Source organism: Emticicia sp. 17c (genome assembly GCF_037153985.1).
In the GTDB taxonomy this organism is placed as follows: Bacteria; Bacteroidota; Bacteroidia; order Cytophagales; family Spirosomataceae; genus Emticicia.
Genome location: NZ_JBBAYI010000009.1, coordinates 57,672 through 115,342, shown reverse-complemented (window position 1 = coordinate 115,342; position 57,671 = coordinate 57,672). Strand labels below are relative to the sequence as shown.

The 57,671-nt window shown below is 40.6% G+C and carries 47 protein-coding genes (2 of these 47 cut by a window edge); 16 read left to right on the top strand and 31 right to left on the bottom strand.

Going from position 1 to position 57,671, the window contains the following annotated elements:
- Positions 1-1,003: the 3' portion of a malate:quinone oxidoreductase gene (locus WAA15_RS17320; RefSeq protein WP_337044075.1), read on the top strand. 503 nt of this gene lie to the left of the window's left edge; the window shows 1,003 of its 1,506 coding nt (coding positions 504-1,506); the start codon falls outside the window, past its left edge; the stop codon is at positions 1,001-1,003.
- A gap of 4 nt (positions 1,004-1,007) precedes the next feature.
- On the opposite strand, the gene WAA15_RS17315 is transcribed toward WAA15_RS17320, so the two are convergent.
- The gene (locus WAA15_RS17315; protein WP_337044074.1) at positions 1,008-2,258 is read right to left on the bottom strand and encodes an alkaline phosphatase family protein; all 1,251 of its coding nucleotides are present in this window, start codon (positions 2,256-2,258) and stop codon (positions 1,008-1,010) included.
- Positions 2,259-2,441: 183 nt separating this feature from the next.
- The gene (locus WAA15_RS17310; protein ID WP_337044073.1) at positions 2,442-3,725 is read right to left on the bottom strand and encodes a Gfo/Idh/MocA family protein; all 1,284 of its coding nucleotides are present in this window, start codon (positions 3,723-3,725) and stop codon (positions 2,442-2,444) included.
- Between the two features lie 296 nt (positions 3,726-4,021).
- Between WAA15_RS17310 and WAA15_RS17305 the strand changes: the two genes are divergently transcribed.
- On the top strand, positions 4,022-9,055 hold the full coding sequence (locus WAA15_RS17305) for a 3-coathanger stack domain-containing protein (protein ID WP_337044072.1): 5,034 nt from the start codon (positions 4,022-4,024) through the stop codon (positions 9,053-9,055).
- A 110-nt stretch (positions 9,056-9,165) separates the two neighbouring features.
- Positions 9,166-10,947, top strand: a complete 1,782-nt coding sequence (locus WAA15_RS17300) for an ABC transporter ATP-binding protein (protein ID WP_337044071.1) — start codon at positions 9,166-9,168, stop codon at positions 10,945-10,947.
- A gap of 56 nt (positions 10,948-11,003) precedes the next feature.
- Here WAA15_RS17300 and folE read toward each other — a convergent pair whose 3' ends face one another.
- From folE to WAA15_RS17200, 20 genes are all read right to left on the bottom strand, one after another.
- Positions 11,004-11,699, bottom strand: a complete 696-nt coding sequence (gene folE / locus WAA15_RS17295; RefSeq protein WP_337044070.1) for a GTP cyclohydrolase I FolE — start codon at positions 11,697-11,699, stop codon at positions 11,004-11,006.
- Complete coding sequence (locus WAA15_RS17290; RefSeq protein ID WP_337044069.1) at positions 11,659-12,078, bottom strand: 6-pyruvoyl trahydropterin synthase family protein; 420 nt, start codon at positions 12,076-12,078, stop codon at positions 11,659-11,661. Before WAA15_RS17290 ends, folE begins: the two co-directional genes overlap by 41 nt.
- 353 nt (positions 12,079-12,431) lie before the next feature.
- The gene (locus tag WAA15_RS17285) at positions 12,432-13,793 is read right to left on the bottom strand and encodes a vanadium-dependent haloperoxidase (RefSeq protein ID WP_337044068.1); all 1,362 of its coding nucleotides are present in this window, start codon (positions 13,791-13,793) and stop codon (positions 12,432-12,434) included.
- A gap of 95 nt (positions 13,794-13,888) precedes the next feature.
- A complete protein-coding gene (locus WAA15_RS17280) occupies positions 13,889-14,380 on the bottom strand; it encodes a gamma carbonic anhydrase family protein (protein ID WP_337044067.1) in 492 nt (163 codons plus the stop codon).
- A 103-nt stretch (positions 14,381-14,483) separates the two neighbouring features.
- Positions 14,484-15,680, bottom strand: coding sequence for a DUF3179 domain-containing (seleno)protein (locus WAA15_RS17275; RefSeq protein ID WP_337044066.1), 1,197 nt, complete (start codon positions 15,678-15,680; stop codon positions 14,484-14,486).
- Positions 15,681-15,710: 30 nt separating this feature from the next.
- Positions 15,711-17,888 carry a TonB-dependent receptor family protein gene (locus tag WAA15_RS17270; RefSeq protein WP_337044065.1) on the bottom strand — a complete coding sequence of 726 codons (2,178 nt, stop codon included), beginning with the start codon at positions 17,886-17,888 and terminating at the stop codon, positions 15,711-15,713.
- Positions 17,889-18,045: 157 nt separating this feature from the next.
- Positions 18,046-18,585 (bottom strand): hypothetical protein, encoded by a 540-nt coding sequence (locus WAA15_RS17265; RefSeq protein ID WP_337044064.1) that lies wholly within the window; start codon positions 18,583-18,585, stop codon positions 18,046-18,048.
- Between the two features lie 250 nt (positions 18,586-18,835).
- Positions 18,836-19,405, bottom strand: coding sequence for a carboxymuconolactone decarboxylase family protein (locus tag WAA15_RS17260; RefSeq protein WP_337044063.1), 570 nt, complete (start codon positions 19,403-19,405; stop codon positions 18,836-18,838).
- A gap of 34 nt (positions 19,406-19,439) precedes the next feature.
- Positions 19,440-19,982: a carboxymuconolactone decarboxylase family protein gene (locus WAA15_RS17255; RefSeq protein WP_337044062.1), complete on the bottom strand. Its 543-nt coding sequence runs from the start codon at positions 19,980-19,982 to the stop codon at positions 19,440-19,442.
- A 22-nt stretch (positions 19,983-20,004) separates the two neighbouring features.
- Entirely contained in the window at positions 20,005-21,258 is a 1,254-nt protein-coding gene (locus WAA15_RS17250; RefSeq protein ID WP_337044061.1) for an MFS transporter, read from the bottom strand.
- Between the two features lie 27 nt (positions 21,259-21,285).
- Entirely contained in the window at positions 21,286-22,140 is an 855-nt protein-coding gene (locus tag WAA15_RS17245; RefSeq protein WP_337044060.1) for a hypothetical protein, read from the bottom strand.
- 37 nt (positions 22,141-22,177) lie between these two features.
- On the bottom strand, positions 22,178-24,439 hold the full coding sequence (locus WAA15_RS17240; protein WP_337044059.1) for a CRTAC1 family protein: 2,262 nt from the start codon (positions 24,437-24,439) through the stop codon (positions 22,178-22,180).
- Positions 24,440-24,515: 76 nt separating this feature from the next.
- Positions 24,516-27,281, bottom strand: a complete 2,766-nt coding sequence (locus WAA15_RS17235) for a TonB-dependent receptor (protein ID WP_337044058.1) — start codon at positions 27,279-27,281, stop codon at positions 24,516-24,518.
- 41 nt (positions 27,282-27,322) lie between these two features.
- The gene (locus WAA15_RS17230) at positions 27,323-27,892 is read right to left on the bottom strand and encodes a carboxymuconolactone decarboxylase family protein (RefSeq protein ID WP_337044057.1); all 570 of its coding nucleotides are present in this window, start codon (positions 27,890-27,892) and stop codon (positions 27,323-27,325) included.
- 100 nt (positions 27,893-27,992) lie between these two features.
- Positions 27,993-28,535, bottom strand: coding sequence for a carboxymuconolactone decarboxylase family protein (locus WAA15_RS17225; protein ID WP_337044056.1), 543 nt, complete (start codon positions 28,533-28,535; stop codon positions 27,993-27,995).
- Between the two features lie 3 nt (positions 28,536-28,538).
- A complete protein-coding gene (locus WAA15_RS17220; protein ID WP_337044055.1) occupies positions 28,539-29,609 on the bottom strand; it encodes a hypothetical protein in 1,071 nt (356 codons plus the stop codon).
- A 53-nt stretch (positions 29,610-29,662) separates the two neighbouring features.
- A complete protein-coding gene (locus WAA15_RS17215; protein WP_337044054.1) occupies positions 29,663-31,201 on the bottom strand; it encodes a phosphatase PAP2 family protein in 1,539 nt (512 codons plus the stop codon).
- A 73-nt stretch (positions 31,202-31,274) separates the two neighbouring features.
- The gene (locus WAA15_RS17210) at positions 31,275-32,195 is read right to left on the bottom strand and encodes a hypothetical protein (RefSeq protein ID WP_337044053.1); all 921 of its coding nucleotides are present in this window, start codon (positions 32,193-32,195) and stop codon (positions 31,275-31,277) included.
- A gap of 238 nt (positions 32,196-32,433) precedes the next feature.
- Positions 32,434-33,000, bottom strand: a complete 567-nt coding sequence (locus tag WAA15_RS17205) for a hypothetical protein (RefSeq protein WP_337044052.1) — start codon at positions 32,998-33,000, stop codon at positions 32,434-32,436.
- Positions 33,001-33,035: 35 nt separating this feature from the next.
- On the bottom strand, positions 33,036-33,647 hold the full coding sequence (locus WAA15_RS17200) for a trimeric intracellular cation channel family protein (RefSeq protein WP_337044051.1): 612 nt from the start codon (positions 33,645-33,647) through the stop codon (positions 33,036-33,038).
- Between the two features lie 72 nt (positions 33,648-33,719).
- Here WAA15_RS17200 and dnaG point away from each other — a divergent pair, with 72 nt between their 5' ends.
- The 3 genes from dnaG (at position 33,720) to WAA15_RS17185 (ending at position 37,121) form a co-directional block, all read left to right on the top strand.
- Positions 33,720-35,687, top strand: coding sequence for a DNA primase (gene dnaG, locus WAA15_RS17195; protein ID WP_337044050.1), 1,968 nt, complete (start codon positions 33,720-33,722; stop codon positions 35,685-35,687).
- Between the two features lie 29 nt (positions 35,688-35,716).
- Positions 35,717-36,124 (top strand): alternative ribosome rescue aminoacyl-tRNA hydrolase ArfB, encoded by a 408-nt coding sequence (gene arfB / locus WAA15_RS17190; RefSeq protein WP_337044049.1) that lies wholly within the window; start codon positions 35,717-35,719, stop codon positions 36,122-36,124.
- A 97-nt stretch (positions 36,125-36,221) separates the two neighbouring features.
- The gene (locus WAA15_RS17185; RefSeq protein WP_337044048.1) at positions 36,222-37,121 is read left to right on the top strand and encodes a PE-PGRS family protein; all 900 of its coding nucleotides are present in this window, start codon (positions 36,222-36,224) and stop codon (positions 37,119-37,121) included.
- A 71-nt stretch (positions 37,122-37,192) separates the two neighbouring features.
- On the opposite strand, the gene hslU is transcribed toward WAA15_RS17185, so the two are convergent.
- Positions 37,193-38,587 (bottom strand): ATP-dependent protease ATPase subunit HslU, encoded by a 1,395-nt coding sequence (hslU, locus tag WAA15_RS17180; RefSeq protein WP_337044047.1) that lies wholly within the window; start codon positions 38,585-38,587, stop codon positions 37,193-37,195.
- A gap of 206 nt (positions 38,588-38,793) precedes the next feature.
- On the opposite strand from hslU, the gene WAA15_RS17175 reads away from it, so the two are divergent.
- Positions 38,794-39,318, top strand: coding sequence for a M23 family metallopeptidase (locus tag WAA15_RS17175; RefSeq protein ID WP_337044046.1), 525 nt, complete (start codon positions 38,794-38,796; stop codon positions 39,316-39,318).
- Positions 39,319-39,659: 341 nt separating this feature from the next.
- The gene (locus WAA15_RS17170) at positions 39,660-41,123 is read left to right on the top strand and encodes a Gfo/Idh/MocA family protein (protein ID WP_337044045.1); all 1,464 of its coding nucleotides are present in this window, start codon (positions 39,660-39,662) and stop codon (positions 41,121-41,123) included.
- Between the two features lie 65 nt (positions 41,124-41,188).
- Here WAA15_RS17170 and WAA15_RS17165 read toward each other — a convergent pair whose 3' ends face one another.
- A complete protein-coding gene (locus WAA15_RS17165) occupies positions 41,189-41,866 on the bottom strand; it encodes an NUDIX hydrolase (RefSeq protein ID WP_337044044.1) in 678 nt (225 codons plus the stop codon).
- A 38-nt stretch (positions 41,867-41,904) separates the two neighbouring features.
- On the opposite strand from WAA15_RS17165, the gene WAA15_RS17160 reads away from it, so the two are divergent.
- From WAA15_RS17160 to WAA15_RS17140, 5 genes are all read left to right on the top strand, one after another.
- On the top strand, positions 41,905-42,129 hold the full coding sequence (locus WAA15_RS17160; protein WP_337044043.1) for a DUF2905 domain-containing protein: 225 nt from the start codon (positions 41,905-41,907) through the stop codon (positions 42,127-42,129).
- A gap of 76 nt (positions 42,130-42,205) precedes the next feature.
- A complete protein-coding gene (locus WAA15_RS17155; protein ID WP_337044042.1) occupies positions 42,206-43,618 on the top strand; it encodes a PepSY-like domain-containing protein in 1,413 nt (470 codons plus the stop codon).
- 83 nt (positions 43,619-43,701) lie between these two features.
- Complete coding sequence (locus tag WAA15_RS17150; RefSeq protein ID WP_337044041.1) at positions 43,702-44,241, top strand: RNA polymerase sigma factor; 540 nt, start codon at positions 43,702-43,704, stop codon at positions 44,239-44,241.
- Positions 44,242-44,315: 74 nt separating this feature from the next.
- Positions 44,316-45,791: a hypothetical protein gene (locus tag WAA15_RS17145; RefSeq protein ID WP_337044040.1), complete on the top strand. Its 1,476-nt coding sequence runs from the start codon at positions 44,316-44,318 to the stop codon at positions 45,789-45,791.
- 80 nt (positions 45,792-45,871) lie between these two features.
- Entirely contained in the window at positions 45,872-46,327 is a 456-nt protein-coding gene (locus WAA15_RS17140) for a hypothetical protein (protein ID WP_337044039.1), read from the top strand.
- A gap of 65 nt (positions 46,328-46,392) precedes the next feature.
- Here the strand turns inward: WAA15_RS17140 and WAA15_RS17135 are convergent, their stop codons facing one another.
- Positions 46,393-48,468 (bottom strand): carboxy terminal-processing peptidase, encoded by a 2,076-nt coding sequence (locus tag WAA15_RS17135; RefSeq protein ID WP_337044038.1) that lies wholly within the window; start codon positions 48,466-48,468, stop codon positions 46,393-46,395.
- A gap of 166 nt (positions 48,469-48,634) precedes the next feature.
- A complete protein-coding gene (locus WAA15_RS17130; RefSeq protein WP_337044037.1) occupies positions 48,635-49,369 on the bottom strand; it encodes an FKBP-type peptidyl-prolyl cis-trans isomerase in 735 nt (244 codons plus the stop codon).
- Between the two features lie 132 nt (positions 49,370-49,501).
- Between WAA15_RS17130 and moeB the strand changes: the two genes are divergently transcribed.
- Together moeB and WAA15_RS17120 are read left to right on the top strand one after the other, a co-directional pair.
- Positions 49,502-50,596 carry a molybdopterin-synthase adenylyltransferase MoeB gene (gene moeB / locus WAA15_RS17125; protein ID WP_337044036.1) on the top strand — a complete coding sequence of 365 codons (1,095 nt, stop codon included), beginning with the start codon at positions 49,502-49,504 and terminating at the stop codon, positions 50,594-50,596.
- 16 nt (positions 50,597-50,612) lie between these two features.
- Positions 50,613-51,056 carry a transcription elongation factor gene (locus WAA15_RS17120; protein WP_337044035.1) on the top strand — a complete coding sequence of 148 codons (444 nt, stop codon included), beginning with the start codon at positions 50,613-50,615 and terminating at the stop codon, positions 51,054-51,056.
- Here WAA15_RS17120 and WAA15_RS17115 read toward each other — a convergent pair.
- The 5 genes from WAA15_RS17115 to WAA15_RS17095 form a co-directional block, all read right to left on the bottom strand.
- Complete coding sequence (locus WAA15_RS17115) at positions 51,049-51,795, bottom strand: glycosyltransferase family 2 protein (RefSeq protein WP_337044034.1); 747 nt, start codon at positions 51,793-51,795, stop codon at positions 51,049-51,051. The genes WAA15_RS17120 and WAA15_RS17115 overlap by 8 nt on opposite strands.
- Before the next feature lie 103 nt (positions 51,796-51,898).
- Positions 51,899-52,726, bottom strand: a complete 828-nt coding sequence (locus tag WAA15_RS17110) for an amidohydrolase family protein (RefSeq protein ID WP_337044033.1) — start codon at positions 52,724-52,726, stop codon at positions 51,899-51,901.
- A gap of 26 nt (positions 52,727-52,752) precedes the next feature.
- Positions 52,753-53,379 (bottom strand): carotenoid biosynthesis protein, encoded by a 627-nt coding sequence (locus WAA15_RS17105; RefSeq protein WP_337044032.1) that lies wholly within the window; start codon positions 53,377-53,379, stop codon positions 52,753-52,755.
- A 17-nt stretch (positions 53,380-53,396) separates the two neighbouring features.
- The gene (locus WAA15_RS17100) at positions 53,397-54,245 is read right to left on the bottom strand and encodes an N-acetylglucosamine kinase (RefSeq protein WP_337044031.1); all 849 of its coding nucleotides are present in this window, start codon (positions 54,243-54,245) and stop codon (positions 53,397-53,399) included.
- A 41-nt stretch (positions 54,246-54,286) separates the two neighbouring features.
- Positions 54,287-57,259 carry a putative LPS assembly protein LptD gene (locus WAA15_RS17095; protein WP_337044030.1) on the bottom strand — a complete coding sequence of 991 codons (2,973 nt, stop codon included), beginning with the start codon at positions 57,257-57,259 and terminating at the stop codon, positions 54,287-54,289.
- Between the two features lie 202 nt (positions 57,260-57,461).
- Here WAA15_RS17095 and WAA15_RS17090 point away from each other — a divergent pair, with 202 nt between their 5' ends.
- Positions 57,462-57,671, top strand: the 5' end (the start) of a protein-coding gene (locus WAA15_RS17090) for an N-acetylmuramoyl-L-alanine amidase family protein (RefSeq protein WP_337044029.1). Its footprint extends 549 nt past the window's final position; only the first 210 of its 759 coding nucleotides appear in the window; it begins with the start codon at positions 57,462-57,464; its stop codon lies beyond the right edge, outside the window.

Sequence of the window (57,671 nt, the reverse complement as noted above, 5' to 3'; positions counted from 1 at the left end):
CGAAAAACTAGCTGCTACACGTATGGATATAGGAACTGATGTTAATTTCGGAGCATTATCACGAGCGATGTTTACTTATCTGGAAAATGCCAATGATGTAGAACTGAAATTACACCACGAGGTAGAAGATATTAAACGCCTTGAAAACGGCCATTGGGAGTTAGAAATTAAAAACCTTGATACAGGCAAAACGCATAGGTATACATCCAAGTTTGTATTTATAGGGGCTGGAGGCGGCTCATTACCATTGCTTGAAAAATCAGATATACCCGAGGGGCGTGGCTATGGTGGTTTTCCAATAAGCGGCAAATGGCTGGTTTGTAACAAGCCCGAACTTATTGAACAACACTTTGCCAAAGTATATGGCAAAGCCAGTGTAGGTTCGCCGCCGATGTCGGTACCACACCTCGACACCCGCATTATTGATGGCAAAAAAGCCTTACTTTTTGGGCCTTATGCTGGTTTTTCAACAAAATTCCTGAAACATGGCTCTTATATGGATTTACCCCTCTCTATCAAATGGAACAATATATGGCCTTTGATTTCGGCGGGTGTTCATAATATTCCGCTTACCAAATATCTGATTGAACAGGTAACACAATCGCCAGAAGACCGCCTCGAAGCCTTACATGAATACATGCCTACGGCTCAGATAGATGATTGGGAGTTGATGGATGCAGGGCAACGGGTACAAGTAATTAAAAAAGATGAAGACGAAGGAGGTATTCTGGAGTTTGGAACCGAAGTAGTATATGCGCATGATGGCTCTCTGGCTACTCTGCTTGGGGCTTCGCCGGGGGCTTCCACTTCTGTTTCTATCATGATTGATTTACTAAAAAAATGTTTTCCGGGTCTGGAAGCTACCGAAAAATGGCAGCACGAACTTAAAAGGCTGATACCTTCTTATGGGCGTTCGCTGGCGCATGATGCTACATTAGCCCATGCCACCCGCGAGCGAACATCAGAGCTGCTGCAACTTACGCATACAGCAGCCCTTGCCTAATAGTTTATTTGTTTATGATTCCTTCCAGCACTTTGGCATCTCCATCAATGTCTTTCGGAACAGGTATGCCCAATAAAGTAGCTACAAACGGGTATACATGTATGTTCTGAAACTCTGGTATGGTTTTTCTTTTTTTGATATTAGGCCCGTTAGCATAAAAAATAGCCCCCATTTCGGGTGTTGTGTAGGGGTCAAAGCCGTGTGCACCCCATACGTTACGTTTTTCAGGCTTTTTATTTAGTGCCTCACGTGAGTAAAAGCTATAACCGCCCTCTGTCATCAAAAATAAATCGCCGATGCGTGGGTGGTCTCCAAAATGTAAATTAGCAGGTATATCTGCCTTTTTATATATTTTGAAATGGTTCTCTTTTGGTGCAATGGCTTGCAGAATTTCATTTTCTTTCGCTTTATTTTTCAGAAAAATATTCGCGTGAGAACCATTATTGACGAAAATAAAATCGTCTTTATTCAAGCCTTGTAATAAATCTTCGGTATATAAAAACTTGTCGGCTTCGTTTGTCATTTCATACATTCCGTGGTCAGAAGTCAGAATCACATTTACCGGAAGGTCTATTTTTTTCAACCCATTCATAAGCATATCTACGAGTGTGTCGGCTTCCATAACGGCTGCTCTGGTTTCAGGAGCATTAGGGCCGTAATCGTGCCCTTTTGTATCAATCATTGAAAAATAAATTGTTATCAGGTGCGGGCGTTCGGCTTCGGGCAGATTCAGCCAGTCAAAAACGGCCTGTATGCGTTTTTTATGCGGCACAGTATCATCAAAACGATGATAATAAGTTGGAAATGCTCCTGCAATGGGCGACTCAGACCCTACCCAAAAATACGAAGCCGATTTCATGCCATTCTGCTGTACCAATTGCCACAGCGGTAATCCACCATAGTAGTAAGGGTCTTCTACTTTATCTCTCTGCCGTATTGAATAAAAAGTATCCCGATTTACATCATAAAATGTATTATCGACCAACCCATGATGCGCCGGATACAACCCTGTAACCAATGTGTAGTGATTCGGAAAAGTTTTGCTCGGATACGATGGCAGCATTTTAATAGCTGCGGCCCCTTTTCTGATAAACTTTTTAATATGAGGAGGCGAGTATTTCTGTACATAGTCGTATCGGAAACCATCAAACGAAACCATAACCACATAGGGTGTTTGTTTCTGCTGCGCCAAGCCTGCAAGGCTCACAAAAAAAAGAACAAAAATAACTCTGATTTTTGAATAGGAAACTGACATAAACGTAGTACTTATATTGTTGATGAACGCTACTTTGAAAAATCAAGAGCACCTTAAAACCTTTAAGATGCTCTTGAATAGAATATTTAGTATGGCTTACTGCCCATTTTTATTACTAACCTGATAAAACCCATCCCAAAACAACACATAATGAGGCAACTAAAAAATCTTTGCAGATTATATTTATATTAAATCCCAGCCTTTACGGTACTCGCGTGAGAGTAAGGCATTAGCCTCGGCATCATGCTTGAATTTCTCTTTATGGGCATTCCAGTGTAACTCTCTGCCCAACCTGTAAGAAATTAATCCTAAGTGCATAGGCAAGGTCATCTGGCGAGCATACTCCAGATTCGACTCAGGTAAGGTACGGTTTTTAACCGCCGTCACAAAGTTTTGCTGATGCCCCGGCGAACGGGCAATAGTAACCGGAATTTCAGGAATATCTTTCATAGTTACGCCATTGATGGTTATTTCGCGTGAGCCATAATCGCATAGCAAAGTTCCTTTATCACCCTCAAAATAAGCACCAATCCCTCGTTGGGCTGCGCCGGGCACATTAGGAGGTTGTGAGGTCCAGTGTATTTTTAACCCTTCAAACTCATAGTCAATATCAATCCATTTTGGGGCATCTCCTGTTCCTTCTGGGGCTTCACCTTTGGCTTTAATGGTAGTCAGGTTTTTAGGTTCTACTGCCCACCATACAACATCGGCAATATGGCTCCAGAAATCCTGAAAAACACCGCCGGAGTAATCCAGAAAATAACGATAAGTAAAATGGCATCGCTCAGGAGTATAAGGCGAATAAGGCGCAGGCCCCAACCACATATCCCAGTTAAGTGATGCCGGTGGGTTCTGATAATTAGCAGGCCCCAACACAGGTGGGAAACCCGTTTTCCAGAGCCTTACGGTATGTACTTTGCCTATGGCTCCGGCCTTAATCAGTTCAACCACACGGTGGTAGTTATCGCCCGCATGAATTTGGGTACCTAACTGGAATATACGGTCATGTTTTTTCAGGGCTTTTAGCATCTGCTGACCTTCGCGCACATTGTATGACAAAGGTTTTTCGCCGTATACATCTTTACCTGCCTGAAACGCCATAATGGCAACCTGGGCGTGCCAGTGGTCGGGGGTAGCACAGGTAATGGCATCAATATCTTTACGGTCAAGAATATGGCGGAAATCGGCATATCCCTGTGCTTTTGTATCTGGCTGTTTAGCCTGAAGGCTCTTCAGACTGGCACTCAGGTGGTCTGAGTCGAGGTCGCATAGGGCTACTACTTCTACCTCTGGCAAAGCCGAAAACCAGTTCAGGTGATTGTTACCCATACCTCCCAAGCCAATATGAGCCACACGGAGGCGGTCGCTGGGTGCAACTTTAGGAAGAAGTGTAGGAAACATGGCTAATCCGAGAGCGGCCGAACCACTTTGTCGGATAAAGTCGCGACGATTTAACAGGTTTTTCATCGAATAACTATTTATGTATAGGGGTGAATATATAAGATAATGAATACACGTTCCAAGTTAAAAAAAATACTTGAAAACCCACAGGAACTTTTATAAAACCGTAGACCCAAAATAAGTTGCTTACAAAAGCCCAGACTTTGTATTAAACCCGAAAAAATAGTATTTTAACAAGCTCAGCTAAACAAAACATAAATAAATTGTTACCCTTTAATAAGATTCTAACCAGTTAATAAAAAAGAAGATATTATTTATCGATTTTTCTTTATTTTTATAAAGAAATACCTTTTTACCTGAATATGTTTAAACTCTATTTTTTATTATTCTTACTTATAACTTGTCAATTAGTAAACGCTCAATCCATCTCAATTTCATTTAATGCAAAGTCACTCTGTAAAGGTCAGGTTGAAAAGGTAAATTTTACTGCATCAGGAGATTTTAACCCTGATAATTATTTTACAATTCAGCTTTCTGACACCTCGGGGAGTTTTGATAATGCTATTGAACTGAGCAGATTCACTAACGGTGCTTTGCAAGAAGCCAGATTTACGGTGCCAGACAGCATCGGCTTGGGTACTCGTTACCGCATAAGGGCAGTAAGTAGTAGCCCGCTGATTAATAGTGCCCCTACCGACACCCTTTCGGTCACTGATACCTGTAAAATGGTTAAATCTTTGCCAGTAGTGCGTTTACAACCCCTTGCTTCAAATCAGATTTGTATCAGCAGCCAGTTTACTGTAAGCTGGACAATCTCGGCTGATAGCCTTTCAGAGAAACAAGTATTTACGATTGAACTCTCTGACACCTCAGGCATTTTTACAACACCTCATGTACTGGCTGTTACTGACACCAACGCTACCAGGGCAGCGTTTACCATTCCGGCAGGTTTCCCAGAAAGTAATAATTATAGAATCAGAATTACAGGCAATAATCCTGAAGTTGTAAGCGACACAACTAGTATCCTGAGTATCCATTCGCCTCCTACGCCTTTTGTTACCATTATACCCTCAAAACCTTGCTTGGGTGATACAGTACGAATCATTGCAAATGCCGGAACTTTGGGCGAAGCCTCGTTTCTGTGGAGTGGCGCAGCAAGAGGCACTTCTGATACGCTACTAATCCAGTCTGCGGGGCCAACACATGTGGGTTTTTATGAGGTAAGCGTAACACAAAATGGTTGCTCAGCTTCTGCCTCGGCCAATCTTATTCTTAATAATTGTAAACCCGAATGGGCATGGGCTTTGGCCGATACTTTCTGGACAAACACTTTTAATTACCCATCAACAATTGTAGACACTGAAATAGATGCTGATGACAACCTGTTTATTGCTGGTTTTTTCTCACAGAAAATGAACCTCGGCAATACAGTTATCACTACACTCGAAGGGAGCAATATTTTCTGTGACAACTCTCAGAATGCCGACAAAAGAACAGGTTTTATAGCAAAAATAAATGCCAATGGCACGCTGGCATGGTACAGAAAATGGAATACTTCGGCCGAAATCAGCGATTATCAATATTGTGATTTAGCCATTGACAACGGGCAGATTTTTCTGGTTTCAGAGTTTAAGGCAGGGGCTAATTGCCCTACCAACCCAAGAAACGGAACATCTTTAGTAATAGCCGACGAAGAAGATTTTGCTTTAGGCACTATTGTAGGCTATTGCAGGTATGTTGTTCCGAATGTGTTTCCTACCCAATACGAATACCGCTATAAAGGGCATTTTACTTGGGTAGCAAAGTTTGATATTAACGGGAATCTGGATATTCTCACAAACCTAACCGAACTTAAAGCCTGCGGGGTATCTGCCAGTAATTTTGATACTCGCCCTGCTTATGGGTTAGGCACTAACGGTAACTACTCTCTGAAAGCCCGTAATGGCAAACTGTGGTTGCTTTATACTTGGAATCAGGGGCTTAATGGTACACTCAAATTCAGTAATGGTAATGAATCAGCAAATGAAGGTGCTGGCATAACTTTTATGCAACTGAACCCCGACAATTTAGCTATTATGAATTACCAGAAGCTGAATGTGTATTCTCCGGTAGGAGTTTTGGGGATGTCGAACATCGAAATAGATGCAGAGAACAACATTCTTCTGACAGGCTCAACAGCTACTATTGTATATGGAAACGCCCAAGCTATTACTTTCGGAGAAACACAACTTATATTTGGTGGTTCTGGTTATTTTTTAGGCAAATTCAATACAACAATCAATCAGTGGGCATGGGCTAAACAATCTTATTTGACGCTTCCTGAAACGAATACGAATCTGGCACCAGCCATCAGGACTGACGCACAAAATAATGTTTATCTGGGGTTTTCTCTGGCTCCTGCTCAGGGAGGATATTTTGCGAACGTCAGTTTTCCTGTTACTCCTGAAGACTTTAGCCCGACTAATACAGCGGCTTTACTCAAAGTCAACACCAATGGAAACGGAGAATGGGTGCGTTATGATAACCATCTTATTGGAGTTGGCCGAAATCAAATGGGTATTGATAAAAACGACAATATCTATTTCGCTACTTATCTTAAAAATACTCCTGAGGCGGCTCAGTTTTTAATCAACGACCACCGCCTGCCCTACCCTGACCTAGCCACATTCAGCAGTGCTTCGGGCAACACTTTTATCAGTATATATAAGCCTGACGGCAATTTACAGGGTTCAGTAAATAATATACGGGTGTATGATGCACTTTATGTAAATGGCTTGGTTGTTGACTCCGACAAAAATATTTTTCTGAGTGGTGTTAACTACGGAAAGGCGAAACTGGGAAATATTACCCTTGCTACAAACTTCGGAGAGCCGTCAGACAATCAGCATAATCGGGCAAGAGGATTCATTTCTAAAATCGGGAATCCGCAAAGTATTGCACTGGCCGATAATCAGTCTCTATTCTGTACCAGAACCGACGGGCAAATTGCATTTAATACAACGGGGAGTTTTCAGAATACCATTTTTAAAGCAGAATTGATTGATGCCACTACACATAAAGCCGTTACAGTAGTAAAAGGAACTACCAGCCCGCTTTCTTTTACAATTGCCGATAGCCTAGCCGGAAAACAATATTATGCTAGAGTTTCAACCGATGATAACACCATTATAGGTACGGTCAGGCCAAAAAAACTTATTGAAATTAACACGACACTGGTGCCTGTTATTTCCAGCAATTTGTTAGGTACTACGCCGCTACAAGGAATTTGTTATACCTCCTTACCTGACTACCGGATTCAGAGCAATATTGAAGAGGCGCAAATTACATTACAAAGGAACGGAGAGACAATGTATTCAGGCCAAACGCTGAACTTTGCTCCAACAGAACAACAAACAGGTACCTATAAAATATTGGTCGATAACAAGGGCTGCACCAGCGAAAGTTCAGAAATGAACCTGAAGGTATCCAGACCCGCTACTGCTCGCATAATCGGAGACCAGATTCTTACTGAACTTAATCAGGCAGCTTATTTAACATTAACCTTGAGTGGTGGCGGCGAGTATGAAGTAAATATTTCGGGGGTTTCCTCCCCTTTCAAGCTCAACAATACTTATGAAACCATAGCGGTGTACCCTACCCAAAACACCGATTACAACATTGTATCGGTTTCTAATTATTGTGGTTTAGGTACTGTTGAGGGCTTGGCTCGTGTTTCTATTTGTCGGCATGAAATTACGTTATCAAACCCTACCGACAATTATACATCGGGGCTTGTAAAGACAGAAGCCAGTAACCTGTATGGTTCCATTGTTGCTTCCAACCAGATTTCTGACAGTGCCAATGTGGTTTATAGTGCTGGTAAAAGCATTATGCTGACCCCGGGCTTTTCGGTAAGTGACTCGAGTATTTTTACAGCCGAAATAAAGGGATGTAACAGTGTTTCTACCTCCGAAAATAGTTTCAAAATAGGTTATCAGAAATTACATATTAACAAAGGAAACGTTGACCGAACACTTGTGGAAATGTCTGAATATGCCCAACGTGGTGCCAATATGTTTGAGGTAACCCTCAGGCTCGACGAGGTTTTCAAGAGCCTTTCGCAGTTTAATGAAACTGATACTAGCAAGCTCAATCAGTATTGGTCAATATACGATAAAGTAGTAAAGCACGCCTATAATACTTATGACCATGTGGTTTTCCGTATTAATGTTGACTATGACGACACCCGATATTATTTTCAGGACCGAGACGAAAATGACCCCACTCAAACCCCATATAATAATTATGACAATGCGCTGTTTAATTTGTTCGGCGAAATTGTACAAGACCAGTTCAATAATCCGGCCCGAATTGCCTATGGGTCGGGGCATGGCTCTTTCTCGTCTATGTCGGCCACAGCTAAAATGAAAGGTTTCGTGCAAAAAGCACTAGACCGTTATTATCCTGTGCTGAAACAAAAACTCTACTGGGTTTCTGCCGTTTCGACTGCCCAGTTTGAAACAGGTTTTAATTTTGAAAATAGCTGGACAGGCTATGATTTCATAAGCCCTCACCCATGCGAATATGATTACAGCCCCGATAACGTAAATGCTTTCAGAAACTGGCTGGTAACAGAACGGTACTCAGGCATTGGAGGTGTTAATACCGCTTATGGCACAAACTACAACGAAGCAGGCGATATTGAACCTCCGAAAGTACCCGTACAAATTCTTGAGCAAATGAATACCATTAATATTCTTGTTATGTACAATTCGGTTCTGTTTGAAGACTGGTATAAGTTTAATTATAAACAGATGAAGAAATTTTTGCTTGATTGTAAGGCTATTGTGAAGGAAAAAAGCAGTGCCATTAAGTTCTGTTTTGAAGCTGGTGCTTGCGCCGACCAGATAAGTGCCGCCCGTAAGACATTTGATGTACCTGATATGAATAATTACGTTGATGTGTTAAAAACGAATATGCCTACAATTACTTTTGATGGCCAACAAAGTTGGGAAGGCGATGTAATACGTTCAAACTTTAATGGCGAAATTGAAACCGAAATCAATGAAATGGATATTGTGAACATGGCTGGTATTACCGAACCTTTGGCAGTTAAACAGGTTATGCTCAATTATTCAAAAAATGCGTATCTGAATAAAGCAAAGGCTGTTATTTTTGTTTCAGACAAAAACACACCTTATTATAATAACTCGCTTGATGCCGTAGCTGAACTAAAAAACTGGGTAAATAACCATACCGAAGTGCTTACAGAAGGCGAAACCATACATGTAAATTTATCTGACCTAATCAGGAATTTTCAGGCTGCACGCACACCTTTTAATATGATTTCAAATTCGTTACCTAACAACGGGTATCAGAATCGCCCCAGAATTATTATCAATCAGAATAATCAATAAGCGGCTAATGCAACAAATTCATGAAAAATGGTGTTAGCCTTTTATAGCTTGGGTCAGTATCAAGCCAGCATACTGGCCTAAGCCTGAAAACACTTGGACTTCTATCTTTCGTGAAACATTTAGCTTACCTCAACAAGTTTCTGCTTAAATATAAATGGTACCTCATACTAGGCACCATTTTTACCATTATTTCAAACCTTTTTGGGGTTATTCCGGCACAGGTTGTGAGGCATGCCCTTGATTTGGTAAAAGAAACCATTGATGTTTATTTTCTGTTTGCCCACACCGATATTCAGAAAAGCATGTACGATGTGTTTACAACCAGCATTGGGGTTTATGGCTTGTTAATTTTAGTGATGGCTATTCTGAAAGGTATCTTCCTGTTTGCAGTAAGACAAACACTCATTGTGATGTCGCGCCATATTGAGTACGACCTCAAAAATGAAATATATGCTCATTACCAGAGCTTACCTTTGAGTTTCTACCGAAAAAATAATACCGGCGACCTCATGGCACGTATCTCTGAAGATGTAAGCAAGGTAAGAATGTACATTGGCCCTTCAATTATGTATCTGATGAACATGGCTGTGCTGGTAATACTGGTTTTAAGTTATATGTTTTCAGTAAATGCACGGCTTACGTGGTGGGTATTATTACCAATGCCTTTGTTGTCGGCAAGTATTTTCTTTGTGAGTACCTCGGTCAATAAACGCTCAGAGGAAATTCAGCGGAGTCTTTCTCATCTCTCAACGTTCGTACAGGAGGCATTTTCGGGTATCAGGGTTTTAAAAGCCTTTGCCCGTGAAGATGACTCTGTTAATAAATTCAGAAAAGAAAGCAACATATATAAAGCCAAATCTTTGTCTCTTACCCGTTTTGATGCGCTTTTTTCGCCTACTATTGCGCTACTAATTGGGCTTAGTACCGTTTTGTGTGTATATATTGGTGGGCAGGAAATTATTGCAGGTAAACTTACACCGGGCAATATTACTGAATTTATTTTGTATGTGTTTATGCTTACGTGGCCGTTAACGGCTTTGGGCTGGACCTCAAGCCAGATTCAGCGTGCGGCAGCATCACAACAAAGAATCAATGAATTTCTGGAAATCAAAACAGATATTGTATCAGCTAAAAACCTTACCAAAGAAATTGCAGGAAGCATCAGTTTCAGACACGTACACTTTACTTACCCTGACTCGGGTATTCATGCCTTAAAGGATTTCAATCTGGATATTAAAGCGGGCGAATCGGTGGCAATTCTTGGCACTACGGGTTCTGGCAAAAGTACCATTGCCAACCTGATAGTAAGAATGTATGATGCTAGCGAAGGTGAAATTCTGCTCGATGGTGTACCTGTAAAGGATTATAATATTCAGCATATCCGTAGCCAGATGGGATATGTACCTCAGGAGGTATTCCTGTTTTCGGATACAATTCTGAACAACGCCAAATTCGGGTCGCCCGATATTACTGATGCTCAGGTAATAAAAGCGGTAAAAGATGCTGATTTATATCAGAACATAATGGATTTCCCTGATAAGTTTGATACCAAGTTAGGCGAACGAGGCATTACGCTATCTGGTGGGCAAAAACAACGGTTGTCTATTGCGCGAGCCATTGCACGTGAACCCAAAATATTAATTCTGGATGATTGCCTTTCGGCAGTTGATACCAATACCGAAAATATTATTCTGAACAACTTACAGAAAATCATGCAGAACCGTACGTCTGTCATTATTTCTCATCGGGTTTCATCAGCAAAACTGGCTGATAAAATTCTGATTCTGGACGAAGGAAGAGTAATTGAGCAAGGTACACACGACGAGTTACTAAGAAAAGACGGGGCTTATCGTGAATTATACGAGAAACAATTACAGGGCGAAGAGGTATAAATAAAAAATCCTTTCTTGAATCAAGAAAGGATTTTTTATTAACGCTTACCTGTATATCAGGCTATGTATTTCAGAAACTCAGCCCGGGTGCTCTCTTGCTGGAATTTCCCTCCATAATAACTTGTAATGGTTGATGAGGTATCATCCTGTACCCCACGTGACGACACACATAAGTGTTTGGCATCCATTACCACGGCTACGTCTTCAGTTCCTAAAACCTTTTGTAATTGTTTGGCAATCTGCACGGTCAGGCGTTCTTGCACCTGTGGTCTTCTCGAAAAATACTGCACTATTCGGTTCAGTTTTGACAAACCTATTACTTTACCATTAGCAATATAAGCCACATGGGCTTTACCAAAAATGGGTACAAAGTGATGCTCACAGTTCGAGTAAAAAGAAATATCTTTCTCCACCAGCATTTCGTTGTAGCTGTATTTATTGGCAAAAAGTGTAGCCGCAGGCATATTTTTAGGGTCAAGGCCACTAAAAATCTCTTTCACATACATTTTTGCTACTCTTTTAGGCGTTCCTTTCAACGAATCATCGGTTAAGTCAAGGCCGAGAGTATCCATTATCTGGCTGAAATAATACTCAATCCTTTTTATTTTTTCCTCATCGCTTATCTCAAAGGCATCATCACGTAAGGGTGTATCTATTGAAGTACTGATATGCTCATCTCCTATTTCGTCAATTAATAGTTTGGTATCATCTTCAAACAGCAGGGTATTCAACGAAGTTTCGTTCGGTTTCATATAATCTGATTCTAAGGTCTAAATGTTTTGGTAGCTTTACTCTTAACTTCTCATAAATCACAATTGCGATATTTTCAGCCGAAGGATTAATGTCTTTGAATTCTTCTGTGTCAAGGTTAAGATTTTTATGGTCAAACTTGTCCAGAATCTCTTGTCTTATTAAATCGCTCAGTAGCTTCATATCCATAACATAGCCCGATTCAGGGTCAACTTCACCCGTTACCTGAACAATAAGGTCATAGTTATGCCCATGGAAATTGTAGTTATTACATTTCCCGTACACGCGTTCATTTTTTTCATCCGACCAATTCGGATTATTGAGACGATGCGCAGCATTAAAATGTTCTTTTCTGAACACCGCAACTCGATTAGAACTCATTCTTTTATTTTTCTGATTTAGTACTTTTGCTATTATAACTAGCGAATCTTCAGGAATTTAGTTTCAAAGTTTAAAAGTCGTCTGAAAGGTTGTCAGCAACACTTTTAAACTAAATCTGTAAGAACTGATTTCTTGTTTTATGGTTTCGATATTGACTGTAATATCATAACAAAATTGTTAATAAAAAGTTACAGAAATTTTCGAACTATGTGCTAATAGGCTGATAAACAAGGATTTATTTTTTTCACAAAAAAACTCACTCCCCATTCTAAAACAGGAAAGTGAGTCTGATGTTAAGTAAAGGTAAACTAAGGGATTCGATCGTGTATTAAAAATCTTTGTTGCTGAATTGTTTATTTTTTAAAATTAAGTTTCAATATATTTTTAGCTATTTCTCTGCCATTTTTTTGGCCGTTTTCGCTAGCCATCCGGTAGTTTGTACCGCTAAATAATTGGGCTATGGTAACTTCGTTGGTATATTCTTCAAATGATTTGAAGGAACGGTTAGGCAATACTCCTGTGTATGTATTATCTGTAAATGCGTAGTTATCACCAAAAATCGAAGTGAGTATTTCGGCGGCAGCAGCCGAACTGGTAGCGTGCTCAGAGGTATACGCCGGAAAAGGTTGTGCCGTAATGAATGAAGACCAACGCGGGTCAATGCCTTGCCTGATATAGGTCAGAGGGGCCATTAAATTATAAGTATACTTCGATTTCCAGCAGGCTACAAAAGCATCGTTCAGGGCCAAGCCTAATTTAATGTATACTTCAGCGGCTTTATCGAGCTTGGCATTGGCTTTTTTCAAGGCAATACTAGCAATGTTAAAATCATGCCCTGCGGGTGTAATACCTTTGTCTTCCCAGAAACTGGCAATGGCTTTCTGGTCGGCGGTTAAAGTTTTATTTACGTCATAAACTTCTTTGGCTGCATTATACATGGCCGAGTTCGACTTGAACGAAAACGTAATGGGTGCTTGCGTAGCAAGATTATTATTCAGAGACGAGAAGTTACGGTTTTTGCCCCAGAAAGGCAATAGCGGTGTTTTTTGGTTGCCAACTGGCTCCCACGAACCAATACCAACAGGTAATTGATAGTTGGTAGGAAAATTATCATTCCAGCCTTCGTTCCCACCGTCTTTCTTCGAGTAATCCCAGATTACTTTGGCCACATCGGCACCGAAATTAATAGAGCGGGCCACTATTTCTTCATCTTTAATATCGGTCTTTAGTGCTGCTTCTATTCCTCTACGCAATGAATCTATGGCTGCTTTGTTCTCATCGTTTGTAGTGGCATATAACTCTTTTATCAGGGTCGACAATGCGGCATTAGCGGCTAATCCCCAGTTATATTCTTTGGTTGTATCGGGTTTGGGCAGAATTGTCAGCCCACTTATTTGTCCAGCTAATGACCGATAATCTTTTAAGCCATATACTACGCTTTCATATAGGGCCAAGCTTGTATAAGCCAGCGTACGGGCTGCCACTGGTGCGGCGTATCCGGGCGTTGATTTAATAAGTTTTAATTGCAAGGTATTCCAACTTGTAGCAAGGCTGGCATCAAACTCACTGGTACTTTTAGAATTAACGGCAGGTTTCACCACTGCCTGTTCTGATTTATCTTTACATGAAATCAGTTGCAAGGCTAGTAGGCAAATAGCAAGGTATACACATACCCGTATGTTTTTATGGAAGAAGTCTGAGTATAGATTCCTCATATAAATTTTCTTATAATCCTGACAATATCAGTTAAAACCAAATCAAAAATCTTGCCAAAAGGCTATAAAGTTTTTTTTCATCGGACAAGAAAATTTTATTTATTAGTTATTAAAGGAAACTTACCGGCTTGATGCTCGTGTGCCATTTCAACATAATGTGCTGCACTCATGGCCAGTTTTTCGGCTATTTCAGGCGTTAATTGCCTGATTACCTTTGCCGGAGAACCAACGACTAACGAGTAATCGGGGATTTCGGTACCTTCCGTGACAAGAGAATTTGCTCCTATAATACAGTATTTTCCTATTTTGGCACGGTTTAATATAGTTGCTCTCATCCCAATCAACGAAAAATCTTCTACGGTAGCCCCATGAATAATGGCACCATGACCAACGGTTACATTTTCACCGATAATTGTAGGCTCACCGAAGTCGGCGTGTAGAATGGCTCCGTCCTGAATATTGGTACGGTTACCGATTATAATTTTTTCGACATCTGCCCGAATAACTGCTGAATACCAAACCGAAACATCTTCGCCAAGTGTAACGTCGCCCATCACGCTTGCATGAGGTGCAATATAATATGCCATAGTATTAATAGTTGAATAGGTTGCTAATAAACATAAATGCCATGAATTTTCATGCACGTAAGCATAAAAAAATCATGGCATTTGTATGTATTGTTTTCTGGCTTTACTGCCAGATGTCTGTTGGCTGGTGGAATTGCTTCCATGCCCTCAGGTATTCTTGTTCGGCATAAATTTTCTGCAATTGCTTACCTTGTTGGGGGCCTTCTATACAAACGCCTTTCCAGTTCCATAAGCTATTGGTTTCTTTGTCTCTGAAACCTGTTGCAGAGGCATCTGGCACAAACGTTAATGTTTGGTTATCAATCTTGCTAACAAATACATGGAACGATTGCTTATCGGGTTCTACTACAACAACAATCGGCGTATTAGCCAAATTATCATTTACAACGCCACTTTTTAATAATTTACTCCAGCGAAAGGCTTTATTTTTTCCGTTAAGGCTAACCCCAACTACCCAGCTTTTATCCCAGAATTTGTCAGGGTTCGTCAACGAGTCATCGTCTTTCCGCTGACGGCGGTCGTAGTACTTCAAAACATCGTATTCTTTTCTGAATGTTTCGTCAGGCTGAAAAACCAGCCCTTCGGGGTATTGCTCAAAGAAATTCTTTAAAGTCATCTGCTCCGACGGAATAATAGCCAAATGCTTGCCTGTTTGTGTTCCCGTTACGGCCTCGCCAGTAGCCTGATACCACCACGACTTCGTTTCTGCATCTTCTATTACGGCATTATAGTGCCTTGCCCCTACTAAGCGGAACACCTGTTTTTTACCTTCTACTATCGGGCTAAAAACTAGCCCTGTACGGCACATGGTGCAGTAAGTAACCAATACGGGTGTATTGCCTACATTATCTTGTATTTTATGGTGATACCCCACAAATTGCACAGGATACGCTTTGGCAATATTTCCATTCACTACTGCCATTACCAACAGGCTATCTGGTACTTTGTTGTCTTGCTGGTTGGCAAATCTGGTTATTGCGGGTTCTTTAAACATTTCTTCGGCTCTATATGCTACATCGGTAAAGTAATAGAGGCCCGCATTTAGTAAAATAACTACTCCCACCCATATTTTTTGTTTAGTTGTGCCTTTGCGTATGTAGTTCGAGGCAGGATAAATCCACAATAGTAGACCTATTATTCTTGAGGGTAAAATAATTTTCTCAAGAAAGTAGGCTACCTTGATAGCTTCTAAATCCTGACTTCCCGGAAAGGGCATTAACAAATAGGCTTGCAACAATGCTGGTATAATCAGGCAGCAGGTGCCTAGCCAGAACAATAACTTTTTACGGGTTGGAGTCATGGTTATTTTGGTTAAATAGTGAATATTTTACTATATTTTTAACCCTACTGTAAGATTTACGCTTCGGCCGTCTGACGACCACACCCCAGGGCCTGGGTAGAAAGTCGGGCGTTTGGTGAAGTATTGCTCATTAGTAAGGTTATTGATATTTAATTTTATCAGCATTTTAGTTGATACCCGATAGGTAGCGTTCAGGTCGAGCAAGCCATAAGCGGGCACTAGCCCTACTGCTCCGGTAGCCGACGGCTTTACGGTGTTTAAGGCATCGGCATAGCTTTTGGCGGTATAACTATATAGGGCAGTAACGCTTAGTTTGGTATAACGGAATGTTATTCCGTTGCGGCTTATCCACTCAGGGGTACTCTCTACTTTGTTATTTTTAACGCTCACGTTTTTATCGCCAACTCTTACAACGGCATCCTGATAGCGGGCATCCATATAGGCTGTTGAGGTGAATACCGAAATGGTTGATTTAGTAGATAATCGACCATCATACTCTATAAATGTTTCTACACCATTCGTCTGAGAATCGCCAATATTCGTACGCAAATAATAGAAACTGCCATTAGCTTCTGTTCCGTAGGTCATTCCCATACGGTTATTATATTGTATCTGAAACACACTTACATCCCATTTCAAATGTTCTGTGTTGCCTCTGTATCCAATTTCTGCATTATAGCCAAAGGCATCTTTCAGGTTTTTATCAATTTTTTCATAAGTAGCCGACGGAATAATATCTTTAAACACAACCGGACGATACGCCTGCGCAAAGCCTGCATAAATATTCTGAGACTTATCAAGCTGATAATTTGCATTTAAACCTAGTAAAGGGAAATGATGGCTAATATTGGTAGGCAATTGATTGGCATCGTAATAGGCAATTTTACCACTCAGATTTGATTCCCCTACTTCGACTCTGATACCCGGTGTTAGCGAAAGTTTAGGAGTCAGGGCAAACCTATTTTCGGCAAAAAAGGCTATATTCTTAGTTTTGAGGTGCATATCTCGTACCCAGTCGCCTGTTTTCGATAGGTCGAAATCGCTCCCCGTTGTACCTTTCCCTAGTTGCTGGCGATTCAAATCATTATTCATTAACTGAACACCTGCTACCAGAATTGATGGCACCTTGCCTAATTGATAATTATGCAACAAACGGGCTTCAACGGTATAACTATTAAAATGGTCAATATCTACCTGACGGTTCGCATATTGTAATGTAGCAGGGGAAACGGCATCTACTACATTGGCGAGTTTATCAAACATTACACTATTTCTGTCGCCCAATACAGCCGATGCAGTAACAGAAGCGCGTGTGCGAGAACTCAAACGAAAATCGGCCGAGAACGAAGGCACATAAATTGTAGGATTGAAATAATTCCGTGAACGGGTCGCCTGACGAGGGTTAGCATAAAACATACTATCTGTCAGAGGCCCCGGTATATGGTACAGATATACCGAATGTTTCAGGTCGGCTTTTAATGTAATATTTCTGGAAGCCTGATAAACTAACCCAATAGCCTCGCCACTATATTGGCTTTGTGAGTTGTCACGATAACCATCTGAGCGACGTTTAGAGATATAACCATAATACTGTAATTTACCTATTTTGCCACTTATGCCATTATAGGTACTTAACAAGCCAAAAGAACCCACCGAGTTAATGGTCTCAAAATTGAAAACCCGTGTGGTATCAGGCTGCTTGGAAATATAATTCAGCATACCACCAAACTGCGCCCCATACTGTAATGAGCCTGTTCCACGAATTAACTGTATGGTCTGTATAGCTTCCATAGGTAAACTGAAGTGGCTGGCCGGATAAGCATACATATCTGAATTGGTAATAATACCATCAGCCCGAATATTGAACTCCCAGCCGCGGTGTGGGTCTAACCCTCTTGTCGAAATATTTGTCTGGTTACCGGTTCCGTCCATATCATACACAAATACGCCAGGCACTTTGGCAAAAATCTGACGTGGTGTTTTTTCAGCAATATTGGCATCTGTACCTAAAACATTAATTACTTCGCTTTTCTTACCTCCAAATAAATATGTTCCTTGTGTTAATGGAAGGCGTTCAATGGTGTTTCTGTTGCGTTGCTCAATAATATTAATTTCATTCAGCTCTTTTACTTTGGTAGAGTCGGCATCCTGAGCATACATTTTAATAACACATACACACAAAATACCTAGTAGTTTTAATGATTTCATATTTATATAATAGCATTAGCAAGGGTATAAAACAGCGTTAACCTTGCTCTTGCAGGCTCCTGTGTTCACCCCTTGTATGAGTTCTGATAAATTATTTAATAACAAAAACCCCGATAGCTGCATAACTGACAACTATCAGGCAATGGTAAAATATTTATCAACTCATTTCAGGCGGCGGATAATGCAATAAAGCTATTACCTGATGTATAAATTGTGAGGGTTCTGCGTAGCATAACTCATACTGAATGTAACCTGATGGTTCACTTGTCCAGAGAGGCAGGTTTTCTGTCAGATAGATTTTTTGTAAGCTATCAAACAGTTTAATTATCTTACTTAAAGGACTTTGAGGTGTATCTGTATCCTGATTAACCAAGCCTTTCACAACTGAACTTAGCTCAAGAAAGCGTTCTTTCGCATTCTGGTTTGATTTCAGAATAACATATAGGGTATCATTCTCAAAATACTCGTGCATAACGTTATAAAAATCATCTCCAGACTTAATCAGTCCTTCGTTGTCTGGGCTTCTATAATGAGTATCTTTCGAGTGGGTAGGTATTTTTATAATTTTCCATTTATCGTCAATAATAATATTTGAACTTGACTGATAATCTTTTTCAAAAAACAACATAGCTATCGACAGCCCAAACATATTGTTGAGCAGAAGCAATAAAAGACCGATAGCTACTATTCTTTTCAAAATTTATATAGTTCTTCTAATTGGTAAAATCTGTTCCGAGTTTTTGGAAATAAACTCTGCATATCTAGAAGATATGCAGAGTAAAATATTTTTAACAAAAACAAACATAAAACACCTTAGCCTCAACAGAATTCTGTTTTGGGTAATTTCTTGCTGAAATAATCATTCTAATAAACTCTGCACACCAACCGATGTGCAGAGTATTTTGTCAACCTATGATTAAATCAATACTAAGATTCAATATTTTTATTTATTTGCCGATACTATTCATCGGGTCATAATTAGCATATCCTTCTTCTGCAATACGAATACCTCTTGGTATATACACTTGTGGGTCGGCTGGGGCCCAAGTACCCAACCCATCTACATAACGGTTAAACATACAAAAAGCCGCGGCAATCAACACCGTATCATGAATTTCCTTGTCGCTGGCACCTGCATCTCTGGCAGTTTCTACCTGCTCATTTGTTACGTTTTTTCCACCTTTTTGCACACTTCCGGCAATAGCCAGCAGAGCCTTTAATTTCTCCGATATAGGAGCTTTTTCATAATTTTCTTTGATTTGCCCAATCAAGCTGCCATCATCTTCTAGATAACATTGCGCGGCGGCACCATGCACACTCTGACAAAAAAGGCAATTGTTCAGGTAAGAAACATACGTGGCAATGGTTTCACGCTCGCCCCTCGAAAGACTGTTGTTTTCGTCTCTTAACAATACTTCTGCTAAAGCATTGAGTGGCCGCGCAGTTTCAGGTCGAAAAGCCATTAAGCCTCTGATACCGGGCAACTGGTTTTCTTCTGGAAGGTTGATATATGCCATTGTTTCTTCTGTTTTAATAATGATAATATTGTTTTTATTTTTTAGGTGCATAACCCAGCCCTTTGGCAATCATCCGGCCACGCTCACGAAAAACCTCTGGGTCTTCGATGGGAGTTATGCCTAAACCATCTAAATAGCGATTGAAAAAGCAAAAAGTGGCAGCTATAATTACCGTATCATGGATTTCTATATCTGTTGCGCCTAATGCTTTTGCTCTTTCAATCTGACTTACCGAAACACTTTTACCGCTTTTTTGTACACTGGCCGCAATAGCCAGCAAAGACTTTAGCTTATCTGTTATAGGAGCATTTTCATAATTTTCTTTGATTTGCGAAATAAGTGCTTCATCATCATTCAAATAACAGGCTGCTACGGCTCCGTGCACGCCCTCACATAACTGGCATTCGTTTAGTTTAGAAACCAATGTGCCTATTATTTCGCGTTCGGCTTTACTCAATCCTTCATCAATGCTCAGAATCCCTTCCGTAAAAGCACCTAAATGTGGTGCCAGATGTGGCCTGAAAGCCATTAATCCTCGCATTCCTATTGCATTATCGGGTAATTGGATATATGCCATGTGCTTAAATGGTTTAGCCTGTTTATGGATTTATTAAATTGGCTTTAGATTCTTTACTGAAATAGGCTAATATCAGCGCAAGAATAAAAGTAACCGAAAACACAAGTAATGTATTTCCAAAACCTCCGAATACACTTACCATACTACCTACAAAAAATACTGCCGTAGCCGTGAAGAATCGGCCTACATTAAAGCAAAAACCTGTGGCAGTTGCGCGAATACTGGTAGGAAACAACTCTGGTATGTAGCTCGATAATGCACCTTGACTAATGCCAAAGCATAAAGACAAAAGGGCTGTTTCTGTATAAATAACGGGGCTAAATGTTTTATTGGTCAGGAATAAAAGGCAACAAGCCAGTACACAACCAATAAAGGTAAACATGAGTGTTTTACGATTACCTATTAAACGAATCAAAAATCCTGACAATATGCCCCCTATAATTCCGCCAATACCCAGAAGCATCATGGTAATGCCTCTTTCTGCCTGCCCGCTTGCGCCAGCGGGTAACAATGCCTGAATCCATGTTGGTAGCCACGAGAAAATACCCCATAAACCGATAAGTACCGACCCAAAAATAAGTGACCCTGTTACAAGACTTGGACGGTAATCCTGATTAAATAAATGCCCGAATGATGCCGCCTGAGATTGTTGTTGGTTCTTCCACTTAGGCGATTCAGGCAGTAATATAGCAATCAGCCCTGCTACTATTACAGGAATCAGGCCAAGCCAGAACGCATTACGCCATGCCGAAAACAATACATTTAAACCACCCGAAGCCACAATGCCTAGCGGAAACGCTACTGCAAGAATACCCACCATAACTGGGCGTGTTTTCTCAATCCAGATTTCAGAAATATACACGGTTGTTACTAGTAAAACACCCCCAACACCCATCCCTGAAAAAAACCTACATATTGCCAAAAGATGCCAGTCTGGCACCAGAACAACTAAAACAGTAGCTAAGCCATATAAGCCTGTTACAAACACCAATACCTTTTTACGCCCTACTTTATCACTGATGATGCCGAACAGAATGCCACCTATCATCCAGCCGTATAAGGAAATAGCGTTAATATATGCCCCTACTTCGCCCAGACGAGCCTCCGACACTTTCTCATGCAGCAGGTCAGGTACTAGCACAGGTAAATAAACCGATATCAGCGTAGAAACTGTACCTGCAAATGCGTAGCTGATAATACACAGCACAAAAGCTAGTATTCTTATGTTTTCAGGTAATACCTCCGTTTTTGAAGGTTGCTTTGCTATCAGGTTCATGTACGGTTTATTTAATTGTCAGTAAAATCAGGCTTTTGTTGCCAGTGCTTGTTTTCTGGCAAGTATGTAATATTTTGAACGATAATATTCAAAAAGAATCATCGGAAGTACGTAGTCGCCCATTCGTTCAATTGTTTCAAAAACGTCAACGGGTTTACCCACAATCGGGAATAATAACTCAAATGATAACTTATAGAGACAGATAAATATCAATAACCCCGGAATTCGTGGTCTGAAAAGTACCAGCAATGCTAACAGGATTTCGATAAGGCCAAATATTTGCAGGCTTTCGACACCCATATTAAGCCCGATTCCGTTCAGGTTTTTTAATAAGATTGGGTGTTGCATAAATACCGCTAATCCTCCATGCCCTGCCAGTAAGCTAAATAGGCTCAATCTTGTTATCCATTCTACCATATAGCTTTGCTCAAACGAAACCGATGTAAGGGGTTTTAACCGAGCCAGCCACATTTCGGTTGTACGAGGTAATCCATAAAGCAGCAGGAAAAGAATAGGTACTCCGTAGTTACCGGCACGTTCAAAAAATTCTGACATACCCATACTGGCCGACGGACGCAGAAGAGCAGTAAATACAGTCCAGAAAGATGCCCAAAGCAACAAAGCTCTGTTAGGGTACACAAACAAGATTAATCCAATCAGGATATCCATACCACCAATCAGAGGCATGAAATTATACGCAACAGACTCATTGATAAAGAAAACTTTGAAAAATGGCAACCAACCTTTTTTGGTAATAATGCCCCAAAAACCATGACCTACAAAACAGCCCAGCACACCAAAACGTAACCAGAAGAAAAGCTTTTCTTCAAAGGTATATCTGGAAGAAAATGGATTGATAAATAGAGAATTATTTGCACTCATTGTATTAAAAGATTTAGTGTTTAAGCCTTAGCCAAATTTAAATTGTTTTGGGTGTGGGCGTAACACAAATTGGTATATTTTTGTTAGTTCCTTCAAAATTAAGCGTTTTCAGATTAATTTCTTCTAGGTTTTCGTTACCCTCTGTAATTTTAAGAAACTGTCGGGGCCTGATATTTCTGAACACCTGTTTTTTATTACTACCCGGCCATGTAATCATTATTTCGTCAATAATAGTAGCTTGCCCTATTCCTATTTCTGCTCTTAAAGAAGAAGAGCCAAAACTACCGCCTGAGTTCACATCTCGGTAGATAACTCTGCTTGTGTTATTCTCATGGAAACTGATTTTTATTTTTGCTCCGATAGCCGAACGATTGGCTTTTTTACCTTCCAGCTTTAGTTTAATCCAGTTATTATTGTTCTGACCCGGATTTAAGTACAACGAATTGTTATAGGCATCGCCCTGATACGCCCCTCCTACCTCAATAAAAATATCTTGGTCTCCATCATTATCAATATCAGAAATACCTACTCCATGGCCCTTTTGCAAATTACCTACTCTGGCCGATACCGTAACGTCAGCAAATTTCTGACCATTAATGTTTTTATAGAGTTTATTAGGTACAAGCGATTGGTAGTCGGGGTTTCCGGTTCCTAAATACATATCCAGATACCCATCGTTATCAATATCTCCAAAATTAGCACCCATTGCAAACACGCTATGGTTCAGCCCCATTTCTTCTGAAACATTTTTAAAGGTTCCGTCATGATTATTTCTGAACAGATACATTTTACTTGCCATATTCGGAATCCCTAAAACATCGGTAGCTACTGAATAAGTTAGCGAACGCTCAAACTGATACCCACATATAAAAATATCTTTCCAGCCATCGTTGTCATAATCCCAGAACCAAGTCGGAAAAGTAGAGTTTATCATGCTTCCCAGCCCTGCCTTCATGGTTACATCCTGAAACATTAACTTACCATTCTGCATACCTTTGTTTTTCAGCAGAATTTTAGGACCGTTAAGTGTCGACAGGAAAATATCCTGCCAGCCATCGTTATCATAATCGGCTGCCGTTACGCCTTTGATAAAAGTGTTGATGTTGCACCCAGCTTCAAGAGCAATATTTCTGAAAGTACCATTCTGGTTATTTATATATAACTCACAGTTATGTGGCTCGCTCATGCCTTTGGTTTCATTACCAATAAAAATATCCAGCCAGCCGTCGTTATTGAAATCGCTCCATACGCCTGCCTGCGTAGGGTGTAATGAAAACAAGCCACTTTCAATGGTTACATCGGTAAATGTACCGTTTCCATTATTTTTCAGCAATGAATTAGGCTGTTTACCGTAAGGGTCGGCCATCCATGCTCCACGCAAAACAAAGATATCGGTAAAGCCATCGTTGTTATAGTCGGCCTGCATGATATTTAACCCACCTTTACATTTACTGAGGCCCGCTTTCTCTGAAACATCAGTAAATGTGTTATCGGCATTATTTTTAAAATAGTGCATTGAGCCATCAAGCCCCCAGTCTGACGTAACAATATCCAGATACCCATCATTATTAAAATCCTCTACAATTACACCACCGGCTTTATTATGGATATTCAGTTTAAGATTTGGAGCTACGTCTGTAAATGGTTTTACAGCATATCCTGACAAATCTTTGTCCAGATTAGGAATAAGGTACTCGGCTGGCACCTTTGCCGGATACTCACCAATAGTCATATAAGCTACGTTTAATAGCCATTGGGCTTCGTAATCTTCTGGTAATCTTCTCAGGATAGACTTATAAACTTCAATAGCCCTACGAGAACCCATCTTCTGGGTATGAACACCACTATTGGCAATTGGCATAATACAAGACTCAGCCGTATGATTATTCACGCAATTCTGACGTTCGGCTAAGCGCAGATTAGCCATTCCGAGGCTGTTCATAGTCATATAAATATTTCCCTGAAAATCAGTTACAGCTTTAGCTGCCAGTTTTTCCAGCATATTTACTGCTTTCACTTCTTGGCCAACTTTTAAAAGCGCATTGGCTTTATAATATTCTGCAATGAAATGTCTGCGTGGGTCATCTTTAGAGATAGCAAGCATTGAATCGAAAAAGGCCAATTCTGCCTCAGGACAAAACGGGTTTTCTTTCTTAAAATTTTCTTTATGAATATTTTTCAGAATTTTAACCATTTCGGTTTCCTTTTCTGTTGCATTTTTACATGAAAACAATGCCGAAAAGCTTATCAGAATAACCCAGTATTTTAGTCTTAAAGTTGTTATATATATTAGTTTCATTAGTCAGAGGATTTAATAATTATCGTACTCAGGTATAGTGAGGTTTACCTTAGTGGCAAACCTCACTATATTCTATTTAGCGTAATAATTCATCAAAATTCAGGCTTACGTAATATAACCCACCCACAGCCGGAGAGCCATAGGCTTGTACGATATACTGATTTGTCAGGTTTGATGCACCTAACTTAACAACCGACTTAATAGCAGGTAATTTGTAGCTTACCTGTGCATCTAACAAGCTATAAGCGTTAATTCGACCCGGATACAATGAGGTAAAGGTCCCGTACCAGTCGAACGCACTTTGCCAGTGCCATGCCACACTAAAACCTAGTTTATCTGTGAGTTTCGGGTTACTAAACACAAGATTGGTTTTCCAAGTAGGTGTGTTAAATGCCGGAATATTATTCGGATTGGCATCAAGCAAATTAAAATCAATCCATGTTGCGTTAGCATTCAAGCGGTAGCTTTTAGGGAAAAGATATGAGATTCCGGCACTTACCCCCTGAATAGAAACCTTATCAGCGGCATTGGTATATAGCTGAAAAGCCTGTGTATTACTGCTCAGGATGTCTGCCGCTGCTGCCGGATTAATAGAACCGTCAGGCAGAAGCACCTCATTTTTAGGTCTGATAACTACCGTATTAATGATAAAATCTTTGTACTGGCTGTAATAGTAGTTTACATCAAGCAATAGTTTCTGGTTAAATACGCCTTTGTATCCTATCTCAAAACTTTGTACTTTTTCAGGCTGAATATAAGGCACATTCGACTTTACCAGTTTGTCTTTGTTATTAGCAATTGCCGTCGGGAAAGGTACACCCTGCCCTAACTGCGCTCCTGCTGCGCTGGCAAAGGCTCCTACCGAAGCCGCAGTAAACGAGTTCTCGTATGCGTTTAAACCCTGAGCGTTAACAGGCGCGCCCCCTAAAATAATAATTGGCCCCACATTTAGTTTAATATACTGGTCGCCAATAACAGGGTTTCGGAAACCAGTCTGGTAAGAAGCTCTGAAATGGTTATTCTCATTTGGTGAAAACACCGCCGAGGCTCTTGGAGTAAAACGCCCATCGAAGTTTTCGTTTTTATCATAACGACCCGACAACGTAATTTTCAGCTTATCGCTCAATAATGATTTAGATGCCTGCACAAATGCCCCGTATTCGTCGTTGGTAAGGTTTTTACCTTTGTCATCAAACAGTGTTCCTTGTGTGTCGAGGTAATATCTTCTGTAATTGGCCCCAACCTGCACATTTACTACTTTAATATGCTTCGTGAAATCATACATTCCTTCGATGTGCTTCAACCCACAACGGCTAAAAATTCCGGCACCGTTTAAACCTTGTGTATGAATGAGCTGGTCTCTGGCGGCATTAAATTCTGAAGTTCCGGGTAATAGTCTTCCTTGGTCAGCAAAAGCGCGTGCTGATGCATGGTTCTGCGCTGTTATGCCATTAATTGTACCATTAAAAGCAGCCGCGTATCGTTGAAACCACACGGCGTCGGCCTGTGCCGGCGCAACTGTGTTACCGTTCAGGTCTTTTACCCACATCCGGTTCAGTAACTGACCTAAAGAACGGCTGTTGTATGAGTCCTCAGAGTCTTCCTGATTAGAATACGCTCTTACATAAAAATTACTTCCTTTCAGCTCAAGCCGATGCTGCATTAAATGAAAATTGTTAATCACAAAACGGCTACTACCAGTATACTGGGCAATTCCCTGACTATAATTAGCCTGATAGATAGCTTCCAGATTATCGGTAATTCTATAATGCAATGCGCCATTTAATTTAAGGCTATATACACCATACTGTGCAAGGTCTTTTTCTTCATAACCGGTTCTCGACACACGACCGATTTTATCAATCGTCTGTGCTACTTCATCACCATAAATATTGAGTGCGTTTTTGCCGGGGTTATTCGGGCCGCGATTTGCCAACGGAGTATTAGGGTCGATGTCGGTATAATCGTTAGCATACCAGTCCGTTCCGGTCAGATAGGCTACATTTGCTTTAAAAGCAAAACGGTTTTTGAATGCTTTGGCATAACGAATGGCTAAATCGTACATAGGCTTTGCTCCTAAGCCAGTGCCATCGTTCAGATGATTCACACCGAACTTGGCCTGCGCACTTAAGCCCTGATAATCAAACGGGTTTTTGCTACGTACCTGTAACATTCCGTTAAAAGCAATAGGACCATAAAGAGCCGAAGCTGCACCCGGAATTAACTCAACGCTTTCTACGTCAATATCATGTGGGCCAAACAAATTGCCCATGGCAAAACCTAAACCAGCCGACTGGTTATCTACGCCATCAATCAGTTGCAGAAAACGGCTATTACCTGTGGTATTGAATCCGCGCGTGTTAATTTGTTTGTAGGTCAGGCCACTGGTAACCATATCCAGCGACTTCATGTTGACCAGAGCATCATAAAAATTGGGTGATGGCGTTTGTTGTATTCCTCTCAAATCCATTTTTTCGATACTCACAGGCGAGCGCAAGATACTTTCTTCAATTCTGGAAGCCGAAACAACAACCTGATTCAGGTCGGCAGTTCCTGCTTTCATCACAATCGAAAGCATAGTTTCGTTGTTAACAGAAACCTCCTGACGCTCATAGCCTACCATCGAGACCACAAGAGTTGCTGGCGTACTTGCATTAAGTTCAAAATTTCCTTCTGCATTTGTGATGGTTCCGGCCACTTTACCTTTAAGTGTGATCGAAACCCCTGCCAAAGGTTTTTGAGTTTCGGCGTCTGTTACTTTGCCCTTAATTGATGTTTTCTGGGCAAATACACCGACCGAAATCAGTAATAGCGTAAATAAATAGGTAAAATATTTTTTCATCAGATAATTTCAGATTAAACTAGGTTCGATTAATTAAATCCTCATTTATCAGTTTTTTTCAGGTGGTCATAACCTTGTGGCAAACGTGTATAGCCATGGTTAACGATTCTTTCACCCAGATACTGATAAAACGAGGGGTCGGTTGGTGTAACACTTGCCAGCCCATCTACATAGCGATTATAAAGGCAGAAAAGCGCGGCAATCAGTACAGTATCATGTATTTCCATGTCTGTTGCACCTTGTTCTTTAGCAATAGCTATGGCTTCGGGTGTAACGCTTTTTCCACTTTGCTGTACCATTCTGGCAATTGTTAGCAAGGCTTTCATTTTATCACTCACAGGTGCATTTTCTAAATCGTTCTTTACCAGTTCGCAGGTTTCTGACTCGCCCAATAGTAGGTCAGCGGCAGCTGTATGGGCCGAAGTACAGAATTTACAGCCATTATTGTGTGAAACAATGCTAGCTATTAACTCTCGTTCGCCTTGTGTGAGTGAGTTTTCACCTCTTAACAGAATCTGTGTTAACTCACGAATAGGTGCTGCGGTATCCTGACTGTATTCGAGCAGGCCCGTAATACCGGGCAAGTGGTCAGGAAGTGATATATGAGGCATAATTTTAGACAATAGAAATGCTAACCAGCTACTTTTAGGCTAGCTGCTGTGATAGTGCAAATAAAAAACAGGAAAAACCAAACAGAATAAAGTCTGTTTATTAGCGAGGACGGTTATAGCCCAAAAAGGCCATTTTCTCTCCCATTTCACGATAGGCTTCATTTTCTTCTGGAGCCCACGTGCCTAAGCCATCAACATAACGATTAAACATACAAAATGCTGCTGCAATCAGTACCGAGTCATGTATTTCTTCATCGGTTGCACCTTCTTCACGGGCTGCGGCAATGTCTTCACTCAATACGTGTTTTCCGCCTTTTTGCACTTTAGCGGCAATATTCAGCAAAGCTCTCAGCTTGGAAGAAATGGGTGTTTGAGCAAAATTTTGTTTTATATCGTCAATTATTGTCAGGTCACACCCTAAATGTGCCGCTGCCGCAGCCCCGTGCGAGGTATGGCAAAAGTGGCAGCCATTCAGGTGTGAAACATAAGAAGCTATCAATTCTCGTTCGCCACTTGTAAGCGTAGAAGAACCACGCAGCAAGGTTTCGGCCAGATTTAACAATGGCGCGGCTGTACGAGGGTTGTTAGTCAGAAGCCCCGATATACCCGGAAGTTCTTCATTCAGCAACTTTATATAGGCCATCTTTTAGAAACGATAAGCATACGTTGCTGTAATGAGGTAATCGGCAAAGGCTGCATCGCCATGTTTTAAGCCTTGTGGGTCTTGCATATCGCTCCATGACTTAATTCTGTTACGCACAACAGCGTAAGGAACTCCGAAAATAAATGAGTGATGATGCGTATTTAAAATAACACTTGGCTCTACGGAAACGATGTATCCCGGACGGCGGTTGCCTTGGCTATTACCAATTCTGTCAATAGCTGGTAAACCTTCAACTCTACCACCCAAAGCAAAAGAGATACCTTGTTTTGGCAGAATTGAATAACTTAAACCTGCACGACCAGCAAATTGGTCAGGCACCGAATAACCTGTTGCGGCATTAACCGTTTTAGGGCTGAACATATAAAAACCATTGTAGTACACAGAGGCATTTTTAAATACTGACTGGTATCCTTGAATTTCAATGCTATATCCCCAGCCACTATCGCCTAATTGCATTGATTGGTCAAGGGCTTTACGCTGGATATATTCTTTTTTATTTTTATCCAGTTTATGAAAATCACCTTGCACGTTTGCATCACCTGTTGGTGCTTTAATACCTACACCAATAGCCAGATTTCCTTTGAGGTGAGTAGCTGGGTTCAATAACCAGTAAGTAGCCGAAACACGCATATCGCCAACACCTTTTGAATAAGTATGAAAACGTTTCTGGTCAGGATTTGCCTCTTTTGAATTGCCATAATGCTCATATAGAGAAGAACGGTCGTTATCAAGAAAAGGAAGATTCAACGAGAAACTCAACCGTGGGTTAACGGCATAGCTTAAACCAAAATCAAAAGCATGCGAAGTATTAATTACCTGTGTACCGTTTTCGATACGTTCTTTTTGCTCAACAGTACCAACAAAATGACGAAACGAATGTAAGTAACGATACGATGCTGTAAACTGGAACTGTCCGCCTTTCATCATAGAGGCGGGGCTGTTCGGGTTACCAGTTGCCGATGCCATGTGGCGAACGGCTATACATCCCTGAGAAAAAGCATTTACTGAATTCAATAGCAATGCTATTGAGAAAAAATATATTATTTTTTTCATCATTTAATACGTTTAAAAGAAATAAAATCAGATTACCACTTATTTAACTTGGCTTATAAGCCTGAGCCATCTGCTTTGCCGCGGGCAATGGCATATTCACCAATTTTTTTGCCATGAGCTAATCCTACTTGGCAATCAAAACTGTAATGGATAAGCCCATAAACTCTCGACATTGAAGCCTCATTTGCCCTTTCTTTCAGCCTCTCGGCTTCAGATGGGAAAATAGACCCTAGCACCGCCGCTGCTGCACCCGAAAAAGTTGAGTGCCCTGAAGTATAAGACTGGAAGTTAGGCAAACCAACCGAGGTTTTTACACCAAACTGTTGCGGGCGCGGATAATAGTAATAAGTTTTTACATCCCAGCAAGCTATACCGGCATCCATTTCGGCTGTACCAAGCAAAGCCAGTGTACGTGCCGTAGCTAGTTCGCTGAACTTGTTCTGAAAACACAGGTTAGCGGCTTCTCTGTGCCAATGACCGGGAGGGGTGTAGCTCCCTGCGCCGTCAGACCAGTAGTTTGCTATACGAGCTTGTTCACGCGTTTGTTTCTTATCTATTTCTTTTAATTCATCAAGGGCTTTTTTAAATTCATCACTATCTAACGATGGCGGTGGGCCTGGACGCATGGCAATCATGGTTGCTTTATCAAAGTTCCAAGGCTGCACAGCACCATAGTTTGGCAACATTGGCGGGCGGGCAGGAATTTCTTGACTTAACCACTCTGATTTTAAACCCATTGATTTTGCGTTGGCTATCATACCAGTCGTTAAAGCCTGATTATTAGCGGCTCCCATCCCATCGGCTTTAGCACGGTTCATTACTTTAGCAGCAACAGCTTTACCGAGTGCATCGCCTGCGCTTATGTCAGAATCTACATTCATACCTCCCCAGATACGGGCATTTTTTGCTTCTGCCAGTTTAGCATCTAACAAAGGTACTTCACCCGGAAACATCGCTACCAGAATGGTATAAGAAGCAGCCGCTACAACGGCATCTTCTGATGGGTAAGAAGGTAGGTCAGACACAGGCAATAAAGCAGAAACCGACGCATCGTTTTTAGACGGTGCCTTACGGTTATACTTATATTTGTAGTTCCAAGCAGCAACCAGCGCATCGTATTGTGCTACGCTCAGGTAAGCCAATGCACGAGCCGTGTATGGCGGGTTTGCAAAAGGAAATTTAGGGTCAGCTAACGGATTCGCAGCGTCGGGCACAGGGTATTTGCCTTCTGCATTTGACGCAGGCGGAAGGTTATAACGCGCAGCTAGTTCGCGGGCTATTTCGTTCCAGCGATAAACCGCACCTGCTCCCCAATAACTAACTGCCTTTTTATTTTCAGGCGTAATAGTAGCAACCGTATTTTTCAGTTTCTTGATTTCATCCTGATACTCGGTCGAATTAACTGCTTTTGGTTCTGCTACTGCTACTTCATTTGCGTTAGCTAAAATATAGGTTTTCCAAGTACCGCCTTTTTCATCTAGCTTGGCCGGAATGTAGGCTTCTCTTAAAGGTTCTTCTAAATCTTTATTACAAGATGAAACCACTAAGCTGAATACCGTAAGAAATATAAGTGATAAATGTATTTTTTTCATAATCGGGCCCCATATTCAATCAGTTGAATTGCTTGGGGAAGCATATTTTCTGTGATTAATCTTTTCTACAATCTTAATTTTTTGAAGTCACTGCCGACTTTGTTTTGAAGTTTATCTGGTACAGGAAGCCTACTGAGAAAGTAGTTGATTGCCCCATGTTCTGGCCATCGATTACTTTTCTGGCCATTACATTGAACCCAATGTTTTTAGGTTGGAACTTACCATAAAAACCTACTCCGGTAGCCTTCATGTTATTTGTCGGGAAAGGCATATCATTCCGGCGGATATAATCGCCGCCAACACACGTATTTTTATCAATGAAAAGTTCTGCCTGAATACCTTTTTTGTAATAACCTGCCCTTGCAGCTACATCGGTTGCATTCGGAATTCTTACTTCGTTGGTATTATAAACTCGGTCATCGGCCTGATACGCATCTCTGTCAACTGTTATGTTGCTACGGAAAATATAGCTCCCATGTGCCGTAATATAGAACCCTGACTTATGCTTGTAATGAGCAACCAAACGAGCAGTAGCTGTTTTAGCTCCAATGCCGATTGACATCGGTAAAAAATCTTTCACGTAATTGCTTACAGGCACCGAGCCACCCAATACACCATGAAGCGACAAGCCGTTATCGGTCTGCACCATATTATATTTTACCCATACCGATAAATCTTGTAATCCTTTCTGGCCCATCAAATTACCCGCACTTGTTTTGGTCGATACATAAGGTAAGCCCGCAAGTACATTTAGTTTTTTGGTAATTCCATAAGCAATCATTGGCATCACGCTTTGGGTAGTATGTGTGCCTATATTGAAATTTTCGCGTTTCAGGTTATTTTCCCAGTATTCTGACCATTGGCTATTAGCATAAGTAGCCGCTATACAAATTGAATTTTTATTCATATAGATAGCATCATGAGGCATTTGGGCATAAGTATTCATGCAGACACCGCCTACCAACACAAGTATCAACTTGTAAAGTAATTTCATTTTTAAAATATAGAGTTTTGGTTAAAAACAGTCTTGTTCAGAAGGGCCACCGCGTAGTTTTATCCATAGAGGCATATTTGCAGCAATTTATACTGCACCAATAGAGCCTGAATGGGCTATAAGCCTACCCAATGTACCCAAAAGAGTGTTGATTTTGAGCGTGAATTTTCACCGATAAACACCATAGGGCATAGCCTATCGTATTACGATAAAAATTGTAGAAAAGAAAAATCTGTTTTTAAACCAAGTCTGGCGGAGGAGAGTGAACCAGTAAAATTGAAGCAGGAATAAATTCCTGATATGTGTAGATTTTTAACGGGAGGTCTTCAACCCAGAAATAAGCAATATTCTGAGTATTAAACTGTGTATAATCTTTGGTAAGATTCTTAAAGAAATTCATTGCTTTTTTACCGGGGGCGGTAGGCTCATCGTTTACGTGTTTCTTTACTTGTTGCAATAAACTGAACACGTTTTCCCGGCTGGCATTTTCTTTTGTACAGTAAGTATAAAGCGTATCGTTTTCGAATTTACGTTCTTGTGTACGGAAAAAATTGCCTTTGTAGATAATTAAACCATCTGTTTCTTCTGATTCATTCCAGCTAGCCAGATAAGGAATGGCCATAGGTAGTTTCATAACAAGTTGCTCGCCTTTTTCTTCAAAAAACACACTAGGCTGTATCATACGTTGTTCCTGCCATTTGTCCATCAGTAAGACAAACGTAGAGCCAAGTATATTACAGACAAGTAATACAAGAAGCGATATGGAGGCAACTCTTTTCAGTAGTAGTTTTGGTTCATACAGCAAATTAATGAATTAAATTGAAATTTTCCAACAACTTTTTACATTTTATTGATTTTTGGCAATGAGATATTCTTCCTGATGGCCAGCATACGTATACCGAAAATAAACAGAATAATAATTACGTCTCGGAAGTCTGACGCGATATTTAGTTTTAACAAAGCAAAATACAACACCCCTCCAATAATACACACAGTAGCGTATAATTCGCCCGTACGGAAAAGTGCCGGAATTTCGTTCAGCAGAATATCTCTGATAACTCCACCGAAACAGGCAGTAATGGTACCCAGTATAATGCAGGACGGAATATTCAGGTGTATGGCTATGCCTTCCTGTATGCCTCTCAAGGCAAAAAAACCTAACCCCAGCGAGTCGAAGAAAGTAAGTGTTTTATCAAGGTGCTTAATTTTACTTCTGAAAATAACCGTAACGGCGGCGGTTCCAAGTATAAGCAGAATAATGGAGGAATCCAGAAGCCAGCGCACGGGCAAATGGCCTATCAGCACATCACGGATGGTTCCTCCTCCTATGGATGTCACAAAGGCAATAACCAGAAGTCCGAAAATATCAAGGTCCTTACGAATAGCAGCAAGTGTACCCGATGCCGCAAAAGCAATAGTACCGCCAATATTAATAAAAGTAAAAAGTTCCATTGGTTTTTATTAGTTTTGGAACAAAAATAGGATTAAAAACGTCAATTTAACGTTTCCATCTGAAATAGCTTCATGCGTATAGACCAAGACACCGTTCAACAGATTATTCAGGCTGCCGACATTGTGGAAGTAGTTGGTGATTATGTTTCCCTGAAAAAACGTGGGGCAAACATGATAGCCTGCTGCCCTTTTCACAACGAAAAAACCCCTTCGTTTTCTGTTTCGCCCTCTAAAGGCATTTATAAATGCTTCGGGTGTGGCAAAGCGGGCGACTCGGTTAGGTTTGTGATGGATATTGAAGGTTTAGGCTACCCCGAAGCACTCAGGCATCTGGCAAAAAAATATGGAATAGAAATTGCCGAACGCGAGGTTACCGATGAAGAACAGCAAAGCCAGAATGAAAAAGAAAGCCTTTACATAGCCCTTGACTTTGCCAATAAATATTATCAGGACCAACTCTGGAAAACCTCTGAAGGCGAAAGTATAGGTCAGAGCTATTTCAAAGAAAGAGGGTTTAATCATGCAACCATTCATAAATTCGACTTGGGTTATAGCCCCGATGGCTGGGATGTTTTCACAAAATATGCCTTAAAGAATGGTTTCTCTTTGGATATTCTCGAAAAAGCAGGTCTGACCCTTATTAAGGAAGGCAAAGACCCCATTGACCGATTCAGAGGGCGGGTTATTTTTCCGATTCATAATGTGGCCGGTAAGGCAATTGCTTTCGGTGCCAGAATCCTGAAAAAGGACCCTAATTCGCCAAAATACCTCAACTCGCCCGAAACAGCCGTTTACCATAAAAGTTTTATCGTTTATGGCATTGCACAGGCAAAAAATCCTATCAGGCAGGAAGACAACTGTTATCTGGTTGAAGGATACACCGACGTTGTATCGCTTAATCAGTCAGGAATCGAAAATGTGGTTGCCTCTTCTGGCACGTCTCTTACCAAAGAGCAAATTCAGTTAATCAGGCGGTTTACAAACAATATTACCGTTTTATATGATGGTGATGCCGCCGGAATAAAAGCCTCACTGCGGGGAATTGATATTATTCTGGAAGAAGGGCTTAATGTAAAAGCAGTGGTTTTTCCTGATGGCGATGACCCCGACAGCTTTGTTCAGAAGGTGGGTAGTCAGGCGTTTAAAGAATATATCAAAAACACCCAGAAAGACTTTATTCGTTTCAAAACAGAAATCTCGCTCAAAGATGTTGGCAATGACCCCATCCGAAGGGCAGAACTCATTAAAGAACTAGTTGAAACCATTTCTAAAATTCCTGACTCAATAAAACGGTCGGTTTTTTACAAAGAAGTAGCTTCTTTACTTAGTATCGACGAACATATTCTGATTACTGAGGGGAATAAGATATTCCAGAAAAAAGTTCAGGAAAGCGAGAAAGACCGCCAACGACAACAAAAAACACAACATTTGGCCGAAATCGGGCTGGAAACTGAAGTACCTGTTTTTATACCCGACGACCCTGAAACCAAAACTGATAAAGAGCGCAGCCTTGTTTCTTACCATGAAGAAGAATGTGTGCGTTTGCTTGTTTGCTATGGAAGCCACGTACTGGAAAGAAATGTAGTAGAAAACATTGATTTTACACTCACAGACTACATATTTAACGAAATCAGGGATATGGAGTTTGAAACGTTGTCTTACCAGAAAATACTAAGCATCTTCCGGGAGTTTCACCAAAAAGGAGAAATTCCACAGACCACCCATTTTACCAGCCATCAGGATATTGAAATACAACAACAGGCCATTAACTGGTTATCTTCGCCCCACCACCTGAGTGAGAACTGGGAGAAATACGAAATTTATGTACCTGTGGAAGCCGATAAATTAGCAGACATGGCCTACACAAATATTCTGCGACTGAAAAAAAGCCGGTTTGAGTCTGATATGGCTAAACTTACCAACGAACTGATAGAGGCCCAATCGTATGAAGCACAAGAGCAGATTTTAATGAAAATGATGCAACTAAAAGAAGTAATCAAGAAAATTGCCCATCTGCTGGGTACGGTTGTGCAAGGCTAGGCTCGTTTACACAATAATAAAGTATATTCATGATAAAAGATATAGATTTTTCACCTGAATTTGATTTTTCGACCTCCAGAAGCGGGGGTCCGGGCGGACAAAATGTAAATAAAGTAGAAACCAAAGTCGAATTACGGTTTGATATTCAAGCATCGGCTTTCTTATCTGATACCCAGAAACAAAAGCTACTCGAAAAACTACAAAATCAGCTAGTGCAACAAACCATATTGGTTATTACGGCACAAGAAAAGCGCAGCCAGTTACAAAACAAAGAGTTGGTTGTCAGGAAGTTTTATAAATTGTTAGAAAAAACATTACATGAGCGTAAAAAAAGGGTAGCCACCAAGCCCTCAGGAGAAGCCGTAGAGAAACGCCTGCAATCAAAAAAGAAAGAGGCTGCCAAAAAAGCCATCAGGGGTCAAAAAATAGATTTCTGATATGCTCAGGCTAATTAGTGTTATTGATTAAATATTTATTAAAGCTAATATTCTCCCTAAAGAATTGTTTTCTTTGTGTGAATTTTATAGTAGCCTGATGAAAAAAAATATTATTTACTTACTTGTCTCGCTTTTTCTGAGTTCCTGTGACTGGTTCAAAAAACCTGACCCCACCCCACAAACCGTTAAACTACCCGAATATGAAGCCACTCCGATTGCTTCTGTATTACCACTTAATATAGCTAACGAAGCCTCAGGCGTATGCGACAGCCGCAGTATGCCGGGTAACGTATGGTTTGAAGAAGATGGCGACAACCCGAACTCAATTCATTTATTCTCACATCAGGGGCAATACAAAGGGGCAGTACAAATGCCTTTCCCTAATCGTGACTGGGAAGATATTGCCATAGGCCCTGGCCCTGAAGCTGGTAAAAACTATTTGTATCTGGCCGAAATTGGCGACAATCTGGCTGTATATGACAATAAATATTATATATACAGGTTTTTAGAACCTCAATCATTAAACCAGCCTGTTACGGCCTACGACCGTATAGCCTTTCAGTACCCCGACGGAAGCCGCGATGCCGAGTGCATTTTACTAGACCCTGCTACTAAAGATATTTATATAGTAAGCAAGAGAGAATTTAATGTGCGTTTGTATATGTTACCATATCCGCAGTCGGTTACGGAAATCCAGACCGCCAAGTTTATTCAAACTCTCCCCTATATGTTTATCACAAGCGGAGGGATTTCATCCGATGGGAAAGAAATCGTAATACGTAATTATGAGGTATTATACTACTGGTATCGCCGTGACGGAGAAACCATTCCAGAAACACTTTCCCGCACCCGCGACGCGCTATTACCTTACGTAAGGGAATCGCAGGGAGAAGGTTTCTGCTTTGATAAAGATGGCAATGGTTATTTTACTAATAGTGAAAAACCCGATGGGCAAACCACCCCGTCGTATCTCTATTATTATCCTAAAAAGAAATAATTTTACATACATCATAAAAAAGACCTCGGTAAGCTACCTCAAGGTCTTTTTTATGGCTATGCCCGCACTAATTACAATATGTATTGGCTTAGGTCTTTATTTTTAACCAGATTAGCCAACCGCTCATTAACTAGCTCTTTTGTAATAATAATCTGCGCATTAGGTCCTATTTTATCAGGTACGTCGAACATAATTTCGCTTAGCAAGTGGCTCATTACTGTTTGTAGCCTTCTGGCTCCGATATTCTCCACTTCGGTATTTGCATAAAAGGCTATACGCGCTATTTCTCTGAGGGCCTCATCATCAAAGGTAAGGCTCACATTTTCAGCGTCCAGCATGGCTTCATATTGTTTGGTAAGCGCATTTTTAGGAGCTTTCAGTATCTGATAAAAATTTTCTTCGGTTAAACTTTCCAGTTCAACCCTGATAGGGAAACGCCCTTGTAATTCAGGAATCAGGTCAGAAGGCTTGGCTACATGAAACGCACCTGCTGCTACAAACAGAATATGGTCTGTTTTAACCGAACCGTGTTTGGTGTTTACGGTACTTCCTTCAACTATGGGTAGTAAATCTCGTTGTACACCTTCGCGGCTTACATCGGGCCCTCCCGATTTCGCACTTGACGAGGCTATTTTATCAATTTCATCAATAAAAATAATACCCAGATTTTCAGCTTTCCAGATAGCCTCCTCTTTCACTTCATCCATATCAATCAGTTTGGCGGCTTCTTCTTCCAACAATAATTTTCTTGCTTCTGCAATGGTTACTTTACGTTTTCTACCTTTTTTAGGTAGCATCCCCCCTATCATTTCCTGAATATTCATCATCGACACATCGTCAATAGGGCCACCCATTACACCTATCGAAGGTGCATTGTTACCTTGCACATCTATTTCAACTTTTCTATGGTCCAAGTCACCTTTCCGTAATTTCTCTCTGAAAGCCTCTCGTGTTTTTTCATTCAGCAGGTGTTCGGTATAATCTTCTATTTCTTTCTTTTTGCCTTCTACTACAAAGCCTACCTCTTTTTTGTCTTTCATTGGCGGAATCAGTATATCAAGCAGGTTATCTTCGACGGTTTCAAGAGCCTTTGCTTTTACTTCCTCTTTTTTGGCTGCCCTAACCATATTTACCGATTGCTCCACGAGGTCTCGCACCATACTTTCACAGTCGCGGCCAACATAGCCCACTTCCGTAAACTTCGATGCTTCAACTTTTGTAAAGGGTGCTTCCGCAATTTTTGCCAACCGGCGGGCAATTTCGGTTTTACCTACGCCCGTAGTTCCTATCATTAAAATATTATTCGGAATAATCTCGGCTTGCATATCTTCGGCAGCATTCATTCTCCTCCAGCGATTTCTCAGGGCAATGGCCACGTTTCTTTTTGCCTCTTTCTGGCCAATAATATATTTATCGAGTTCTTGTACGATTTGTTGCGGGGTAAGATTTTCTATTTTCTTCGCCATTTAAAGTAAACTTTATGTTTAAGTGTGTAATGTAATTGTCAACAGCTAAGGCACAAATTTAGTTTTGATTCTGTCTAAAACAAAAAGCAAGCCTATTTTTATGATTAACGGTTTCAGGCTTCTGTAAAGCATTTATTTATTGATATTTATTACTATTTTTCTACCCTATTTGTTTAGCCTACTCGTTACCTCCAAAAAATACTGTCGTGCAAAAAAGAATAGCTTTATCATTTTTACTACTACTGGTTATTTCGGTTCTTCTAGTTCCTCAGGGCTTTCGCGTACCCGTAAGCGGAGCAACCAAAGCAAGTTACAATCAGCAATCATACTGGTATTATCCGTGGGGTAAATCGGGTACTCATAAGGGTGTAGATATCTTTGCCGAGAAAGGCACACCCGTTACTGCCGCCACCAAAGGGCTTGTTATTTATAAAGGCGTGTTTGGCATGGGTGGTAATGTAGTGCTTATACTAGGCCCTAAATGGAGGCTTCATTATTATGCTCATCTGGACAAAACAACAACACGCTTTTTATCTTTCGTTAATAATACCAGTGTTATCGGAACTGTTGGCGATAGTGGTAATGCCAAAGGCAAAGCTCCACATCTACACTATTCAATTACAACGCTTTTTCCTTATCTATGGCGGGTCGATGGCGCACCTCAGGGCTGGAAAAAGATGTTTTATCTTAATCCTGTCGGGTATTTGAATGAGGCATTGACACAACACTGATTACCTGCCCTTAATTCTTTTATTTACGCAGTTATTAAATGAGGATTCTGTTTTCAGGAGGGCATAAAATCATACTAAAATAAAGCTCTGCCGCAATAGCCTTTCATCATTAAAAACAAGTATTAATTACAAGTGGTAAAAGATTTTATCCTACTTGAGCGTTTATTTATGAATGGAATAATATTTTTTATGTAAATCTTACAAATTTTATCTTTCAAAAAGATTTTTTTGTAAGTTTGAACTAAATATTAAAGCCAATATATATGCTTGATAAAAGCTGAAATCTGTCTCGGATTTCAGGTCACTTTTAAATCTAATTTTCACTATTCAACTCTTCAATAATGCAAAACAAAAAGACAACGAACAGAAGGGATTTTCTTAAAAGCGGTGCAATTGCCGCCAGTGGATTCTTTATTGTACCTCGTCATGTATTAGGTAAAGGTTTTATTGCACCCAGCGATAAATTAAATATCGCGGCTATTGGTGCCGGTGGTAAAGGAGCTTCAGACATTGCCAATGCTTACAACAACGGTGTAAACAATGTAGTGGCTATTTGTGATGTAGATATGGCTCGTTGTAAAGGTAGCCTTGATAAATTCCCGAATGCGAAGCGTTACAAAGATTTCAGAGTAATGCTTGAAGAAATGAAGGGAGATATTGATGCGGTTACGATTTCTACACCTGACCACCAACACGCAGTAGCAGCCATGGCTGCTATGCAAATGGGTAAACACGTGTATGTACAAAAACCATTAACGCACGATATTTACGAAGCCCGTAAACTGACCGAAGCTGCCAGAAAATACAAAGTAGTTTCGCAGATGGGTAATCAGGGTGCTTCTAACCCAACACAAAAGCTCATGATGGAATACCTTGACAAAGGTACTATCGGGCCAGTAAGTGAAGTACATATCTGGACAAACCGCCCCGTTTGGCCTCAAGGAAACCCTGTACCAACAGATAAACCGCCGTTAATTGACTCTATGACACCACAAGACTGGGATTTATGGGTAGGTACAGCCTCTTGGGTTGATTATCACCCGCTTTATCACCCATTCAAATGGCGTGGATGGTGGAATTTCGGAACAGGTGCTTTAGGTGACATGGGTTGCCACTTGATTGACCCTGCGTTCAGAGTATTAGGGTTGGGTTATCCGACAGAAGTAGAGTGTAGCGTTGGGCAGGTATTCCTGAAAGACTGGAGCCCTGAGTATAACCCAGAAGGCTGCCCTCCATCATCAAGTGTTCAGATTAAATTCCCTGCTACCAAGCGTAACAATGCGCCTGTAACTATGTACTGGACAGACGGCGGTATTCGTCCGTTCCACCCAGACTGGATTCCGGCTAACGAGCCACTAGCAGAAGCCGATAGCAGCAACGGTGTAATCATGATTGGTACTAAAGGTGTAATGACTTGCGGTACTTATGGAAATACACCGAAAATCTACATGAAAAATGGAGATAAAATGGATTTAGTTCCGAAACAAGACCCTAACGTGAAACCATTACCAGAACATGGCCATCAGGCATCATGGGCCGAAGCATGTAAAGCTGGTTTCAATAGCAAAGAACACAAAGGTCTTTCTTCATCTTTCGATTACTCAGGCCCATTAACTGAAACAGTATTGATGGGTAACCTAGCTATTCGTAGCTATAACCTACGTAAATCGAACGGTAAAAATGGCTTTAACTACGACGGACGTAAAAAACTAATCTGGGATGGTAACAACATGAAAATTACTAACTTCGATGAAGCTAACCAGTTCGTACAACGCCAATACCGCGATGGCTGGAAATTAGTATAGGTATTGCTTATATCAGTCATATTTGAAAGCCCTGCCTTGCAAAAGACAGGGATTTTGTTTGTTGGTCAGAGGCTTGCCATTAACTCGAAATCCTGCACTTTAGCCAGATACAAATAACTCAATAGCAAGGCATTGGTATTGTTTATGAGTCTATGCCCTTCGGCAAAAGGCATAATATGTGTAGTTATGCGTTCAAATTCATAGTCGGTACCCATTTGTTTATTGTGCAAGGCATCTATTTCTTGTATACTCATAGGTATTTCGCAGTAATATAAATATATGGCTTCATCGCTTGTACCCGTACTCGGGAACACCCTCTTCTGTGGTGTCACATCAATTAGCTGCTCTTCAGTAATAGATAGCCCCGTTTCTTCTCTTACCTCTTGCACAGCTATTTCCAAAGGCGTTTTTGTACCATCTACCATCCCGGCCGGATGCTCGTAAGTAAAACCACCCTCGGCAATTCTTCTTTGTTTTACCAGTAACAGATATTTATCCTGAGTAGCTTTGTCGATGAGGCATATTAATACCGATACCACCTCGCCTTTCATAAAACAGATAGGCGGAATTTTATCGCCTTCGGGAGTATCGGCATCCAGCATTAATAATGAAAAAAGAATTTCTCCGTTATATCGGTATCGTGTATAATGCTGCTCAATATGATTGATTTTTAAGCCATTTTCTATCAAATTCTTTTTCCATAGCTTAAATTTGTGTGCATCTTCGAGTTTTTCGTTTACCATAATCGAGTTAAAAAGTTTTTCGCAAAAATAGAAAGCGTATGAATCAAAACACAGGAAAATATATAATCTTCATCGGAGGTATTATTGTAGTAGTAGGTATTATTATTTATTTTTTCTCAGATAAACTGCATTGGTTTGGGCGTTTACCGGGCGACATCCGTTATGAAAAAGGAAATACCCGTATTTATTTTCCTGTTGTAACCATGATATTGCTCAGCTTGTTATTAAATTTCATACTTTATCTGATAAAGAAGTTTTTTTGAAAACAAGCCATGCAACCCATTTGTTAGTGTTTACGTCTGTATTAATATCATAAGAAGAAAAGTTATCAACGCAAAAATGAAAAAACTCTACATACTGCTGCTTTTAGGCTGTGTTTTGTCGGCTTGCGATAGGGTAACTGACCTTCAACCACGCATCAACCCCAATGAGGCTATTCCGTCAGTAGCGGTTAATGCCATTAAAACAGAGTTTCCTGAGGCCACACAGATAAGGTTCTCCACTTTAGAGAAAGACAAACTCTGGGAGTCGAACTTTCAGGTCAGGGTTGACCAGATGTCGGCCGTAGTAAATAATCTAGGAAAAATCTCAGAGACTTACAGAGTTGCCAATAGTATTCAATTGCCCGATAACGCCAAAAATTACATAACCACTAATTTTCCGGGGGCCGTTGTTAAAAATATTTGCCAGCAAATGAACCCCGACGGCAGCATTATTGGCTATAAAGTAATAGCCACACTAGCCGAAGGTAAAGACATAGTTGTTGTTTTCGACAAAACAGGTACATTTATCATGGTAGCTACCAACGATAAAATGGGGCCTGGAGGTGGTGGCCCACCACGTTTTTATTTTATTGAAAAACAGGATTTACCAGAAATTATCAGGTCTTATCTGGACAACAAGCACAAAGATTACACGCTCGTAAAAGCAGCCGTAGTATTGCAAGGAGGCGGTAAGTTATACTCGGTAGTTATTACCAAAGACCTGACTACTTTCGAGTATTTATTTGACGAAAAAGGAAATGTACTAAGAACCGGCACTTTTGGTGTGCATGCCCCTTTAAACAGGCTAGAATATAAAGTTGTGGCTAGTAGCGAAATACCGCAGCGAGTGCGTGAGTACTTGAATATTCAGTTTTCGGCATGGACTTACGAAAACGGCATTACATACGCCCAGAACGGCACATTATTGGGCTATTATATTCTTGTAACAGCCCTTAACAAGCAATTCTCGATACAATTCGATGCCGACGGCTTTTTTATACGTGGCCAACAGGTATGCGGGCCTGCCGGAGCATCAAGCAATAAGTACGAAATAAAATCTATTCAACCCAAAGATTTGCCGGCAGCAATTAGCAGTTTCTTAACCAACAGGCATCAGGAGTTTACTTACCTGCAAACCTCGCTGATTACCGACAGAGATAAAAAAATATACTGGGTAGCTATTTTAAAAGATAACTCTATTTATAATTATACTTTCGACGACAAAGGGAATCCGCTTACGCTGGTTGAGAATATATTAAAACTAAATATGAGTAAAGTACTGGAAAAAGGAATGGCTGAGGAGGACATACCAGAAAACATAAAACAGTACATAAACACGGTGTATGCAGGGTGGGTGTTTCAGATGGGATTAATGAATTTTGCAGACAATAAATTATTTTCATACATATTGGTTATCAAAGTAAACGGTGATTTTTATGTACTGAGCTTTGATGCTAATGGCAATTTTGTAACAGCCCGAAAAGCCTGAACATTGTTGTTATTGTAATTAAGGGCAGATAATGCTAGCCTATTTAAAACGTTATTACTAAAAACGCTGCAAACCTTTTAAGAATGCCCAGTGAAATAGAATTAGTACTTGGATGCCAACGGAACGACCCCAGAGCCCAAGCAGCCTTTTATAATTTATATAAGGGCCGCCTTTTAGGTATCTGCCGTCGTTATGCGCGTACTGTAATGGAAGCCGAAGATATATTTCAGGATGCTTTCATTAAGGTTTTCAATAAAATTCAGGATTTACAAAAGCCTGAATCTGTCGAGTATTGGGTAAAATCGCTGGTGATTCGTACCGCTATTGACCATTACAGGCAGAATACTAACGAACGGCAATTTGTTGATTATTCAGTATTGGAAGATACTAATAATACCGATATTAGTGCCATTTCGCAACTAAGCCATGAAGAAATTGTTTCGGTTATTAACGAACTTTCAGACGGCTACCGAATGGTAGTAAACTTATATTTGATTGATGGTTATGAACACAACGAAATAGCCAAAATACTGGGTATTTCGGAAGGAACATCAAAATCGCAACTATCAAGAGCTAAAGTCCATTTAAGAAGGCGATTAATTGAAATGGGCGTAACAGTTTAAAATACAGTGTTTTTCCCCCTCCTGAAGGGTAATTTATGCAAGCAGACGACGAAATAAAAAGAAAGCTTTCGGAAATGTTTAACAACTACGAGTCAGAACCCCAGGTAGATACCTGGGAGAAAATTCGTGCGTCCGTACAGCTTTCACAGATGTTTCAGGAATACGAAGCAGAACCAGAGGCGGAATCGTGGGAAAAAATACGGGCAGGTATTGACCTGAACCAGAAATTCAGGAATTATGAGGCGGAACCTGAGCCAGAAACATGGGATAAAATACGTGCAGGTGTTGATTTGGCCCAGATGTTTCAGCATTATGAAGCCGAACCAGAAGCCATTAGCTGGCTTAAGATACAAGAGGCTATTCAGCCTAAAAAACGTCGGCGTGGAATTTTCATTCCGCTATTTTATCGCGTAGGTATAGCCGCAGGGCTTGTGTTGCTGCTCGGCAGCTTGTGGTGGCTACTCAATACTACACCAGACAACAGCACTACTGCCGCAAACAGCACCTCAGGTAAAGGCACACAAGGAAGTGGTAAGAAGGCCAATCAAAACCCACCAATTACAAAAGACACAAAGATTGAATTAGCAGAACAGCCAACCAAAAACAGTGTTTCGGCTGATAAAAACAGTTCAGACAATAAAGCCACAGGTAACAACAAGTTTAACAAATTACCTAAAAACAATAATGCTGCCTTGCTAGCAGAAAAGGCTAATAGAACCCATAACAAAAAAGAAAGTAACACTGGCTCTGAGGTATCTACTAACGAAAATGCTCCAGAAAAACTTATTTCTAATATCGATAGAACCACCGATGTGTCGGAAGAAACCTCTGTTTCATTGACGGAGCTAGACAGCAAACCTTTTCAGCCAAAGGCCATTCGTAAGCCTTTTGGAGCTATTGCCTATAACAACGAAAAACCCTATCAGGAAAAAGAACAAAAGGTGTATCGTAAGTTAATTCTGACAGCCAGCCTCATGCCGCTACAAACGTATCAGGCTTTTACTATTCTGCCTCAGACCAGCACTTATATTCAACAGGTAGGCCGTTTAGACCCTATTGATAACCAAAGGTTAGGTGTGCAGCTTAGAGGTGGAGTAATGAAACCACTTTCAAACCGTTTTTCGGTGGGTGCGTCGGCTACCTATACCGGAGTGCAACAATGGGCTAATTATGAAATTAATAACGGAGACTATGAACTCCAGACTGCAGACAACGGGTCTTATACATTGGTTGGTATTGACAAGCAGGTAGCACAGAAGCAGTTCTTGCAGACCTTAGGAATAAAACTAGACAACGCCTATCTGGTAATGCAGAAAAAAAGTAAACTGTATGTAATAGGTGGTGCCGAGGCTGTACATGTACTTAATAATAAAGAATTTGGCTATTATATAAATGCGTCGGTGGGTTTATCATACCCCGTAAAAGGAGGAAAATCTCTTTGGGTTGAGCCAACTTTCCGTTATGGACTTTCGCAATCGTTTGACGCCAATAACTACCTCAAAATTCGCCCATATAATATAGGGCTGAATTTCCGCATCAATTTCATCTAACAAAGTTAAGATAAGAAACTTTGCAATTTTCTTAAAAATCATTTCATTTGCACCATTAAATTCATTTAAATTATAAGGCAATGAAACTGAGAATTACGCTGATAATTATACTGTTATTGTTAATAGGCTTACTTTATTATCTTACAGCCGGGCATTATTCAAGCGGAGAAAGGGCTGGTACTATCTCAAAAATCAGTGACCGTGGCTATGTATTTAAAACTTTTGAAGGTGTGTTGAATGAAGGAGGTTATTCAGGCGAAACAGGAACTCTAACCCCTCGTTACTGGGATTTTTCATGTAAACTCGATTCAGTTATACCCAAACTTAAAAGAGCTTTGAAAACAGGCGAAAGAGTTACTTTGAGGTATCATGAAAAATTCTTTCAGTTTCCGTGGAATGGTGACACAAAATATTTTGTAATAGATGTAGAATTTTTGTCGGTACCACAAATACCTACCTATCAGCCTTTTCCTCAGGCACACCCGCATACGGCTCCCCCAACCGCCGATTCAGCCAAATCTGATGCTACTTTGTAGTGAATGGTATTAAATGCGAAATGCCTGACTGAGACTCAATCAGGCATTTCGCATTTAATATTCTGTTACTTCTGTATACTTATTAAATCACAAAGTATTCTCTCTGTTTCGCTCAATATCAGGTCTTTTTCTTTTCCATCTTTTTCACCTGAACTCAGCTTGTTAACTGCACTCCGGTGTTTTTCGTTTTCTTCTCTCTCCTGTTTACGTTTTGCTTCATTTAACGAAACTACTGTAATATCCTTAGTTTTACGATATTCGTTCAAATCATCTACGAGTTGCTTCATAGCTGGGTCCGAGTTCAGGCGTTGCTCGTATTTTTCCTGCAACTTGCTAACAACCTTATCGTTAATATTGGTCGTTTTCTCATAAATCGACGTATTAATCTGGTCGAATGGCAATGCGCTTGGCTGAGAGCTTTCACCCATCTCATCAGGGTCAAATGGGCTTGGCAGATTAATATCAGCCATTACTCCTTTACGTTGCGTACTATTTCCTGTAATACGATAAAACTTCTCGGTTGTTAACTTTAACTGACCGTATTTTTCTTTCTGGTCAAATCCAACATTCGACGAAGCCTTTTTATCATTAGAAGCCGTCCGTGGCGAAAGCAAGAACTGGTCGAGGTCTACCAATTGTTGTACTGTACCTTTACCAAACGATTTTTCACCTACAATCAGCCCTCTTTTATAGTCCTGAATAGCACCTGCAAAAATTTCAGATGCCGAGGCACTAAAACGATTCTGTAAAATAACCAATGGTCCGTTATAAACTAGTTCAGGGTCTGTGTCACTTTCTACATCAACCCCACCGTTGTTATCGCGGCGTTGTACTACGGGGCCTTTGGTAATAAACAAGCCCGTCAGGTTAATAGCTTCTGTTAAAGAGCCACCACCGTTATTTCTTAAATCGATAACTACGCCATCAACACCTTTTGCTTTAAAATTAGTAAGGAAGCGTTTTACGTCTTTTGTGGTACTCTGAAAATCACCACCTTTGCGGGCATCTTCAAAGTCACGGTAAAACATCGGAATATCTATCACACCAAGTTTATACTCTTTCCCGTTATGATTTACTGGCACAACCTCACCTTTAGCAACGGCTTCTTCGAGTTTTACTTTTTCTCGCACAAGTCTTAATTCTTTGGTGGGTGCTCCAGGAGCAGCATCGCCGGGCAACAAACGAATGCGCACAACGGTTCCTTTCGTACCTCTGATAAGTTTAACGGCATCATCCGTAAGCCAGCCTACTATGTCCTGCCATGGGCCATTATCTCCTTGTGCAACGGCCACTATGCGGTCGTTTTTCGTTGTTTTTCCATCTTTAAACAAAGGCCCACCCGGAATAACCTCTGCAATTACTACGTAGTCACCTTCGTTTTTCAGCGAAGCACCAATTCCTTCTACCGACTGGCTCATTTCAATATTGAACTGTGCTGCCGTGCTAGGAATCATATAGCTGGTGTGGGGGTCAATAGTTTCAGAAAACGCATTCATGAATGTCTGGAATACATCTTCCGAACGCCATTTGGCAATGCGCGACTCCCAACGTTTGTAACGGTCTTTCAGGGTAGCTACAATGGCACTATCTTTACTACCGCTTAATTTCAGGTCAAGCACCTGACTTTTTACAATTTTGCGCCATACATCGTCAAGTTCTTCTTCTGACTTAGCCCATGTAGCTTTTTCGCGGTCAACATCAAAACTTTCGTCCGTAGTAAAATCAAAAGGCTTGTCAAGCAAACCCATGATATACTCATAACGTTTTTTGTATTTAGCTCTGAAAAGATTAAATACATCGAAAGCCGGGGTTAAATCGCCTTCAAGCAGGTCTTCATCAATTCCGTTACGATACTTTTCAAAAGCATCAATATCAGCCTGCGTAAAGTATGAATGCCCACCATCTACATCTTTGAGGAAATTATCCCACACCTTCGAGGAAAAATTATCATCAAGTTTAAATTTCTGGTAATGATGATAACTCAGAAACTGTGTTACAAACTGTTCCACCTGCTCTTGTGTACGCGTAGGTGTCAGTTCTCTGTAACCATAGGTTGGTGTTGCAGACGTTTTGTTCTGAGCTTTATTTTCAAAACATCCAAAAAGCCCCGTTAGGGTAAGTAGGACTAATATTTTTTTCATAATTTCTAACATAATTAACCCCTTCCCCTAAAGGAGAGTTTTAGTTTTAAATAGAATAAGTATGTAAAATCTGTTGTTTAAAAACTAACAGCCAGCAGTTCATTATGTTATTAACAATAATACTTCTATTATTGTTGCATCCTCATGAGGCTATTTACCTGACTCACTACTTCACGATTTCAAGTAGCTCAACGTCAAAAACCAACACCTGATTTGGTCCGATACTTGGGGGTGCTTGTGGCCCATAACCCAAACCTGCCGGAATAAACAGTTTCCATTTTGAACCCACAGGCATTAATTGCAAAGCCTCTACCCAACCCTGAATCACTTCGTTTACACCAAACTCGGCCGGAGTACCTCTTTGCACAGAACTATCAAATATTGTTCCATCAGTTAAAGTGCCGTGGTAATGTACTTTAACTCTATCTGTTGCGGTTGGTTTAGGGCCAGTGCCTTCTTTTATTACCTGATACTGCAAACCACTTGGAAGTGTTACTATACCTGGTTTTGCTTTGTTTGCTGCCAGAAAAGCCTCTCCTGCTTTGAGGTTAGCTGTACCTTTTTTCATGGCTTCGTTCTGGAAATACCCTTGTATATAAGCGTTCGCATCGTTAGGGTCAAGCTCAGTTTTCTGGTCATTTAATAACTGGTCAATTGCTTTTGCCAATAATGCACTATTTACTTTCATATTCTGTTGCTTCAGATTGCCTCCAATGTTCATTCCGATTGCATAGCTAAGCGAATCAATGGCATTTTTCATTACAGGGGCCGAAGTTACCGCAGCAGGTTTGGCAGTTGAAGCTGGGGCCGGGGCTTTTTTAGGAGGGGTTTTGGAACCTTGTGCTATCGAAAATTGTGTGGTAAAAAGACTTACTGAAAGAACAACGATGATTTTCTTCATTTTTAAATATACTGTTTTTAAATTTTACTGATTAAGAATAACAAATAAACGTACTTTTGATTTAAAAATTAGTTTTATCGAAAAAAAACTGTAAAAAATCTTAATTTTTGATAGTTTTTAAGAATTTTTAACATGGCTTTAAGTTCAGAAGAAATAAGACGCTACGACAGGCAGATTCTTTTGCCTGAATTAGGCATAGGTGGTCAGGAAAAACTCAGGAATGCCAAAGTTCTGGTAATTGGCTGCGGTGGTTTGGGAAGCCCCATACTTTTGTATCTGGCGGCTGCCGGAGTAGGCACCTTGGGCATTGTTGAAAACGATACTATTCAAGTCAGCAACTTGCAACGCCAGATACTTTATACGACCGAGCAAGTGGGGGCCTCAAAATTAAGCCAAACCGAGCAACGCATAAAAGCCCTGAATCCGTTTGTAGATATTTATGCCTATCCTACACGCCTAACCGCTACAAATGCACTGGCTATTATTGAAAAATATGATATTGTTGTAGATGGTACAGATAATTTCCCGACGCGCTATCTGGTCAATGATGCCTGTATATTACTAAACAAACCTTTTGTGTATGGGGCTATCCATCGTTTTGAAGGGCAGGTAGCTTTATTTAATTACAAAGGAAATGCTACTTACCGTGATTTATTTCCTGAGCCACCTCCGCCTCATCAGGCACCCAATTGCTCCGAGGCTGGCGTATTAGGGGTATTACCGGGTATTGTGGGGTCAATGCAAGCCCTTGAAACCATTAAAGCTATTACAGGTATAGGTGAGCCTTTAGCCGGAAAACTCTTGCTGATAGATACGCTTTCGATGCAACAGCGGATTATCAGGATTCCGAAAATACCAGACAGCCCACCTATTGAAAAACTGATTGACTATGAGGCTTTTTGCGGTGTAGCCAGCACCGATACCCCTGAAATGGATTATGAAGAATATATGGCATTGCATACCCAAGAGCAGAATCTTCCTGAAAAATCGTATCAGTTGATTGATGTACGCGAAGTACATGAATACCATACTTTTAATATTGGAGGGGAACTCATGCCCTTGTCTGAACTTGAAAAGTATGTACCTCAAATCAGACGAGATAAAACTGTGGTTGTTCACTGCCAGAGTGGTATCAGAAGTAAAAAAGCAATTGCCCTGCTCAAAGAAAAATACGGGTATGAAAACCTTATTAATTTAACCGGAGGATTAAATGCTGTATCCTCTTAAAAGTTTAACTAGCTGCATGAAAGAAACATTATTGGAAAAAGTAAAAGGTCTTATAGAAAAACGCATGAATACTTCATGGGAAGCCATGGAGGCAGCAAAAAATTCGGCTAATGAGGAAGGAAAAAGTTCGGCAGGTGATAAATACGAAACTGCCCGTGCTATGGGGCAAATAGACCGTGAAATGAATGGGCGAATGTATGAACAAGCACGGCAGGAACGGCTTTTACTTGAAAAAATAAACCTGAAAGAAACTCCTGCTACGGCTACCTTCGGTGCATTGGTTGAAACCTCAATGGGGTTCTTCTTTATAGCTGTGGGAGCCGGAATTATCGAACTAAACAACAAAAGTATCATGGTGGTTTCGCCACAATCGCCCATCGGACAAATATTGTTAGGCAAAACAAGCCAAGATACTTTTGATTTCAGAGGGAAAACCCACAGGATTATATCAATTACTTAATTATCCATTGGAATATTTTTGATAATGGCTTGGCATAAATCGTATACCAGTAAGGTTTAAGCCCGTTTATTTCCCAAGCGCGGCGGTCTTCCTTATTGGCTCTGATACGGTTTTTAAGCGATGCATTACTGGTGCCTCCGGTACGCATTTTCATGAGTACTTCAGGAATATAAAAAGAAGATACATTATGTTTATAAAGCATTCTGAGCATTAGTTCGTAGTCGCCGGCACTTCTGAATGACGTATCATATAAACCGTAGGTATCATAAGCTGATTTCTTCAAGAAGAAAGCCGTATGTGGGGGCATCCAGCCTGAAAGAAAACGTTTTTTATCATACTTGCCCGAACGCCAGTTGCGTACAATTTTATTGATATCTTCGTTATCGACATAATACAAATCGCCATAGACCGAATCGGCCTTCGACTCTTCAAAGGCTTTTGCTACTTTTGAGATAACCTCTGTATTCGGATAAAAATCGTCTGATCCCATAATGCCCACCACCTCGCCTGTTGCCATCTTTACGCCTTTGCTCATGGCCTCATAAATTCCGCTGTCTTTTTCTGACACCCATTTTATTCTGTCGCCATAAGATTTCAAAATGTCTACGGTTCCATCTTTAGAAGCTCCGTCGGCAACAATGTATTCAATATCAGGGTAATCTTGAGAAAGTACGCTTTCAATGGTATCACGAATAGTTGCGGCTGAATTATACGCGGCTGTAACAATTGATATTTTCATCAGGTAAGTGAATGTTATAAAATATGCCTGTCATGATAAAGACAAACCAAAAGCCAAAATTACAAAAGACAAATATAGAAAAAGAGTTTTTCGGTTATTTTGTTCATGATAAGCCATAAAAACGCGTTGCGTTGCCCCCAAACAGGTTCTCTTTTTCGGATATGCTGAGTTTTTCAAAGTAAGACTGCACAATCGAAAGTTGCTCTTCATACGTACCAGCTACTAAACAAACTGGCCAGTCTGAGCCATACATGATTCTGTCTGTTCCAAAAAACTCCAGTACCAAATCCAGATAAATATAAAAGTCTTCTTTTTTCCAGTTATACCAATCGGCTTCTGTTACCATTCCCGAAATTTTACAAAAAACATTCGGGTGTTGAGCTATTTGCCTGATATAGTTCGACCACTTGCTTATTTCTTTATGCTTAATATCGGGCTTGGCTATGTGGTCTATTACAAATTTGTTATCGGGGCATTCTCTGACCAGAAAGAGGGCATCTTTCAATTGCTTGGGATAAATCAGAATATCGTAGGTATAATCAAAATTCACCAATTGCCTGATACCCCTTACAAAGCTTTCCTGCTGCATAAAGCCTACGGGTTCGCCCTGTACAATGTGCCTGAAACCTTTAAGTTTGGCAAAAGATTTAAAATATTCTAAACGCTCATTAAGGTTTTCGGCGCGTAAATCAACCCATCCTACTACTCCTTTTATGAAATCGTAGAGTTGGGCAAATTTTAAAAAATCATGGTTTTCCTGTTCTGTCTGGTTTACCTGTACTAATACACAGCCATCAAAACCATTTTTCTGTAATATAGGCTCTAAATCGGCGGGCAGGAAATCTTTCTGAATGGCTCGCATGGAGTCATCAATCCAAGCGTAATTTTCTGAGTCATAATACCAGAAATGCTGGTGTGCGTCAATAGTCATTATCAGTAGTGTTGAATAGTTGAGAATCAATGAATAAAACTCTGAATACCAAAAAAGCAAATTTGCAGCACTAACAACCACAGTGCAATAGAATTATCTTTTCTGAATTTAAGGCCATGAAATAATGTTAACAAAACTGCCGAAACAATAAACCAAGCCACATAATTCTGCACAGGCGGTATTTGTTCTTTCCAAGACCACATATTAAGCCTGATGGCTATAGGTTCGGCCAGAAAATCGAACATCGTTAGTAATAGGGCTCCGTAAATTACTTTTATGTAGATAGGTTGTGTGACCCGACAAAACGAACTCCCTACACAATAAACCAGTAGTAACCAGTTTACACCAATCAGTGGTGGCACATCAAGCATTTTTACTCCTAGCGTAGTTTTGTACTGATATTCACCGAAAATCATTCCTGTTTTTACGCCTGCCACCTCTATAAAATAGCCCGTCATGAAAGCAATTACACAAAAAACTATAAAATTGGTATTCCATTCCCGATGAAAATATAACAGAATCCCTAAGGAAGTGAGAAGATTAAAGGGTGTTAAAAACTGAAATAATGAGGCAGTTTCAGGAATATTTAACCCTATAATACCCGCTATATACATCGACAGCAAAAGATATTGAAAAGGTTTAGGGTTACGCATAATAACATTATAATGGTTTAGATGTGATGACTATGATACTTTACCAGCCCATTGATAGGTGCTCCCAAGACGTTTCCGACCATTAAATTTTTACTACTGGCTACTTCTCTCAGAATATTTTCATAATAAAAACCTACCGAACCAACAAAGTTAAGTGCTGCTTCGCTACACATAGGGTACTTGAGTATATACTTATCGAAAAACTGTGTAAAGCAATTGGCAACTAAATTATGACAAAACTGGTGTTGCAGGTTTTCGTGTAAAAAACGCGAAAACGAAGCAAAATATCTGTTCGGAAAAGGCTTCTGATACGCGTTGTCTAATATGGTTAATCTGTCCATCACGCCATATTTTTCCTCAAATAATTGCCTGAGGTCTATTGGTATTTCTTTATGCAGGTAGCTCAGCACCAGCGATTTGCCCAAATGCCCGCCGCTGCCTTCATCACCAAGCCAAAATCCTAGAGGTGGCACCTGAAACGCTATTTTCTCACCATCAAAATAACACGAATTAGAGCCTGTTCCTAAAATACAAGCTATGCCCTTGTGATGCCCGCAGGCTGCTTTAGCTGCTCCTACTACATCGCTTTGTATATTTACAGACCACAAACGCTCAAAAACCTGCCTGAGGGCTTTTTCTATAATATCGGCTTTTTCTGTGCTTGTAACACCGGTTCCATAAAAATATACCTCATGTATATCATCCTGACAATAAGGCAAAAGGGTTTGCTTTAGCTCATTGGCTATTGAGTCGGTGTCCTGATAATACGGGTTAAAACCTACGGTCTGGATTTGCCCGACTACCGTGTTATTTTGCAATATACGCCAATCTGTTTTGGTCGAACCACTATCTGCAATCAGTATCATCTGGCTTTAAAACACGTTTATAGATACAATTGTTATATCCGTCAGAAACCACCTGTACCGAAATACTGGCGGCGGCGGCTTAGTTTTAACTCTTGCAAAAGAGAACTTCTCACACGGAGGTCGAAAGAATAGTTGCTTGAGCGGAGGTTATTTCCGGCAATAGGAGTCCAGTTGAAACTCATATCCCAGCAATGAAGTTCTCTGTGCACACTAATATTTGTTAAGGTAGCAGCCTTGAACTGGAAATCCCAACCTGTATTAAAACCTATTTTCCATTTAGGAGTAAGGCTGAAATCGCCCTGTACTGTAACGGCTTGGGTAATTTGAGCCTTTGCCAGCCCCTGCTTAATATAGTTCAGGTTGTAACTCAGGTTCAATGTCCACGGAATCGAGAAATCAACATATAATTCAGGGTTAGCGGCAACAAATTTTTTCATGGCTTCCATTGCAGGGTCGTTCGATTTGGTCTGCTGGGGTTTTGCCTTCGTTTTATCAAAAGTAGCTGGCGACAACCGTGTTGCAATGGCAATATTAGCCGAACGTAAGGTAGCAAGGTTTTTCAGTTTGAACTGCTCGCCATTTTTCATTGATTGAGCTATTTTGTAGAATTTCCTGATACGCCCCGCGGGGTTTAAAGTTCTTAGGTCTTTTGTGGCCTCTTCCTGATAATAATATGGGTCTAGGCTTCCTGAAAGGTTAATATTTATCAGATTTTTAAACAGGTTTGTATTAGCCGTCAGGTTGATGTTAGACAACTTCATGGAATCTCCTAGAGCCAATAGGTTATAACTTGTACTTAAACCGAAGTTATCGAGCAATGAGATTTTTTCAAACGCTTTGGCGGCTGTATCTGACTTGGATCGGATTTTAGCCTCCAATTGGTTAGTAAGGCTAAAGCCTATACTACCCGAAGCCCCCGCCGAAGCACCCAATGTAGGGTATCTTGATAAAAGTTTACGCAGGGTATCCGAATGAGTTACCCCTGTAAGGGTATCGAGGGTTCTATCAACCCGTATAACGTTATACTGAAAAAGCTTGCTTGTAAAATCAGGAGCGTAATTGACACTGATAGAGGGCGCCAATGTATGCCTGATAGCTTGTAAACGACCTTTTCCTTTAAATTGGTAAGTGCCATACACACGCGTGTTCATGCTACCCGAAATTGAGGTCTGGTAGGTCGGGAAAAAGCCCTTGACAGTGTCTATTTTCACCGCGTTTTCGCTCTTGATATACTCATATTGCAAAGCCTGTGTAAAGATGTCTCCTCGTAAAGAAACACTTGGCGTAAAATTAATGTAGCGGGCAATTTTAAAGTTAGGTAAGGCAATGGGAACAGTATAAGTAGTACGAAATTGCCCGTCGGCCAGAATGTTGCCCAATGCACCCAAACTATTTATTTTTCTTACATTATTTAAACGCTCCTGCAAAGCCTTTTGCTTTTCTCTTTCTTCGGGTGTAAGCGTAAGCGGATTAGCATCACGCAGCCTAATTTCTTCGTTTGTTAAAGGTTTGGCTTCTATTGATGAATAAGAGCCATCCTGATTCTGGCGAACAATTTTGTATTCAGAATAACTGGTAATGCTGTTTACTTTGGTGTTAGTGGCCTGATACCCCCCATTTATATTTAACCCAACCCGAAACGACTCGTACCAACGCCCTATCTGTTTTTTTTCGGGTACAAATGGGTTAAACTGGTTGAGACCAATACTATAATTGGCCGAAGCATCCATCTGTCCGGTTGTGAAGTTCTGCGAAATATTTATTCCGGCACTGGTTACCAGCTTTTGGGCAAAAGTTCTACCAACCTGAATTGACGAGTTAGAAGAACTACTCAGGTAATTACTTACATCAGCTGTATTTACGTTGTTTCTGTTAAAGCCATTGCTTCTTAGATTGACCGATGCAGAAAAACTACGGTCAGGACGGCGGTTGGCAGGCGAGTGGGTCCAGCCCAGACTGAAATCCTTTGTACTCGACTGGGCCGTTGTGGGGTCAACTACTTCGGCTACGGGCTTATTGTAATTGTACTGAAAGTTGATATTCCCCGAATACTTATAACGCTTTGAATAGCTCGACTGAATACCTACGCCAAAACTACCTTTTGAGTAAATTTGAGCTAGCACCTTAGCTCCTACGTACTCGTTAATGGCAAAATAGTAGCCAAAATCACGAAAATAAAAACCCCGATTGCGGGGTTCTTCCCCATAACTACCCATAATAATGCCCGAAGTACCTATTTCTTTTTTCTTGGGGACGGGAAAAAAGCCAAACGGTAGCCCAATTGGCAGCGGTATGCCGCTCAGTACAAAATTAAATGGGCCTGATATAACCTGTTTTTTATTAACCAGCTTGATTTTACGGGCCGCAATATGAAAATGTGGTTCTTTGAGGTTACAGGTAGTATATTTAGCATCAATCAGATAAAGGTTATCTTCTGGGTCTTTTTTAACCCTTTGCCCCTGCACAAAACCCTCGCCTTGCTGAGTAACAATATTTTTAATGATGGCTTTTCTTGACTTAAAGTTATACCTGATGGTATCGGTGTTATACTTATCGCCTCCTTGTGAAAAAATTGGCTTACCTTTCACTTTGTCTCCCTGGCGTGTCGTATCGGGCGAGCCATGCGCAAAAATTTCATTTTTCCCCCAATCTAGCCTTATATAATCGGCATCCAGTTCGATATCGCTATAAGTAACTTTTGCCTTTCCGTATAAATGCACGGTTTTGCCGTCTACATCCATAACGGTTGAGTCCTGCGCTGAATACTTGACCGTAGATTGCAGGCTGCTATCTTTACTTTTCAGCGAATCAGGAATAATTACCCGAACAGTATCTTTCTTTTCGGCAAAAAGCTTATTCCCGAATGTACGGGGTTTTCTGGTAGTTTCAGGAAGCGGTTGTCCAAAGCCCGTGTTTCCTCCTGAGCCAGCGCGCCGGAGAGGGTCAATCGACGGAAACTGCGCAAAGGTTGAAACACTAATAAAAAAGCAACAGACTATGTGAAAAAACTTCAAGATGATTAAAATTTAAAATTAAAACGGGAAACTTATGCCTCCCTCACACCAAACTAACGGGTTTACAAAAAGTTTCTGCTTTTTAAGTACCCTCAAAAATAGTACTTTTGTAAACAAATTCGTTCTATTACTACAACAACGATAACTCGTGGCACAAAATTAGCTTAATAATAGCATAGACAGAACGTTTGATTAGAAAATCATGTTAAAATTTCTTAAAGTCTTATTTATTCTAACTTTTGCTTTCGGCTCGGGCTATGCACAAAAAAGTAAAATTAAAACGATAGTCATCGATGCTGGACATGGTGGCAAGGACCCTGGCACGAGTTTTGGGAAACTTAAAGAGAAGAACATCGCGCTTAGCATTACGCTTAAAGTAGGCAAACTCATTGAAGAAGAACTGGGCATAAAA

Coding starts and splice junctions, on each gene's coding strand:
- WAA15_RS17130 (WP_337044037.1), bottom strand. CDS start 49,369: ATGAAGAAAATCATCGTTGTTCTTTCAGTAAGTCTTTTTACCACACAA.
- WAA15_RS17160 (WP_337044043.1), top strand. CDS start 41,905: ATGAATCAAAACACAGGAAAATATATAATCTTCATCGGAGGTATTATT.
- WAA15_RS17140 (WP_337044039.1), top strand. CDS start 45,872: ATGAAACTGAGAATTACGCTGATAATTATACTGTTATTGTTAATAGGC.
- dnaG (WP_337044050.1), top strand. CDS start 33,720: ATGCGTATAGACCAAGACACCGTTCAACAGATTATTCAGGCTGCCGAC.
- WAA15_RS17245 (WP_337044060.1), bottom strand. CDS start 22,140: ATGAGTGCAAATAATTCTCTATTTATCAATCCATTTTCTTCCAGATAT.
- WAA15_RS17305 (WP_337044072.1), top strand. CDS start 4,022: ATGTTTAAACTCTATTTTTTATTATTCTTACTTATAACTTGTCAATTA.
- WAA15_RS17280 (WP_337044067.1), bottom strand. CDS start 14,380: ATGGCATATTATATTGCACCTCATGCAAGCGTGATGGGCGACGTTACA.
- WAA15_RS17105 (WP_337044032.1), bottom strand. CDS start 53,379: ATGCGTAACCCTAAACCTTTTCAATATCTTTTGCTGTCGATGTATATA.
- WAA15_RS17115 (WP_337044034.1), bottom strand. CDS start 51,795: ATGAAAATATCAATTGTTACAGCCGCGTATAATTCAGCCGCAACTATT.
- WAA15_RS17315 (WP_337044074.1), bottom strand. CDS start 2,258: ATGTCAGTTTCCTATTCAAAAATCAGAGTTATTTTTGTTCTTTTTTTT.
- WAA15_RS17270 (WP_337044065.1), bottom strand. CDS start 17,888: ATGAAATCATTAAAACTACTAGGTATTTTGTGTGTATGTGTTATTAAA.
- WAA15_RS17255 (WP_337044062.1), bottom strand. CDS start 19,982: ATGGCATATATCCAATTACCCGATAATGCAATAGGAATGCGAGGATTA.
- arfB (WP_337044049.1), top strand. CDS start 35,717: ATGATAAAAGATATAGATTTTTCACCTGAATTTGATTTTTCGACCTCC.
- WAA15_RS17275 (WP_337044066.1), bottom strand. CDS start 15,680: ATGACTCCAACCCGTAAAAAGTTATTGTTCTGGCTAGGCACCTGCTGC.
- WAA15_RS17135 (WP_337044038.1), bottom strand. CDS start 48,468: ATGAAAAAAATATTAGTCCTACTTACCCTAACGGGGCTTTTTGGATGT.
- WAA15_RS17185 (WP_337044048.1), top strand. CDS start 36,222: ATGAAAAAAAATATTATTTACTTACTTGTCTCGCTTTTTCTGAGTTCC.
- WAA15_RS17215 (WP_337044054.1), bottom strand. CDS start 31,201: ATGAAAAAAATACATTTATCACTTATATTTCTTACGGTATTCAGCTTA.
- WAA15_RS17235 (WP_337044058.1), bottom strand. CDS start 27,281: ATGAAAAAATATTTTACCTATTTATTTACGCTATTACTGATTTCGGTC.
- WAA15_RS17120 (WP_337044035.1), top strand. CDS start 50,613: ATGAAAGAAACATTATTGGAAAAAGTAAAAGGTCTTATAGAAAAACGC.
- WAA15_RS17110 (WP_337044033.1), bottom strand. CDS start 52,726: ATGACTATTGACGCACACCAGCATTTCTGGTATTATGACTCAGAAAAT.
- WAA15_RS17285 (WP_337044068.1), bottom strand. CDS start 13,793: ATGAGGAATCTATACTCAGACTTCTTCCATAAAAACATACGGGTATGT.
- hslU (WP_337044047.1), bottom strand. CDS start 38,587: ATGGCGAAGAAAATAGAAAATCTTACCCCGCAACAAATCGTACAAGAA.
- WAA15_RS17230 (WP_337044057.1), bottom strand. CDS start 27,892: ATGCCTCATATATCACTTCCTGACCACTTGCCCGGTATTACGGGCCTG.
- WAA15_RS17100 (WP_337044031.1), bottom strand. CDS start 54,245: ATGATACTGATTGCAGATAGTGGTTCGACCAAAACAGATTGGCGTATA.
- WAA15_RS17165 (WP_337044044.1), bottom strand. CDS start 41,866: ATGGTAAACGAAAAACTCGAAGATGCACACAAATTTAAGCTATGGAAA.
- WAA15_RS17310 (WP_337044073.1), bottom strand. CDS start 3,725: ATGAAAAACCTGTTAAATCGTCGCGACTTTATCCGACAAAGTGGTTCG.
- folE (WP_337044070.1), bottom strand. CDS start 11,699: ATGAAACCGAACGAAACTTCGTTGAATACCCTGCTGTTTGAAGATGAT.
- WAA15_RS17145 (WP_337044040.1), top strand. CDS start 44,316: ATGTTTAACAACTACGAGTCAGAACCCCAGGTAGATACCTGGGAGAAA.
- WAA15_RS17260 (WP_337044063.1), bottom strand. CDS start 19,405: ATGGCATATATCAACCTTCCAGAAGAAAACCAGTTGCCCGGTATCAGA.
- WAA15_RS17220 (WP_337044055.1), bottom strand. CDS start 29,609: ATGAAAAAAATAATATATTTTTTCTCAATAGCATTGCTATTGAATTCA.
- WAA15_RS17155 (WP_337044042.1), top strand. CDS start 42,206: ATGAAAAAACTCTACATACTGCTGCTTTTAGGCTGTGTTTTGTCGGCT.
- moeB (WP_337044036.1), top strand. CDS start 49,502: ATGGCTTTAAGTTCAGAAGAAATAAGACGCTACGACAGGCAGATTCTT.
- WAA15_RS17150 (WP_337044041.1), top strand. CDS start 43,702: ATGCCCAGTGAAATAGAATTAGTACTTGGATGCCAACGGAACGACCCC.
- WAA15_RS17225 (WP_337044056.1), bottom strand. CDS start 28,535: ATGGCCTATATAAAGTTGCTGAATGAAGAACTTCCGGGTATATCGGGG.
- WAA15_RS17240 (WP_337044059.1), bottom strand. CDS start 24,439: ATGAAACTAATATATATAACAACTTTAAGACTAAAATACTGGGTTATT.
- WAA15_RS17170 (WP_337044045.1), top strand. CDS start 39,660: ATGCAAAACAAAAAGACAACGAACAGAAGGGATTTTCTTAAAAGCGGT.
- WAA15_RS17210 (WP_337044053.1), bottom strand. CDS start 32,195: ATGAAATTACTTTACAAGTTGATACTTGTGTTGGTAGGCGGTGTCTGC.
- WAA15_RS17250 (WP_337044061.1), bottom strand. CDS start 21,258: ATGAACCTGATAGCAAAGCAACCTTCAAAAACGGAGGTATTACCTGAA.
- WAA15_RS17290 (WP_337044069.1), bottom strand. CDS start 12,078: ATGAGTTCTAATCGAGTTGCGGTGTTCAGAAAAGAACATTTTAATGCT.
- WAA15_RS17200 (WP_337044051.1), bottom strand. CDS start 33,647: ATGGAACTTTTTACTTTTATTAATATTGGCGGTACTATTGCTTTTGCG.